Origin of the sequence: Glycomyces lechevalierae, assembly GCF_027622945.1 — a bacterium.
GTDB lineage: Bacteria > Actinomycetota > Actinomycetes > Mycobacteriales > Micromonosporaceae > Glycomyces > Glycomyces rutgersensis.
In genome coordinates this window covers 1-57671 of sequence record NZ_JAPZVQ010000013.1, presented here as the reverse complement: position 1 = coordinate 57671, position 57671 = coordinate 1, and the positions used below count along the sequence as shown (strand labels likewise).

The following is a 57671-nucleotide window of genomic DNA, read 5'->3' as shown; positions in this document are numbered from 1 at the left end:
GGGCCATTGTGCCAGCGGCGGTTCATCCCTCCAGGATCGCGGGCGGCAGGGCCGGCGACCTCCCTCCAAGGCGGGGCCCCGGTCCCCCGCGCGGGGGACCGGGCCGACCGGGCCTACTTGCCTTCGTAGGCGTCCTTGATGCCCTGGAGGTCGATCTTCTTCATCGCGTACATGGCATTGACGGCGCGCACGGCCGCCTCCTTGTCGGGTCCGCCGAGGTACTGGTCGGCCCCGGTCGGCCACACCTGCCAGTTGACGCCCCACTTGTCGGCGATCCAGCCGCACTGGATCTCGCTGCCGCCGTTGGCGAGGAACGCGTCCCAGAGGCGGTCGACCTCCTCTTGGGAGTCGCAGTTGACGAGCAGCGACATCGCGTGGTCGTGCTTGGCGGAGTCGTCGCCGTTGATGGCGGTGAACGACTGCCCGGCCAGGTCGAAGTTGACGACCATGGCGTTCCCGACGGTGCCGTGGGCGTCCTCGATGTAGGGGACGGTGCTGGTGACCTTCGCGTCGTCGAAGAGGGTGAGGTACCACTCGACGGCTTCCTCGGCGGCGTTGTCCTTGTACCAGATGTTGGTGACGATCTTCTGCATGGCGAGTTCCTTCCGAGCAGTGCTGATGAGCCGATTGCATCAGTTGAGACGAGCCCGCGGGGCGAAACTCATCGCTTCGGCGCGGGTCGGGGCTGGGTTTCGGGGATGGCGCGGAGCGACGCGGCGGCTCGGGGACTAGCTGGCCGCGCTCCCCGCCGACCTGCGCGCGGCCCGCACCAGCGTTGAGACGGGCGCCTCCTGACGTTCCCGGGGTCGCCTGGAAAGCCGCCGCGAACCGCGCGTACCGCAGCGCACGGATTCGCCTGGTATACAGGCGAGGTGACCGAAAAGCACCCCGGCCGCCTCCGCTCCCTGATCGCCGCGCTCATGTACCGCGCGCAGGCGTTCACCGTGGTCGGCTACCTCGGCGTCGCGTCGTTCATCGGCGTCGAAACGCTCATCGTGCTCCTCGGGTTCACCACGGTCCTGCCGATCGCGATCCCCTTCGTGCTCATCGCCCTCGGCCTCGTCTACCTCTTCCGTCAACGCCTCCGCGGCCTGTGGGCCAGGCTCCGCAGCGGGGAAGCGGAGTAGTCAGAGCCGCGCCCCGGGTACCTCGCGGCCGCGGCCGCGCATCAGCTCGGCGAACCGGAACGCGTTCCGCACCGCCGCCCCACCAGGGTCGTTGTTGAAGTACACGTGGCAGTCGGCCGACTCCGGCCACGCCTCGCCGATCCGCTCGCACCACGAACGCAGCGCGGCGTCGCCATAGCTCGGCGCCGGATCCGCCCGGCCCTCGTGCAGGCGCACGTAGCCCCAGGAAGCCGTGCGCCACAACGGAGTCACGGGCCGCCCGCCGCGATCGGCCCAGCACAGCGCCACGTCCCGCTCGGCCAGGATCTCCCGGATCTCGTCGGTCCACCACGACTCGTGGCGCGGTTCCACGGCGACCCGTGCACCACGCGGGAAGCGGTCGAGGCACACGGCCAGGAGCTCCGGATCCGCTTTGAGCGTCGGCGGCAGTTGGAGGAGGAACGGACCGAGCCGCTTCCCGAGCCCCGCCGCCGCATCCGCCAAGCGCCGCACCGGCTCCGCGGGATCGCGCAACCGCTTCAAATGAGTGAGGAACCGACTCGCCTTGACCGCCATAATGAAACCGGAGGGCAGCCGCTCACGCCAGTCGGCGAAGGTCGTCCGCTTCGGAAGCCGGTAGAACGCGCCGTCGTTCTCGACGGCCGCGAAGTGCTCGGCGTAATGCTCCAGCCAGCGTCGCTGCGGCACGTCCTCCGGATAGAGCACGCCCCGCCAGTCGCGGTACTGCCACCCGCAGGTGCCGACGAATACCGGCATGACCCCATTCTGCCGCGCCGGGACCCCTCCCGGGCCGCCGCTGCCACACTGGATCCCCCGACTCGAAGGACCCCCGCCATGACCTCGGAAGACGAAGCCCGACCGGCGCCCGAACCGGCCCCGGAACCCGCGCCCGCTCCGGAAGCCGCCGCGCCCACGCCTGGCGACTCGGCATCCCCACCTCCTTCGGGTACCCCTGAAACCCCGGCCCAGGACGCCCCGTACTCCCCGTACACCTCCGACGCGCCGAACGCCCCCGCAGCCTCGTCCGACGCCGACCTCCCGTCCCTCCAAGGACCCGCCGCGCCGCCGCCGCACCCCTACTGGGTCCCGCCGAAGCCCGGCACCAACGGGTTCGCCGTCGCGGCGCTCGTCGTCGGCATCGTCGGGCTCTGCCTCTGCTTCGGCTTCCTGGGCATCATCTTCGGCCACATCGCGAGGCGTCAGATCGAGGAGACCGGCCAGGCCGGGGCCGGGCTGGCGACCGCCGGCATCGTCCTCGGCTGGATCGCGGTCGCCTGGATCGTCCTGCGGGTCATCGTCATCGGCAGTGCGGGGCCGACCTTGTACGGGTACTGAAACCGTTCGGGCTCAAGCGATCTCGCGAGGGTCGATCTGGATCCGCACCTGCTCGGCCTTCGCGCTGGCCCGCTCGGCCGCCGACTTCGCGAGCACGCTCGCGAGGGCGGCGCCGTCGCGGCGCCGCACGCGCAGCAGCAGCCGCTCGGTGTGCTCATCGACCGGGATCGGCCCGATGACCTCGGCCCCCAGGTCCGAAGGCAGGTTCGCGGCGATCTTCTCCGCCTCCCCGTTCGGCCCGGTCAACGCCGCGAACTTCATCACCGGCGGGAAGCCGAGCTCCGCCCGCTCCTCCAGTTCGACACGCGCGAACCACGCTGCGTCCCAACGGATCAGCGCCTGCACCACCGGCAGTCCGCCGTCGGCCGTGACCACGGCCGTGCCCGTCGGGGCGCACAGCGCCACGGCGTTCATCCAGATCCGAAGCGCCTCTTCTGAAGCGGTCAACTCGGCCCGCGTCAACTGCGCCCACGTGTCGAGCAGCAGCACCGCGCCATAGCCTTGCGGCGCAGCCGGTTCCACCCCCGGCGTGGAGACGACGATCCGCCTGCCTTCCGGGATCACATCAAGCCGTTCCGACGCGTTCGACTCCACCACGTCGACGCCCGGGAACGCGCTCGCCAGCTCCTCGGCGGTGCGCGCGGCACCGATAACGACCGCCCTGATCCGGGTCGATCCGCACTCCTTGCAGCGGTAATGCTCGTCCACGCGGCCGCACCACGTGCACACCGGCGGCCGGTGCGGCCCTGTGAGCCGCAGCGGCCCAGTGCATTCGGGGCACAGCGCCCGTGTGCGGCAGCGCTGGCACGACACCGCCGGCACGTAGCCGCGACGGGGCACCTGCAGCAGCACCGGCAGGTCCGCGTTCAACGCGCTCCGCGCGGCTTCCCAAGCGACCGTGGGCAACCGCGCCGTCGAACTCGACGGATCCGCCGCCAGGTCCGAGTCGTCGCCGATCGGCACGACCCGCGGCGCCGCGGCCCGGAGCGCGGCCCGCTCCCCCGCCGCCGAAACGGCCCACCCGGTCTCGACCAGCAACTGCGCCTGCGGTGTCCGCGAGAAACCGCCGACGACGCACGCGGCACCGGCCAGCTCGGCCCGGGTCAGCAGCACGTCGCGGGCGTGCGGGTACGGCGCGTGCAGGCTGATCAGGTTCTTGTCCCCGTCGTCCCAAACGGCCACGAGCCCCAGCCGTTCCACGGGCGCGAGCATCGCCACCTGCGTCCCTGCGACGACCCGGACCTCGCTGCGCAGTGCCTTCAGGAACGACCGGTAGCGCGGCGTCGGCCCCATCGCGTTCGAGAGCGTGACATGCCGGTCAGGCCCCAGCACCTCGGTCAGCGCCGCGTCGAGGCGTTCCAGGTCGTACTGGTCCGGGACGACCAGCAGGGCACCCCGCCCGGCCGCCGCGGCCGTCGCGGCGGCCTCGGCCAGCCGCATCGCCCAGTCCTCGCCGGGGACGGCGTTCCAGACGATCCGCGGCTGCTTCCCTTCGCGCACCGCGCGCAGGAATGCATCGCCCGCGATATATCTATCCCAGTGAGCCTCGGTCGGCGCCGCCACCGGCAGCGCTTCGGCCGGCTCCTCCTTCTCGACCCGCAGCTTCCGCTCGGGCAGCGCCAGGCGCAGCACGTCCGCCAGGTTCCCCGCGTACCGGTCGGCCACCCGCCGGGCCACCGCCGCCACTTCGTCGGTCAGCACCGGCCCCGGCGGCACCGCCTCGAGCACCGGCAGGATCTTCCCCGGGAACGCCGTCCGGTCCCGCAGCTCCATCACGGTCGCCTTGAGCTTGCGCCCGCTGAACCGCACCGCCACCCGGCACCCCGGCCGCACCTCGTCCAGCAGCTCCACCGGCACCCGGTAGTCGAAAAGCTGGTTGAGCTGCGGCAACGGATGGTCCACGCAGACCGCTGCGTATCGTGCCGGGGACTCGTCCATCGAACAAAAATACCGGGCCCCGCCGACAGTCGGCGGGGCCCGGTGGGGTCTGTCGGCGGGTTAGTTCACGGCCTCTTTCAGGGCGGCGGCGCGGTCGGTGGCTTCCCAGGTGAATTCGGGGAGTTCGCGTCCGAAGTGGCCGTAGGCCGCGGTCTTGGAGTAGATCGGGCGGATCAGGTTGAGGTCGCGGATGATCGCGGCGGGGCGGAGGTCGAAGACGTCGAGGACGGCGCGCTCGATGCGCGCGGGGTCGACGGACTCGGTGCCCATGGCGTCCACGGCGATGCTCACCGGCTTGGCCTTGCCGATCGCGTACGCGACCTGGACCTCGCAGCGCTCGGCGAGGCCGGCGGCCACGACGTTCTTGGCGACCCAGCGGGCCGCGTAGGCGGCCGAGCGGTCGACCTTCGACGGGTCCTTGCCGGAGAACGCGCCGCCGCCGTGGCGGGCGTAGCCGCCGTAGGTGTCCACGATGATCTTGCGGCCGGTGAGGCCGGCGTCGCCCATGGGGCCGCCGATCTCGAAGCGGCCGGTCGGGTTCACCAGGAGCTTGTAGTCGGCGGTGTCGAGGTCGAGGCCCGAGACGACCGGCGCGATGACGTGCTCGGCGACATCGGGGGCCAGGAGCGAGTCGAGCGAGATGTCGGGCGCGTGCTGGCTCGAGACGACCACCGTGTCGAGGCGGACGGGCTTGTTGCCGTCGTACTCGATGGTGACCTGGGTCTTGCCGTCCGGGCGCAGGTACGGCACGGTGCCGTCCTTGCGGACCTCGGTGAGGCGCTGGGAGAGGCGGTGCGCCAAGGCGATCGGCAGCGGCATCAGCTCGGGGGTCTCGCGGCACGCGAAGCCGAACATGAGGCCCTGGTCGCCCGCGCCCTGGAGGTCGAGCTCGTCGTGGCCGTCGGCGTCCACGCGGGACTCCCAGGCCTTGTCGACGCCCTGGGCGATGTCGGGGCTCTGGCCGCCGATCGAGACGTTGACGCCGCACGAGGCGCCGTCGAAGCCCTTCTTGGACGAGTCGTAGCCGATCCTCAGGATCGTGTCGCGCACGATCCGGGGGATGTCGGCGTAGGCGTGGGTCGTGACCTCGCCGGCGACGTGCACCTGACCGGTGGTGATGAGGGTTTCGACCGCGACCCGGCTCGAGGGGTCCTCGCCCAGCAGGGCGTCCAGGATCCCATCAGAGATCTGGTCGGCGATCTTGTCCGGGTGGCCCTCAGTGACCGACTCGGAGGTGAACAGGCGACGTGCCACGGCACTCCTCAACACTTCCACGCCGCGATACGGCGCTCTTCGACTGACTTCGCAGCTCACAAGTCTATGCGGTGAAGATCTTCCCACCAAGTCGGCGCGCGGCGGTCACGCGGTGTCAATCGCGTCCACCCAGCGGGAGCCGCGCTGAGACGGCGTCCCAGATGGCGTCTGCCACGACCTCCTTCGAGACGTGCTCGCGGACGTCGACTTCGCCACGTTCGTCGAACACGGTGACCGAGTTCTCCGCCGCGCCGAACACGGCCCCTCCCGAGACGTCGTTGAGGACCACCAGGTCGGCGCCTTTGGCCTCGCGCTTGCGCATCGCGTGCTCGGGACCGTCGTGGGTCTCGGCGGCGAACACGACGAGGACCTGGTCGGGGCGTTTCTCGCGCCCGACGGCAGCGGATATGTCCGGCGTCGAGGTCAGCATCATCTCGAGGTCGCCCTTGCGCTTGAGCTTGCGCTCCGAGGCCGCCTTGGGCGTGAAGTCGGCGGGCGCGGCGGCGAGCACCGCGGCGTCCGCTTCGGCGGCGGCCTTCACTGTGGCCTCGTACAGCTCGCCGGTCGTGGAGACGCGCTCGACGGTGATCCCGGCGGGTGGCGCGGCGTCGATGTGCGCGGCGATGAGGTGCACGTCCGCGCCGCGCGCGGCGGCCGCCGCGGCGAGGGCGATGCCCTGCTTCCCGGAGGAGTGGTTGCCGATGAAGCGGACCGGGTCGATCGGTTCGCGGGTACCGCCGGCGGTGACGAGGACCTTGCGGCCCACCAGGTCTCGGGCCGGCGACGTGAGGAAGCCCTTAAGGAGGGCGAAGAGCGATTCGGGCTCGGGGAGGCGGCCGGGGCCGGTGTCGGCGCCGGTGAGGCGGCCCGAGTCGGGCTCGACGACGTGCGCCCCGCGCTCGCGCAGGGTCGCGACGTTGGCGCGCGTGGCCGGGTGCTCCCACATCTCCGTGTGCATCGCCGGGGCGAACACGACGGGGCAGGTCGCGGTCAGCAGGGTGCTGGTGAGGAGGTCGTCGGCGCGGCCGTGCGCGGCCCGCGCGAGCAGGTCGGCCGTCGCGGGGGCGACCACGACGAGGTCGGCCTGGCGGCCCAGCCGCACGTGCTTGACCTCGGAAACGTCGGAGAAGACGCCGGAAGCCACCCGGTGGCCCGACAGGGCCTCCCAGGTGGCTTCACCGACGAACTTGAGCGCCGCCTCGGTCGGGATCACCTGGACGTCGTGTCCGGATTCCTTGAGGAGGCGAAGCAGAATGCAGGCCTTGTAGGCGGCGATGCCGCCCGACACGCCCAGGACGATGTTCACGCGCGAAGCTTACGCCTCGGTACCGCCCGGCGCTTACGCGTCCGGGTCGTCGAACGCCTTCGTCTCGAGCAGACCCCGGTCGAGCTCGCGCATGGCGATCGACAGCGGCTTCTCCTCGGGCGTGGTCTCGACGAGCGGACCCACGTACTCCAGCAGGCCTTCGCCCAGCTGCGAGTAGTACGCGTTGATCTGGCGCGCGCGCTTGGCCGAGTAGATGACCAGCTGGTACTTCGACTGGCTCTTCTTGAGCAGGTCGTCGATCGGCGGGTTGGTGATGCCGATCGGGTCGGCGACAGTCCCTGACACGTGTAATCCTTCGTGTGCGACTCGTTGTTGCTGCCAGATCCGGGATGCCGGACCTTAGCGCGCTCCGGTCTTGACTACGGCCGGAGAACTGAGCAACTCTACCAGCTCGGCGGCCGCCTGCTCGATCGACACATTGGTGACTGTGTGATCGAACTCGGCCTCCGCGGCGAGCTCATGGCGGGCGGCGTCCAGGCGGCGCGCGATCGTGGCCTCGTCCTCGGTCCCCCGCCCGGTGAGGCGGCGGACGAGTTCGTCCCACGACGGCGGCGCGAGGAACACCAGTTGGGCGTCGTGCATGGTCTGGCGGACCTGGCGGGCGCCCTGCAGTTCGATCTCCAGCAGCGCCGGGAGTCCGGCGCGCAGGCGCTCCTCGACCGGGCCGCGGGGGGTTCCGTAGAGGTTCCCCGCGTAGGAGGCCCACTCAAGGAACTCCCCCGCGGCGATCATCGACTCGAACTGCTCGGTCGACACGAAGTGGTAGTCGGCGCCGTCGACCTCACCAGGACGCGGCTTGCGGGTCGTGCAGCTCACGGAGAGCCAGACCCACGGGTAGTACTCCTGGATGAGGGCCTTGACGCTGCCCTTGCCGACTCCGGACGGACCGGACAGCACCGTGAGGCGCTGGGCCAGGGCTGCGTGGTGACGATCGATGCTCACGCGACTACTACTACCCGAACTTAGGCCTGGTCGCCCTTGAATTCATCCAGAAGCGCGGCGCGCTGGTGCTCGCCGAGGCCGCGCAGCCGACGGGAGTCGGCGATCTTGAGCTTCTCCATGATCTGGGTGGCGCGCTTGTCGCCGATGCCGGGGAGGGCCTTGAGCACGGCCGAGACCTTCATCTTGCCCGAGATGTCGTCGGTGGCAGCGGACTTGAGGACCGCTTCCAGGGTGGTCTCGCCCGACTTCAGCTTCTCCTTGAGCTCGGCGCGGGCCTTGCGGGCCGCGGCGGCCTTCTCAAGGGCTGCGGCGCGCTGTTCCGGAGTCAGTTTAGGGAGCGGCACGGGGTCTCCTTGCAGTCGATGGTTTCGTCCCTGTGGACCTTGACGTGCGGGTATCGCTGAAGCATACCCAGCTCGGGAACGGTAACCCCAGTGTCCGACACGCCTGCGACCGGGGGTGGGGCAAATTTCGGGCCCCGAATTCGCGGGTTTATTCCCCCATCGCGGCGCGGCATTCGTCCTGCAACGCCTCGACGGCGGTGCGAATGCTCGCCACGGCTGGCCCCGGCTGTGCGATTTGTCGGGAATAGGACGGGATTGCGAAGTTCGTGGCCGGGCCGAGGACGCGCGGAAGATCACTCGGGCGTCCACCCTGGGCTCCCATGCCCGGGACCAGGATGGGGCCGTTGAACTGGGACAAGTCGTGAGCGGTGTCACGTTGCCGCACGGTGGTGTGCGTGATTCCGTAAGTCGACTCACGCAGCCGCGCTTCCCCTTCGGAGGCGCAGGCCCCGATGGTGGCGCCCATGACGATCCCGAAGGAGCCCATGGGCTCGGCGTCGGCGTTCTGCTCGTTCACTTCGTCGATGATCCCCTGGGCCACGGACTTGCCGTCGCGGCGCTTGGCCATCTGCACCTGCTTGCCCTCGGGGTTCGAGGTGCGGGCCAGCACGAACAGGCCCTTGCCGTGCGCGTTGGCGAGGTCGAACGCGGGCTGGAGCGAGCCGGTGCCGAGGAACGGGCTCACGGTGATCGCGTCGGCCGCGAGCGGCGAGGCCGGGTCGAGGTAGGCCTGCGCGTACGCGGCCATGGTGGAGCCGATGTCGCCGCGCTTGACGTCGAGGATGACGAGCGCGCCGGCCTTGCGCGACTCGGCGATCACCCGTTCGAGGAGCGCCACGCCGCCCGAGCCGAACCGCTCGTAGAACGCCGACTGCGGCTTGATGAACGCGCACGACTCCGCCGTGGCCTCCACGATCGTCATCGCGAAGCGCTCGGCGCCCGCCAGGTCGTCGTCGAGCCCCCAGTGCTGCAGGAGCGCGCCGTGCGGATCGATCCCGGCGCACAGCGGGCCGCGTACCTGCGAGAGGTGGTGGGCCCGGGAGCCGAAATCCTTGTTGGTAGGCATTGCACTTCCTTAAGAGGGTCAGGCTTTGTCGTCAGCGGGAGTGGGAGGTGTGGGCGCCCTTGCGGGCGGAGGACCGGTAGCGGCGCACGCTGCCGCGCACCAGGCCGGGCCCGTTGTAGACGAGGCCCGAGTAGAGCTGGACGAGGCTCGCGCCGGCGTCGAACATGGCCTGCGCGTCGTCGGGGGACATGATCCCGCCCGAGCCGATGATCGGCAGCGTTCCGTTGGTCTCGCGGTGCACGAAGCGCACGATCTCGCGGGAGATCTGCGTGAGCGGCTTGCCGGACATGCCGCCGGGCTCGGCGGCGATCGCGTCGTCGCTCGGGTCGACGCCGTCGCGGCCGATGGTCGTGTTCGTGGCGATCACGCCCGCCACGCCGGACTCGAGGCAGACCTCGAGGAGCTGCGCCATGGCCGGCTCGGTGAGGTCGGGGGCGATCTTCACGAGCACGGGCCGCGGCTGGCGACCGGCCGCGAGGCGCACGCCCTCAGTGCGCAACGCGCCGAGCAGGGCGCGCAGGGCCCCGGCGTCCTGGAGCTGGCGCAGGCCCGGCGTGTTCGGCGAGGAGACGTTGATGGCGATGTAGTCGGCGAACGGGTAGAGGAACCGCATGGAGGTGAGGTAGTCCTCGATCGCGCCCTCGAGCGGCACGACCTTCGACTTGCCGATGCTGATGCCGAGCGGGCAGTTCACGGCCGGGGCGGCGGTGAGCCGCGCCGCGAGCGCCTGCGCGCCTTCGTTGTTGAAGCCCATGCGGTTGACGATGCCCTCGGAGCGGCGCATGCGGAACATGCGGGGCTGGGGGTTGCCGGGCTGGGGCTGGGCGGTCACGGTGCCGATCTCGGCGAAGCCGAAGCCGAGGGCGGGCCAGGCGCCCGTGGCGACGCCGTTCTTGTCCATGCCGGCGGCGAGGCCGATGGGGTTGGGGAAGGGGATGCCGCAGACCGTGACGGGCGCGCTGAGCTGGTTGAGCTTGATGAGCGCGTTGCGGGCCTGCCGCTGGGAGGACAGGCGGGTGAGCCAGCGCAGGGTGGTCTCGTGCGCTCGCTCGGCGTCGCCGCGTCCGATCCGGAACAGGACCGGGCGGGCCAGATTCTGGTACAGCATGCTCATTCCTGTATACGTCAGTGCACCGGGTGAGCGACACGGCTACAGCGGTCGCCCACCCGGTGCGGTGCTAGACGGCGGTCGTTTCGCTGCCGCGCAGGCGCTGGTGCAGCTCCTGGAGCGAGGCGACCCGGATCTCGCCGCGCGAGGCCGACTCGATGGCCTGGGTGGCGGCGGTCGCGCCCTGGATGGTGGTCACGCAGCTGACGTCCGCGACGACGGCGGCCGAGCGGATCTCCCAGCCGTCGGTGCGCGGGCCCGAGGAGGCCGAGGGCGTGGTGATGACCAGGTCGATCTCGCCGGAGGCGATGAGGCTGACGGCATCTACCGATTCGCCCGAGCTGTGACGGGCCACGGGCGTGAAGTCGATGCCGTGGCGCTTGAGGACCAGGCCGGTGCCCTCGGTGGCGTAGACGGTGAAGCCGAGGTCGACGAGGCGGCGCACCGGGAAGACGATGGCGCGCTTGTCGCGGTCGGCGACGGACACGAAGACCTTCCCCGAAGTGGGCAGCTTGCCGTAGACGGCGAGCGTGGCCTTGGCGAAGGCGAGGCCGAAGTTCGAGTCGATGCCCATCACTTCGCCGGTGGACTTCATCTCCGGGCCGAGCACCGCGTCGAGTCCGGCGCCTTCGACGGTGCGGAACCGCTTGAAGGGCAGGAGGACTTCCTTGACGCTGATCGGCACGTCCGGTCCGGCGTCCGAGCCGTCGCCCTCGGGCAGCAGCATGCCTTCGGCGCGCAGCTCGGCGATGGTGGCGCCGAGGGCGATCCGGGCGGCGGCCTTGGCGAGCGGCACGGCGGTGGCCTTGGAGACGAACGGGACGGTGCGCGAGGCCCGCGGGTTCGCTTCGAGGACGTAGAGCTGCTCGTCCTTGAGGGCGTACTGGACGTTCATGAGGCCGCGCACGCCGATGCCGAAGGCGAGCTTCGCGGTGTAGTCGCGGATCTGCTCGATCACGGTGGCGCCCAAGGTGATCGGCGGGAGCGCGCAGGAGGAGTCGCCGGAGTGGACGCCGGCCTCCTCGATGTGCTCCATGATGCCGCCGAGGTAGAAGTCCTCGCCGTCGCAGAGGCAGTCGACGTCGATCTCGATGGCGTCGTCGAGGAACCGGTCGATGAGGATCGGGTGCTCGGGGCTGGCCTCGGTGGCGCGGGAGATGTACCCGGCGAGGGTGTCCTCGTCGTAGACGATCTCCATGCCGCGGCCGCCGAGGACGTACGACGGGCGCACGAGCACCGGGTAGCCGATCTGCGCGGCGACCTCGCGGGCCTCCTCGTAGGAGAAGGCGGTGCCGCCGGCGGGGGCGACGAGGCCGAGCTCGTGGAGGAGCTTCCCGAAGACGCCGCGGTCCTCGGCGTTGTCGATGGCCTTCGGCGAGGTGCCGACGATCGGGAGGCCGGCGTTCTCGAGGCGCTCGGCGAGGCCGAGCGGGGTCTGGCCGCCGAGCTGGACGACGACGCCGACGACGCCGGGGCCGCCCGCGTTGCGGCCGGACTCGTTCTCGGCGTGGAAGACCTCGGTGACGTCCTCGAACGTGAGCGGCTCGAAGTAGAGCCGGTCGGCGGTGTCGTAGTCGGTGGAGACGGTCTCGGGGTTGCAGTTGACCATGATCGTCTCGTACCCGGCCTCGCGCAGGGCCTGCACGGCGTGGACGCACGAGTAGTCGAACTCGATGCCCTGGCCGATGCGGTTGGGGCCGGAGCCCAGGATCATGACCTTCGGCCGGTCGGAGGGCGCGACCTCGGTCTCGTCCTCGTACGTCGAGTAGTGGTAGGGCGTGTGGGCCTCGAACTCGGCGGCGCAGGTGTCGACGGTCTTGTAGACGGGGCGCAGCCCGAGCCGGTGGCGCAGGCGGCGCACGCCGTCCTCGCCGGCGAGCTCGGGGCGCAGGGCCGCGACCTGGGCGTCGGAGAACCCGGCGCGCTTGGCCTTGCGCAGCAGCGCCTCGTCGACGACGGCGGCGCTCTCGATCTCGCCGCGCAGGTCGATGAGCTGCGCGACCTGGTCGAGGAACCACGGGTCGATCTTGCAGGCCTGGTGGACCTCGGCGACCGTGGCGCCGAAGCGGAGCGCGCGCTCAGCGGTGTAGAGCGTGCCGTCGTGCGGGGTCCGCAGCGCCTCCATGGTGTTCTCGAGGGTGGCGCCCTCGGGGTCGGGGCGGGTCCAGAAGCCGGCCTGCTTGGTCTCGGTGGACCGCAGGGCCTTCTGCAGGGCCTGCTGGAAGGTGCGGCCGAGGCTCATGGCCTCGCCCACGGACTTCATGGTGGTGGTCAGGGTCGGGTCCGCGCCGGGGAACTTCTCGAAGGTGAAGCGCGGGACCTTGACGACCACGTAGTCGAGGGTGGGCTCGAACGCGGCCGGCGTGGCCTTGGTGATGTCGTTCGGGATCTCGTCGAGCGTGTACCCGATGGCGAGCTTCGCGGCGATCTTCGCGATCGGGAAGCCGGTGGCCTTCGACGCGAGCGCGGAGGAGCGGGAGACGCGCGGGTTCATCTCGATGACGATCATGCGGCCGTCGGCCGGGTCGATCGCGAACTGGATGTTGCAGCCGCCGGTGTCGACGCCGACCTCGCGCAGGATCGCGATGCCGATGTCGCGCATGTGCTGGTACTCGCGGTCGGTGAGGGTCATCGAGGGGGCGACGGTGACGGAGTCGCCGGTGTGGACGCCCATGGGGTCGACGTTCTCGATGGAGCAGACGATCACGACGTTGTCGTCGCGGTCGCGCATGAGCTCGAGCTCGTACTCCTTCCAGCCGAGCACGGACTCCTCGATGAGGACCTCGGTGGTCGGGGACTCGGCGAGGCCGTTCCCGGCGATCCGGTCGACGTCCTCCCAGGTGTAGGCCATGCCGGAGCCGAGGCCGCCCATGGTGAACGAGGGGCGGATGACCACGGGCAGGCCGAGGTCCTTCACCGTGGCGGTGACCTCTTCCATGCTGTGGCACACGGCCGAGCGCGGGACGTCGCCGCCGACCTTGAGGACGACCTCTTTGAACTGCTGGCGGTCCTCGCCGCGCTGGATCGCGTCCATGTCCGCGCCGATGAGCTCGACGCCGTACTTCTCGAGGATGCCGGCCTCGTGGAGGGCGACGGCGGCGTTGAGCGCGGTCTGGCCGCCCAGGGTGGCCAGGAGCGCGTCCGGCTTCTCCTTGGCGATGATCTGCTCGATGACCTCGGTCGTGATCGGCTCGACGTAGGTCGCGTCGGCGAACTCGGGGTCGGTCATGATCGTGGCCGGGTTGGAGTTGACGAGGGTGACCCGCAGGCCCTCCTCGCGGAGCACGCGGCAGGCCTGCGTACCGGAGTAGTCGAACTCGCAGGCCTGGCCGATCTGGATGGGTCCGGACCCGATGACCAGGATGTGCTGGAGGTCTTCGCGCTTAGGCATGGGTCGGGGCCCCTTCCTGCTGCTGGATGAGTTCGATCAGACGGTCGAACAGGTAGTCGGCGTCGTGCGGGCCGCCGGCGGCCTCGGGGTGGTACTGCACGGAGTAGGCGGGCACGTCGAGGCAGGTGAGGCCTTCGACGACGTCGTCGTTGAGGCAGACGTGGCTCACCTGGACGCGGCCGAACTCGGTCTCGAAGAACTCGCCCGACTGCCCCTCCAAAACAGGCGGGGCCTTCAAGGCGAAGCCGTGGTTGTGGGCGGTGATCTCGATCTTGTTGGTGTGGCGGTCGAGCACCGGCTGGTTGATGCCGCGGTGGCCGAACTTCAGCTTGTAGGTCTCCAGGCCGAGGGCGCGGCCGAGGATCTGGTTGCCGAAGCAGATGCCGAAGACCGGGACCCTGCGGCGCAGCAGCTCGCGGGTCAGCTCGACCTGGTGGTCGGCGGTGGCGGGGTCGCCGGGGCCGTTGGAGAGGAAGACCGCGTCGGGGCTGCCCGACAGGAGCTGGTCGATCTCGGCGAAGGCGGGGAAGACCGTGGTGGTGATGCCGCGCTCGGCGAGACGGCGCGGCGTGTTCCGCTTGATGCCCAGGTCGAGGGCGGCGACCGTGTACTTGGTCTCCTTGGCCTCGTAGGTGTACGGGGCCGAGGCGGTGACCGCGCCGACGTGGTTGGCGCCGGCCATCTGCGGCGTGGCGCGCACCTTCTGCAGGAGCGCCTCCACGTCGGTGTCGCGCGAGGAGATGCCGACGCGCATCGCGCCGGCCTCGCGCAGGTGGCGGGTGAGCGCGCGGGTGTCGACGCCGCAGATGCCCACGACGCCCTGGGAGGCGAGCTCGTCCTCGAGGCCGCGCTTGGCGCGCCAGTTCGAGGCCATGCGGGAGGCGTCGCGGACGACGTACCCGGCGACCCAGATGCGGCGGGACTCGTCGTCCTCGTCGTTCCAGCCGGTGTTGCCGATCTGCGGGGCGGTCTGCGCGACGACCTGCCCGTAGTAGGACGGGTCGGTGAGGGTCTCCTGGTAGCCGGTCATGCCGGTGCTGAAGACCGCCTCACCGAAGGTCTCGCCGACCGAGCCGAAGGCCTCGCCGCGGAAGACGCGGCCGTCCTCGAGGACGAGGATCGCTGGTGCTCTGCTGCTCATTCGGTCGTCTCCTCTTCGATCTTCCCGTTGAGAACGGTGGCTCGTCCGCGCAGGAACGTCGCCTGGACGGTGACCGGGAGTTCCATCCCGGCGTAAGGGGTGTTGCGCGACAAGGACGCGAGGCCTTCGGGGACCACGGTCCAGGTCGCCGAGGGGTCGACGAGGGTGAAGTTCGCTTCGACGCCCGGCTGCGGGTCGCGGCCGTGCGCCTCGAGGCCCGCGATGCGCGCGGGGGTGCGGGAGGTGCGCTCGGCGAGCACGTCCCAGTCCACACCGGAGGGTCCGCCGAGGGCGAGGACGCTGATCGAGAGCGCGGTCTCGAGGCCGAGCATCCCGGGGCGGGCGGCGGCCCACTCGCATTCCTTGTCCTGCGGGGCGTGCGGCGCGTGGTCGGTCGCGACGGCGTCGATGACGCCCTCGGCGAGCGCGGCCCGCAGCACCTCGACGTCGGCTTCGCGGCGCAGCGGCGGGTTGACCTTGTACACCGGGTCGTAGGAGCGCGCGGCCTCGTCGGTGAGGAGGAGGTGGTGCGGGCAGACCTCGGCGGTCACCTTCGCGCCGCGGGCCTTGGCCTCGCGGATGATCGCCACCGAGCGGGCGGTGGAGACGTGGCAGAAGTGGACGCGCGCGCCGGTGTACTCGGCGAGGAGCACGTCGCGGGCGATGATCGCCTCCTCGGCGACCGAGGGCCAGCCGGGCAGGCCGAGCTCGGACGAGACGGCGCCCTCGTTCATCTGCGCGCCTTCGGTGAGGCGCGGCTCCTCGGCGTGCTGGGCGACGAGCCCGCCGAAGGTCTTCACGTACTCGAGGGCGCGGCGCATGAGCACCGGGTCGTGCACGCAGTGGCCGTCGTCGGAGAACATGCGCACCTGCGCGGCGGACTGCGCCATCGCGCCGATCTCGGCGAGCCGCTTGCCCTCCAGGCCGACCGAGACGGCGCCGATGGGCTGCACGTCGGCGTAGCCGGCGGCGCGGCCGAGCGCGGCGACCTGCTCCACGACCCCGGCCGTGTCGGCCACGGGGTAGGAGTTCGCCATGGCGCACACCGCGGTGTAGCCGCCCTTGGCGGCGGCGCGGGTGCCGGTGAGGACGGTCTCGGCGTCCTCGCGGCCGGGCTCGCGCAGGTGGGTGTGGAGGTCGACGAGGCCGGGCAGGAGCACCAGGCCGTCGGCGTCCACCACTTCGGCGTCCTTTGCGGACACACTGCCGACCTCGGCGACGCGGCCGTCGCGGACGAGGACGTCCTGGCGTCCCTTGCCGACGATGTCGGCGCTCTTGATGACCAGATCGGTCACTTGCTCTCTCCGTTCGTCAGCAGGAGGTAGAGGACGGCCATGCGGACCCACACGCCGTTCGTCACCTGCTCGGTGATGGTGGCGCGGGGCGAGTCGGCCACGGCCGCGGCGATCTCCATGCCGCGGTTCATGGGGCCGGGGTGCATGACGATCGCGTGGTCGGGCATGAGCGCGAGGCGGCGCTCGTCGAGCCCGTAGAGGCGCGAGTACTCGTTCGCGGTCGGGAAGAACGCGGCGTTCTGGCGCTCGTGCTGGACGCGGAGCATCATCACCGCGTCCACGCCCTTGAGGCTGGCGTCGAGGTCGTAGCCGATCTCGACGGGCCAGTCGTCGATGTCCTTGGGCAGCAGCGTGGGCGGGCCGACCAGGCGCACGGTGGCGCCGAGCTTGGTCAGCAGCCAGATGTTGGAGCGGGCCACGCGCGAGTGGAGGATGTCCCCCACGATCGCGACGGTGCGGCCTTCGATGTCGCCCAGGCGCTTCTTCATCGTGTAGGCGTCGAGCAGGGCCTGCGTCGGGTGGGCGTGCGTGCCGTCCCCGGCGTTGAGGACCGCGCCGTCGAGCCATTCGGTGAGCCGCTGCGGGGCCCCGGCGGCCGGGTGGCGGATGACCACCGCGTCGGCGCCCATGGCCTGCAGGGTGAGCGCGGTGTCGCGCAGGCTCTCGCCCTTGTTCACGCTCGAGGTCTTGGCCGCGAAGTTCACGACGTCCGCCGAGAGCCGCTTGGCGGCGGTCTCGAAGGAGGTGCGGGTGCGCGTGGAGTCCTCGTAGAAGAGGTTCACGACGGTGCGCCCGCGCAGCGCCGGGAGCTTCGGGACCTCGCGGCCGGTGACGGCCTCGGCCATCTGCTCGGTGACGTCGAGGATGAGCTCGGCTTCCTCGCGGGTGAGCTCCTTGGTGGTGAGCAGGTGCTTCATCGCTCTCGTCCTCCAGTGAGGACCACGGCGTCGAGCCCGTCGTACTCCGTCAGGCGCACGGCCACGGACTCGTCGCGCGCGGTGGGGATGTTCTTGCCGACGTAGTCGGCGCGGATCGGCAGCTCCCGGTGGCCCCGGTCGACGAGGATGGCGAGCTGGACGCTCGCGGGCCGGCCGAGGTCGTAGAGCGCGTTGAGCGCGGCGCGCACGGTGCGGCCGGAGTAGAGGACGTCGTCGACGAGGATGACGCGCTGGTCGTCCACGCCGCCGGGCGGCAGTTCGGTCGGGCCGAGGGCCCGGAGTGCGTTGCGGCGCAGGTCGTCCCGGTAGAGCGTGATGTCGAGGGTCCCGGCGGGGACGTCGAGGTCGGCGAAGCGGCGGATGCGATCGGCGAGCCGGCCGGCGAGCGCGACGCCGCGGGTGGGGATGCCGAGCAGCATCGTGTCGGGGGCGCCCTTGGTCTTCTCGAGGATCTGGTGGGCGATGCGGTCGAGGATGCGGCCGATGTCGTCACCGGAGAGAATCTGCTTGCCCGACGGGTCTTCCTCTGACTGCCTGAGGGCAGGGGAAACCACGCGAACCTCCTTCTCCGCCTCACTGGACGGTCTGTTAAAGAACGGTTTCGTCGCGGGCCATGCTACGCCGCCGGTGACGGAGCGTAAAGGTCGATCCCAAATCCACAGGGTCGGTAGCGGCGGTAATGACGGATTTGACAAGGTTTGCCTGGCGGTAGTGAGGGCCCTACGCGACGAAGAACACTGTTTGGGGGCACCCCAACGGCCGATGGTCACCGACGGTAGTCAACAATAGGGTTCCTCTCGTACCGAAAATTGGAGTTGATCCCAGCATGGCGACATCTGACTACGCCAAAGCGCTCGGCAACCGGCTGCGTGACATCCGCATGCAGCAGGGGCTGTCGTTGTAAGGCGTCGAGGACAAGTCCGGCGGCAAGTGGAAGGCCGTCGTCATCGGTTCCTACGAGCGAGGCGACCGGTCGATCACCGTCAGCCGCCTCGCCGAGTTGGCCGACTTCTACCGGATCCCCGTCTCCGAGCTGCTCCCCGAGGGCGTGCCGCTCCCGGTCGAGCAGGCCGAGAAGATCGTCCTCAACCTCGAGGCGCTGTACGACCACCCGGACTCCGAACTGGAGCACGTCGCCAAGCTCGCGCGCTCCATCCAGCAGCGCCGCGGCGACTACAACGGCCGGATCCTCTCGATCCGCGCCGACGACCTCTACACCCTGGCCGTGGTCTACTCGACGACGCCGTCGGGCCTGATCGAGAAGCTCGAGGACTTCGGCGTCCTCGTGCACGACCTCCAGGCGTTCTTCGCCTCGGACGCCGAATAGACACAACGGTTTCGGCAGGGACTGATGAAGCCGGGCCTCCCCAAGAGGGAGACCCGGCTTTCGCGTTGCGCCTATTCGGCCCTGGCGGCGGCGTCGAGGACGGCGTTCACGAACGACGTGTCGTCCGAGGAGCCGATCTGGAGCGCCACGCGCATCGCCTCTTTGATGGCGACGGCGGTGTCGACGTCGTCGACGTGCCGGATCTCGTAGAGGGCCACCCGCAGCACGTTCCGGTCGACGGCGGGCATCCGCTCGACCGACCAGCTCGTGGAGGCCTTGCCGAGCGCCGCGTCGAGTTCGTCCAGGTGCTGGGCGACCCCGCGCACGAGCTCTTCGGCGTACTTCGGCAGGCGCGGGGCCTCCGGGTCCTTGAAGGCCCGGTCGGCGCGCTCGGCGAGGACCCGCGAGGGCTCGGTGTCGCGGCTCTCCGCTTCGTACAGGATCTCGACGGCCCGCATCCGCCACTTCGTGCGGGCGCTGAGCCGGTCAGGGCTGCTGTTGCTCTGGTTCCCCACGCCTAGGCCCGGGAGAGGTACTTGCCGTCGCGGGTGTCGACCTTGATCTTCTCGCCGTTGTCGATGAAGAGCGGCACGAGCACCTGGGCGCCGGTCTCGACGGTGGCGGGCTTGGTGCCGCCGGAGGAGCGGTCGCCCTGCAGGCCCGGCTCGGTGTAGGTGATGGTGAGCTCGACCGAGGCGGGGAGCTCGACGTAGAGGACCTTGCCGTCGTGCTGGGCGACGGTGGCGTCGGAGTTCTCCAGGAGGAACTTCGCGGCGTCGCCGACGACACCGGGGCCGACCGGGATCTGGTCGTAGGTGTCGGTGTCCATGAAGACGAAGTCGTCGCCTTCCTTGTACAGGTAGGTCATCGTGCGGCGGTCGACGTTCGCGGTCTCGACCTTGGTGCCGGCGTTGAAGGTCTTGTCGACGATCTTGCCCGAGGGGATCTGCTTGAGCGTGGTGCGCACGAACGCCGGGCCCTTGCCGGGCTTGACGTGCTGGAATTCCTGCACCTGCCAGAGCTGGCCCTCCAGGTTGAGCACCAGGCCGTTCTTGAGGTCGTTCGTGGATGCCACGGGCGTTCGTCTCTTTCGGTAGAGGTTCTGTCTTGACCGACCGTCAATGGTAGCGGGCGGTCGAGCTGGTCAGGGCCGCGGCCGCTCCTGCTGTGGTGGGCGGCGCAGCGGCTTATTCGGGAATGCCGTGCTGTGAAATGCCGTGCTGCTCTGAAAGGAAGTGCAGCGCCGCGGTGTAGCCGCTCGGGCCGAGCCCGGCGATGACGCCGACGGCGTGGGCCGAGACGTACGAGTGGTGCCGGAACGCCTCGCGCTTGTGCACGTTCGAGAGGTGGACCTCCACGAGCGGGGCCGTGAGCTGCGCGCACGCGTCGCCGATCGCGACGGACGTATGGGTCCAGGCGGCGGCGTTGAGCACGACCGGGTATTCGGCGTCGGCGGCCTCGTGCAGCCACTCCAGGAGTTCGCCCTCGTGGTTGGTCTGCCGGAAGTCGACGTCGAGGCCCAGTTCCCTGCCTGCGGTGACGCACAGGTCGGCGAGGTCGGCGAGCGTCTGGGAGCCGTAGATCGCGGGCTCCCGCTTGCCGAGCCGGTTGAGGTTGGGGCCGTTCAGCACCAAGGTCTTCATCCGGTCAGCCTCTCATAGGCCTCGCGCTGCTGCTCGGCGGTCACGTCGTCCACGACGACGGGCTCGGCGAGCGCGTCGAGGAGCACGAACCGCTGGGTGGCGCCGACGTTCTTCTTGTCGATCTTCATGACCTTGAGGATGTCGTCCCAGCGTCCGGCGTCGTACGTCGTCGGCAGGCCGAGCGAGGCGAGCACGGACTCCGTGCGCTCGACGAGGTCGACGCGGCCGGTGATCGCCCCCAGGTGCGCGGCGTAGACCATGCCCACGGCGACGGCGTCGCCGTGGCGCCAGCGGTAGTGCTCGAGCTTTTCCACCGCGTGGGCGAAGGTGTGCCCGTAGTTGAGGATGGCGCGCAGGCCGCCCTCCTTGAGGTCGGAGCCGACGACCTCGGCCTTGACGGCGATGGCGCGCTCGACGAGTTCAGCGACGACCGGGTTCGCGGCGTCAAGGGCCGCTTCGGGATCGGCTTCGACGAGGTCGAGGATCACCGGGTCCGCGATGAACCCGGCCTTGACGACCTCGGCGAGGCCCGCCGCGAGGTCGCGCTTCGGCAGCGTCGTGAAGTGGTCGAGGTCGACCAGGACCGCGCGGGGCGGGTGGAAGGCGCCCACGAGGTTCTTGCCGGCGGCGGTGTTCACGCCGGTCTTGCCGCCCACGGCCGCGTCGACCGCGCCGAGCAGCGAGGTCGGCACGTGCACGACGGCGACGCCGCGCAGCCAGCAGGCCGCGACGAATCCGGCGAGGTCGGTCACCGCTCCCCCGCCCACGCCCACGACGAGGTCGGTGCGGGTGAAGCCTTCGGCGCCGAGCGCTTCCCAGACCTGCTCGGCGACGGCGACGGTCTTGCCGTCCTCGGCGTCGGGCAGTTCCATGAGGGTCGCCTCGACGCCGTCGGGGCAGAGCGATCCGACGCGTTCGGCGAGCGCCGCGGTGCTCGCGGTGTGGAGCACGGCGACCCGGGAGGCCTTGCCGAGGAAGTCGGGCAGGCGGTCGGTGGTGCCGCGTCCGATGAGGACCTTGTATGGCGCCTCGGCGTCGCGCACCTCCACGGTGCGCACAAGAGACGTGCGAATCCCGAGGCGGGCCTTGATCTCCGCGGTCAGGTCGTCCACGTCCCTTCCGGTGGTGTCGATCGCGAAGGTCTCGACCTCGCGGTAGAGCGGCAGCCGCTCGTCCATGAGGCGCCGCAGGGTCGCGCGCGGGTTGACCTGCAGGAGCGGGCGGCCCTTGTCGATCTCGGTGCGCTTCACCGCTTCGCCGAGGTCCACGCGGAGGTGGACGACGGTGGCGTCGGCGAGCAGCTTGCGGGTGGCCTCGGCGAGGACGGCGCCGCCGCCGAGGGCGAGGACCCCGTCGTGCTCGGCCACGGCCCGGCGCACGGCTTCGCGTTCGAGGGCGCGGAAGTGCTCCTCGCCATCGTCCACGAAGATGTCCGGGATCGGCTTGCCGGCGGCCGCGGCGATGTCGGCGTCGACGTCGCGGAAGGGCGCGTCGAGCGCGGCGGCCAGCGCGCGGCCGATCGTGGTCTTGCCCGAGCCCGGGGGCCCGACGATGACGACGAGCGCCACTACTTCACCCGCAGGTGTTCGAGGTACTGCTCGAAGTTGCGGCGGGATTCGGCGACGGAGTCGCCGCCGAACTTCTCCAGGGCCGCTTCGGCGAGGACGTAGGCGACCATGTGCTCGGCGACGACGCCGCCGGCGGGGACGGCGCAGACGTCGGAGCGCTGGTTGATCGCTTCGGCCGCTTCGCCGGTGGCGGTGTCGATGGTGCGCAGCGGGCGGGTGAGCGACGAGATGGGCTTGAGCATCGCGGAGACGCGCAGCGGCTGGCCGGTGGTGATGCCGCCTTCGAGGCCGCCGGCGCGGTCGGTGAGGCGCTCGACCCCGTTGGGGCCGGCCACGATCTCGTCGTGCGCGGAGGAGCCGCGGACGGCGGCCTGCATGAGGCCGTCGCCGATCTCGACGGCCTTGACCGACTGGATCGACATGAGCGCGGTGGCGAGGCGGGCGTCGAGCTTGCGGTCCCATTGGACGTGGGAGCCGAGGCCGGGCGGGAGGTTGTAGGCGAGGACCTCGACGACGCCGCCGAGGGTGTCCGCGTCCTTCTTGGCGGCGTCCACTTCGGCGACCATGCGGGCGGAGGCCTCGGGGTCCATGCAGCGCAGCGGGTCGGCGTCGACGGCGGCGAAGTCGTCGGGGGTCGGCACGAGGCCTTCCTTGGCGCGGACGGGGCCGAGGGCCTTGACGTGCGAGACGATCTCGATGCCGAAGGCCTGCTTGAGGAAGGCCTTGGCGGCGGTGCCGCCGGCGACGCGGGCGGCGGTCTCGCGGGCGGAGGCGCGCTCGAGGATCGGGCGGGCGTCCTCGTGGTCGTACTTCTGCATGCCGGCGAGGTCGGCGTGGCCGGGGCGCGGGCGGGTGAGCGGGGCGTTGCGGGCGATGCCCTCGAGCTCGGCGGGGTCGACCGGGTCGGCGGCCATGACGGTCTCCCACTTGGGCCACTCGGAGTTGCCGACGCGGATGGCGATCGGCGAGCCGAGGGTGCGGCCGTGGCGGACGCCGCCGATGAAGCTGACGGCGTCGGCCTCGAACTTCATGCGGGCGCCGCGGCCGTAACCGAGTCGGCGCCGGGCGAGTTCGGCCGCTACCGCGCCGGTGGTCAGCTCGATTCCGGCGGGCAGGCCGTCGAGCGTGACCACGAGTTCGGGTCCGTGAGATTCTCCAGCAGTCATCCATCGCAACACGCCGTCAAGTCTGCCACCCGGCCCGGTGTGATCGGGCACCTGGTGGAAAGCGTGTCTCAGGGGTTGGGCCACCCTCGCGGTGCGGGGGCGGCCGCGGTGGTCCCTGGCGCTACTTGTTGTCGAAGGCCTTGCCGAAGTCGACGAGCACGACCGTGTCGTCGCCCACGACCTCGGCGTCGTGGCCCGGCGGGATGTCGAAGGCGTCGCCGGCGTTGATGTCCTTGTCGGTGCCGTCGTTCATGTGGACCTGCAGGTGCCCCTCGATGCAGTACCCGAGGTGGTGCGCCTGGCAGGAATCGCCGCCGACGATGGGCTTGACGTCGTTGGACCAGCGCCAGCCCTTCTCGAACTCGGAGAACTCGATCGGCTTGCCGTCGATCATCACCGTGTCCTTGTGCCCGTGCCCGCTCAGGTTCACGGACTCGTCCGGTTGCTTGAAGTTCTTGACCGTCAATTGATGCATTGTGGTCACCCCCAAGGCCGAGTCTAGGGCCGAATGACGAACGACATTCGCGTATCGAACACTACGTCGATGGAGGCAAAGGGTTGCCGCATCGGACCCCCCGGGGTCCGCGCCGACCGCCCGTCTGGGACCGGGTGGTTACACTGGTCACTTCGTTCCCAGGTCAACCCCTAGATACTGGAACTTTCAACAAAGTTGCATAAGGAAGGACGACGGTGCGATGAACCCCCAGCACGCGCGGAAATCCCCAGACCGCACCCCGGCACCGCGGTCTCGCAAGCCCACGATGGCGGACGTCGCCGCAGAGGTGGGCGTCTCGCGGGCGCTGGTCTCCCTGGTGTTCCGCGGCCAGCCCGGCGCGAGTCCCGACACTCGCGAACGGGTCTTCGACGCCGCCGCGAGGCTCGGCTACAAGCCGGACATGGCCGCGCGGCTGCTCGCCCGCGGGCGCAGCAAGGTCCTGGGCGTGCTCTTCACCGCCAGGAACCCGTACCACATCGACCTGGTGGAAGCGATCTACCCGGCCGCCGAGGAGCTCGGCTACGACCTGGTGCTGAGCGCGACGGTGCCGACCCGCAACGAGCGCCACGCGATCGAGGCGCTCATCGGGCACCGCAGCGAGGCGCTGCTGCTGTGCGGGCCCACGATCCCGGACGCGGACGTGACCGAGCTGGGCACGCGGGTGCCCACGGTGGTGATCGGGCGGCACATCAAGGACGACCGGGTCGACGTGGTGACCTCGTACGACCGGCCCGGCGCCCGGGAGGTCGTCGACTACCTGGTGGGCCTCGGGCACCGCGACATCGTGCACGTGGACGCGGGCAACCGGCCGGGCGGGCCGGAGCGGCGGCGGGCCTACCGGGACGCGATGCGCGCGCACGGCCTGGCCGACCGCACCCGGGTGATCCCGGGCAACCACTCGCAGGAGGGCGGCTCGGACGCGGCGCGCCTGCTTCTGGAGGAGGACCGGCCGCTGCCGACGGCGGTGTTCGCGGCGAACGACCAGGCCGCGATCGGGATGCTCGACGTGTTCACGCGGGCCGGGGTGAAGATCCCCGAGCAGGTCTCGATCGTGGGCTACGACGACAGCCACATCGCCGGGCTCAGCCACATCGACCTGACGACGGTGCGCCAGGACGTGCCGCGCCTTGCCCGGCTCGCGGTCGAGGCCGCCGACGAACAGCTCAGGGGCGCAAGGGAACCGGGCGTCACGTTGAAGCTGGAGTCGAAGCTGGTCGTGCGCGGCACGAGCGGTCCGCCCGCCGCCGAATAATTGACATTTACATATTTGAATGACAAGATGGCGGGTGGTATCGCTCCCAACCCCAATCTTGGAGGGCACTCCGCCATGCCGCGAACCGCACTTCGCAGGAGACGCCTCGGCGTCGCCGTACTCACCGCCCTGGCCATCGGCGCCGCCGGCGCGGCGCCCGCAGCGCAGGCCCAGGACGAGGAGCCCACCGACCTCATCACCAACGGCGACTTCGCCTCCGGCACCACCGGCTGGTGGACCACGGCCAACCTCACCGGCGCCGTGGCCGACGGCGAATGGTGCGTCGACGTGCCCGGCGGCACCGCCAACGCCTGGGACGCCATCGTCGGCCAGGACGGCCTGCCGCTGGTCACCGGCGAATCCTACGAACTGCGCTTCACCGCCCGCGCCACCGCCGACGTCAGCGTCCGCGCGCTCGTGCAGCGCCCGGTCGACCCGTGGCCGACCGCGGTCGAGGAGTTCCCGGTGCTCTCCAGCGAGGCCCAGGACTTCAGCTACGCCTTCACCGCCAACGCCGACTGGACCGACGCGCAGCTCGCGTTCCAGATCGGCCGCCACGCCGAGCCGTGGCAGTTCTGCATATCGGAGGTCCAGTTGCTCACCGGAGCCGAACCGCCCGTGTACGAGCCCGACACCGGGCCGCGCGTGCGGGTGAACCAGGTCGGGTACCTCCCCGACGGGCCCAAGCGGGCCACCCTCGTCACCGACGCGGCCGACCCCGTCCCCTGGCAGCTCCACGACGCCGCCGGAACGCTTGTGGCCGAAGGCGACTCGCAGCCGCACGGCGAGGAGTCCACCTCGGGCGAGTCCGTGCACGTCATCGACTTCTCCGACGCGTCCGCCACCGGCGAGGGCTTCACCCTCACCGCCGACGGCGAGACCTCCTACCCGTTCGCCATCGGCGGGAACCCGTACGGGGACTTGGCGGTCGACGCGATGTCCTTCTACTACCCGATGCGCTCGGGGATCGCGATCGACGACGCCATCGCACCCGGATACGGCCGCGAGGCCGGGCACGTGGACACCGCGCCGAACCAGGGCGACGGGGCCGTGACCTGCCCCGCGAACGCCTGCGATTACGCACTGGACGTGACCGGCGGCTGGTACGACGCCGGCGACCACGGCAAGTACGTCGTCAACGGCGGCATCTCCGTCGCCCAGCTCATGTCCGTCTACGAGCGCGCCCTCAACGCCCCCACCGGCGACACCGGCCGCCTCGGCGACGGCAGCCTGCGCATCCCCGAGCACGGCGACGGCGTCCCCGACGTCCTCGACGAGGCCCGCTGGGAGGTCGAATTCCTGCTCGCCATGCAGGTCCCCGCCAGTGAGGAGCTCGCGGGCATGGCCCACCACAAGATCCACGACGAGAAGTGGACCGGCCTGCCGCTCATGCCGGCCGACGACCCGCAGCCGCGCTACCTGCAGCCGCCGTCGACCGCCGCGACCCTGAACCTCGCCGCGGCCGCCGCGCAGGCCGCGCGCCTCTTCGAGCCCTACGACGCCGACTTCGCCGCCGAATGCCTCGAAGCGGCCGAGACCGCCTGGCAGGCCGCGCTCGCGCACCCCGACCTCTACGCTCCCGACACCAGCCCCGACGGCGGCGGCCCCTACGGCGACTCCGACGTCAGCGACGAGTTCTACTGGGCCGCGGCGGAACTGTTCCTCACCACCGGTACCAAGTCCTATGAGGACTACCTGCTCGCCTCGAAGGTGCACGAGGCCGACTCCTTCGGCCCCGGCGCCTTCTACTGGGGCGGCGTCGCCGGCCTCGCCAAGCTCGACCTGGCCCTGGTGCCGAACGCACTCCCGGGCCGCGACGAGATCGTCACCCAGGTCGTCGCCGGCGCCGACGGCTACCTGGACCTGCAGGCCGCGAGCCCGTGGGGCCTGTCCTACGGCTCTTCCGGCACCTTCGACTGGGGCTCCAACAGCGCGGTCCTCAACGAGCTCGTCGTCGTCGCCACCGCCTTCGACCTGACGGGCGAGGCGAAGTACCGCGACGGCGTGCTCACCGGCCTCGACTACATCCTGGGCCGCAACGCCCTCGGCAACTCCTATGTCACCGGCTACGGCTCGCACGACTCGCACAACATGCACAGCCGCTGGTTCGCCAACCAGCTCGACCCGAACCTGCCGAACCCGCCGGCCGGGACGCTCGCGGGCGGCCCGAACTCCGTCACCGGCACCTGGGACCCGGTCGCGCAGCGCTGGCTCACCGGCTGCGCGCCGCAGCGGTGCTACATCGACGACATCGGGTCGTGGTCGACCAACGAGCTGACGATCAACTGGAACGCCCCGCTCGCGCAGATCGCGACCTTCGCGGCCGAGCAGGCCGGGACCGCCGCGGCGACCCCGTCGTGCGAGGTCCAGTACCTCATCAACGGCCAGTGGCCGGGCGGGTTCAACGCGCAGATCGTCGTCACCAACACCGGTGACGAACCGCTGCAGGACCTCTCGCTCAAGTGGGCGCTGCCCACCGGCCAGTCCATCGTGAACTCCTGGAGCGTGGCGCTGACCCGGGACGGCCACACCGTGACCGCCACGGACATCGCCGGCGGCCAGGAGCTCAAGCCGGGCCGCACGTTCACCTTCGGGTTCATCGGCGCCAAGGACGCCCGCACCGCAGTCGCGCCCGCGTCGGTGACCTGCTCGGCGGCCTAGAACGCCGACGGGGCGGCCACCGGATCACGGTGGCCGCCCCGAGGCGTGTCTGCGGAAGCCGCTCGGCGGCTAGCTGTTGGCCGGCTTCTGGTGCTTCGCCCAGTTGCAGACCTTGTCGACATCCGAGGTACCGAGCAGGCCGAGGCTGCCGGCGTTGCTCCAGTCCCAGTTGAGCGCGCAGATGTTCGAGGCGACGTTGACGCCGTTCGGGTTCTGGTCCCAGCCGTTGCACAGGTCGGTCACGTCGCTCTTGGCGACGTTGAGCAGGCTGATGACGTCGCCGCTCCAGTTGCCGATGCACAGGTTCGACAGGAAGTTCACCCCGCCGAAGTCCTGCGGGTCGTACTCGTAGCTGCCCTCGACCACGGGAGCAGTGGTCTCGGCCGCGATGGCCGGCGCCGCCATGCCCGCGGCCATGATGCCGGCCGCGGCCGCCGCGACCGCGGTCTTTGCGATAAAGCGAATCACTGTCACCTCTCAGTACTCGGTGTCGTTCTTGACCCTTTGGTGCTGGGTCGGCCACGAATATAACCACCGAGCGGAGTCCCAATAGGAGAATCGGGAAACCCACCGGATTCCGGACCCGGCTTCACCCGTGCGTGGCGATTTCGCATCGGACGCTCGGGTTCACAGCCCCAGCCACGGCTCCACCGCGATCGCCGACGCCGCGCCCGCGAGCATCGCCGGCCCGTACGGGAAGTCCTTCCGGCCCATGGCGACCACCGCCGCCGCCTGCAGCCCGCCCGCGACCGCGGTCATCGCGAACGCCAGCACCGCCGCCTCCCAACCGGCCCAACCGGTCACGAGCCCGAGCAGCCCCGCCAACTTCACGTCCCCGAAGCCGACCTGGCCGGTCGCGCAGCCGATGCCGTACAGCGCCATGGCGATCGCGGCGCAGGCCACGGCCCGCAGCAGGGTGTCCGGATCGCCCGTGGCGATGAGGAGCGCTCCCGCGAGCGGGTACGCGGGCAGGATGAGCACATCGGGCAGCCGCCGCTGGTAGACGTCGATCCAGCCGGCCGCGATGCCGACCAGGGCGACCGTGCCGAGCGCGAAGCCGTGCAGCAGTCCGTCTGCGCGCCAGGCGATCAGGAGGGCCGCGCCGAGGCAGACGAGTTTGACGAGGCGCGGGTCGGGATGGCGGTCGGTCGCCAGGGCGACGCAGCGGCCGAGGCCTGGACCCGCGAGGAGGGCGGCCGTGGCCGCGCCGATATAGAGAGCACCGGGGAAGAGCACGGTGCGATGCTCGCATTCCCTTGCGGCCGAATACGGGAGCGACGCGGCCGGGTTCGGCCGCGTCGCTCGCACACGTCGTTTTCCTTGCGCCCCTCGCGCTATCGCTTGGCGGGCGCCTTGCGTCCGTTGCCCGCCTTGGCCCTTCGCGCGGCCGCGCCGTCGGTCTTGCCCTTGCCGTCCAGGCCGAGCAGCGGCCGCAGGTACGCGCCGGTGTGGCTCGCCGCGATCGCCGCGACCTCCTCCGGGGTGCCGGCCGCCACGAGCGTGCCGCCCTTGTCGCCGCCCTCCGGGCCGAGGTCGATGACCCAGTCCGAGCACTTGATGACCTCGAGGTTGTGCTCGATCGTGATGACCGTGTTCCCCTTGTCCACCAAACCGTCGAGCACGCCGAGGAGCTTGCGCACGTCCTCGAAGTGGAGGCCCGTGGTCGGCTCGTCCAGGATGTACACGGTCTTGCCGGTCGAGCGCTTCTGCAGCTCCGAGGCGAGTTTGACGCGCTGCGCCTCGCCGCCCGACAGGGTCGGGGCGGGCTGGCCCAGCCGCACGTAGCCCAGGCCCACGTCGTTGAGCGTCTTCAGGTGCCGGTGGATCGTCTGGATCGGCTCGAAGAAGTCCGCGGCCTCCTCGATCGGCATGTCGAGCACGTCCGAGATGGTCTTGCCCCGGTAGTGCACCTTCAACGTGTCCCGGTTGTAGCGGGCGCCGCCGCACTCCTCGCACGGCACGTACACGTCCGGCAGGAAGTTCATCTCGATCTTCAGCGTGCCGTCGCCGCTGCACGCCTCGCAGCGGCCGCCCTTGACGTTGAAGGAGAACCGGCCCGGGCCCCAGCCGCGCACCTTCGCTTCGGGCGTGCCCGAGAAGAGCTTGCGGACCTTGTCGAACACGCCCGTGTACGTGGCCGGGTTCGAGCGCGGGGTGCGCCCGATCGGCGACTGATCGACGCCCACGACCTTGTCGACCCCGTCGATGCCGGTGATGGTGCGGTGCCGACCGGCGACGATCTTCGCGCCGTTCACCTCGGCGGCGAGCGTGTTGTAGAGGATCTCGTTCACGAGCGTCGACTTGCCCGAACCGGACACGCCCGTCACCGAGACGAGGCAGCCCATCGGGAAGACCGCGTCGATGCCCTTGAGGTTGTTCTCCCTGGCGCCCTTGACGACCAGCTCGCGGCCGTGATCGGCCGGGCGGCGCTTGTCGGGCACCGGGATGTGCTTGCGGCCGGACACGTAGTCGCCCGTGATCGAGCCCTCGGCCTCGGTGAGGCCGGCGACGGGACCGGAGTAGATGACGTGCCCGCCGTGCTCGCCCGCGCCCGGGCCGATGTCGACGATGTGGTCGGCGACGCGGATCGTGTCCTCGTCGTGCTCGACCACGATGAGCGTGTTCCCCAGGTCCCGCAACCGCTCCAGGGTCGCGATGAGCCGGTTGTTGTCCCGCTGGTGCAGACCGATCGACGGCTCGTCCAGCACGTAGAGCACGCCCACGAGACCGGCGCCGATCTGCGTGGCCAGGCGGATGCGCTGCGCCTCGCCGCCCGAGAGGCTCCCGGCGGCGCGCGCCAGAGTCAGGTAGTCCAGGCCGACGTCGAGCAGGAACTGCAGGCGGGCCTTGACCTCCTTGACGATCGGCGCGGCGATGATCGAGTCGCGGTTCGAGAGCTGCAGGCCGTCGAAGAACACCGCGCAGTCCGCGACCGAGAGCGTGCAGACCTCGTGGATGGACAGGCCCTCCACGGTGACGGCCAGGACCTCCGGCTTCAACCGGGTCCCCTCGCACGTCGAGCACGGGATCTCCCGCATGAACTGCTCGTACTTCTCGCGCGTCCACTCCGAGTCCGTCTCGTGGTGGCGGCGCTCGACCCACGGCACGACGCCCTCGAAGCGCGTCTCGTAGGAGCGGCGCTGGCCGCGCTTGTTGCGGTAGGAGACCTGCAGGGTCTCCCCGTAGCCGTAGAGGATCGCCTTCTGCGCCCGGTCGGGCAGGTCCGCCCAGGGCGTGTCGACGTCGAAGCCGACCGCCTCGCCGAGCGCGACGATCTGGAAGAGGAAGTAGTCCCCCATGCCCACCGAGGACCAGGGCGCGAGGGCCCCGTCGCGGACGCTCGACTCCTGGTCGCGGATGACGAGGTCGGGGTCGACCTCCTTGCGCACGCCCAGGCCGTGGCACACCGGGCACGCGCCGAACGGCGCGTTGAACGAGAACGTGCGCGGTTCGAGCTCGTCGAGGGAGAGCGGGTGGTCGTTCGGGCAGGCGAGCTTCTCGGAGAAGCGGCGCGTGCGGTTCGGGTCGTCCTCGGCGACGTCGACGAAGTCGAGCACCACGACCCCGTCGGCCAGGGCGAGCGCCGACTCGACCGAGTCCGTGACGCGCTGGACGGCGGAGTCCTTGACGGCGAGGCGGTCGACGACCACCTCGATGTCGTGCTTCTCCTGCTTCTTCAGCTTCGGCGCGTCGGTGAGGGCGTACACCTCGCCGTCGACCCGGGCGCGGGCGTAGCCCTGCTGCTGGAGGTCGCCGAAGAGGTCCACGAACTCGCCCTTGCGCTTGCGCACCACCGGCGCCAGGACCTGGAAGCGGGTGCCCTCGGGCATGGCCATGATCTGGTCGGTGATCTGCTGCGGCGACTGGGAGACGATCGCCTCGCCGCACTGCGGGCAGTGCGGGACGCCGACGCGGGCGTACAGGAGCCGCAGGTAGTCGTAGATCTCGGTGATGGTGCCCACCGTCGACCGCGGGTTGCGGGAGGTGGACTTCTGGTCGATCGACACCGCCGGGGACAGGCCCTCGATGAAGTCGACGTCGGGCTTGTCCATCTGGCCGAGGAACTGGCGGGCGTAGGCCGAGAGCGATTCGACGTAGCGGCGCTGGCCCTCCGCGAAGATCGTGTCGAACGCGAGGGAGGACTTGCCGGAACCGGACAGGCCGGTGAAGACGATGAGCGAGTCCCGCGGGAGGTCGAGGTCGACGTCCTTGAGGTTGTGCTCGCGCGCGCCGCGCACCACGATGGTGCCGGCCGCATGCCGGTCAGAGGAATCGCGCTGGTTCTTGTCGATGTGAAGGTGCTCGTTGGCCACGGTGGGAATCTAACGTTCGGGTCCGACAGTTCTGGGAGCCCCGCTGTTCGAACGCGGGCCGCCCTACGAGGCTACCCCTCCGCGGCGTGCGGATTCGCCGCCCGATGTGACCTTTCACTCACCCGATACACGAACGAAAGCGGGCCCGGTCCACGCGGTGCGTCGGGGACCGGACCCGCCTTCGTCGGCAGGAATCAAGTCGTGCGGGCCGGCTCAGTCGAACCGGTACAGGTCGTAGTCGTCCATGATCCCGATGAGCTTGTCGGCGTACTGCGGGTCGGTCGCGTAGCCGGCCTTGTGGATCTCGCGGGCGAAGCGCTTCGGGTCGTCCGCGTGGTCCATGGCAGTGGCGTACCTGGACCAGTTCGCGAGCAGGTCGCCGTGGTCGCGGTAGGAGTCGGCGACGTTCGCGTAGGCCCGGAAGGTCGCGTCCATGTCGAAGCAGCCGCCGATCGGGCTGCACTCGAAGGTGGCGTAGTCGCGGCAGCCGATGGCGTGGTCGCCGGGCGAGCCGAAGCACTTCATGCCGAAGAGGTTGTGGTCCTCGCGGGCCAGGGCGCTCTTGCCCCAGCCGGACTCGAGGATCGCCTGCGCGATGGTCACCGAGGCCGGGACGCCGGTGGCGCGGTCGCTGGACTGCGCGGCCGGGGCCTGCGCGTCGATGAAGCCGGCGGTGCCGCCGCGCGGGACCGTGGGCGGCGCCTGGCCGCACCAGGGCAGCCACGGCTCGCCCGCGCTCCACTTGATGTACGCGGCGGAGACGAAGCGCTTCTGGCCGATCAGGTACCAGGCCCCGGTCTTGCGGGCGGTGCCGTCGACCTCCTGGCCCCAGACCTGGCATTTGACGTCGACGACGGTGCCGTCGGCGAAGCTGCCCTGCCGGCCGGACGTGGAGTTCGCGGCGGCGCGGATGTTGAGCTCGCCGCCGCCGGTGCTGACCCTGGCGCTGGTGGCGGCCTTGCTGGCGGCCGAGCACCACGGCACGGGCCGCGGCGGCGACCAGTTGACGTAGGCGTTCGAGATCCAGCGGTCCTTGCCGATGCGCAGCCAGGTCGAGGTGGTGCGCACGTAGCCGCTGATCTCCTCGCCGCGGACCATGCAGAACACTTCGGGGTTCGCGCCGTTCGCGAGGGTGCCCGCGGTCTTCTGGTCCGTGGCCGGGCCGGAGCGGACGTTGAGGGTGCCGCCTTCGGTGGCGATGATCGCACCGGTGATATTGGCCTGGCCCGGCGACGCGTTGACGAGGATCGCCGCCGCTGCGAACGCGAGAACCATAACGTATCGGGTGGATGACTTGAATACGCCCATATAGGGCAGCGTAGGCAAGCGGGCATTTTCTGTCATTGAAAGGGGTAATGTGAACAACCCTCGGCCTCGGAACCGGATTTCAGGTGTCCGCGATCACCTGGGTTGACGCCAGGTCCGTCTCGTGCTTAGGCGACAATGGTCGTCGTGTCTACACGCTCTGATCTGCGCAACATCGCCATCGTCGCCCACGTCGACCACGGCAAGACCACGCTCGTCGACGCCATGCTCAAGCAGGCGGGCGCCTTCCGCGAGGGTGCCACGGTCGATGACCGCGTCATGGACTCGGGTGACCTGGAACGCGAGAAGGGCATCACGATCCTCGCGAAGAACACCGCGGTCCACTACGCCAACACCGACGGCTCCGAGATGGTCATCAACATCATCGACACGCCCGGCCACGCCGACTTCGGCGGCGAGGTCGAGCGCGGTCTGTCCATGGTGGATGCCGTCGTGCTCCTGGTCGACGCCTCGGAGGGTCCGCTCCCGCAGACCCGCTTCGTGCTCCGCAAGGCGCTCACCGCGCGCCTGCCGGTCATCTTGTGCATCAACAAGACCGACCGCCCGGACGCCCGCATCGACGAGGTCGTCAACGAGACCTACGACCTGTTCCTGGACCTGGACGCCGACGAGGACCAGATCGAGTTCCCGATCGTCTACGCCTGCGCCCGCGACGGCGTCGCCTCGCTGAACAAGCCCAAGGACGGCACCGTCCCCGAGGACTCCGACAGCCTCAAGCCGTTCTTCGACACCATCATCGAGCACGTGCCCGCGCCCGAGTACGACGAGGCGAAGCCGCTCCAGGCCCACGTCACCAACCTCGACGCCGACAACTTCCTCGGCCGCATCGCGCTGTGCCGCGTCATGGAGGGCGAGCTGCGCAAGGGCCAGACCGTCACCTGGATCAAGCGCGACGGCACCCAGCAGAACGTCCGCATCACCGAGCTCATGATGACCGAGGCGCTCACCCGCAAGCCCGCCGAGAAGGCCGGCCCCGGCGACATCTGCGCCATCGCGGGCATCCCGGACATCATGATCGGCGAGACCCTCGCCGACCCCGAGAACCCGATCGCCCTGCCGCTTATCACGGTCGACGAGCCGGCGATCTCGATGACCATCGGCACCAACACCTCGCCGCTGGTCGGCAAGGGCGGCAAGGGCCACAAGGTCACCGCCCGCCTGGTGAAGGACCGCCTCGACCGCGAACTGGTCGGCAACGTCTCACTCCGCGTCCTCCCGACCGAGCGCCCCGACGCCTGGGAGGTGCAGGGCCGCGGCGAGCTGGCCCTCGCGATCCTGGTCGAGCAGATGCGCCGCGAGGGCTTCGAGCTCACCGTCGGCAAGCCCGAGGTCGTCACCAAGCAGATCGACGGCAAGACCCACGAGCCGGTCGAGCGCCTGACCATCGACTCCCCCGAGGAGCACCTGGGCGCGATCACCCAGCTCATGGCGACCCGCAAGGGCCGCATGGAGACCATGACGAACCACGGTTCGGGCTGGATCCGCATGGAGTGGCTCGTGCCCTCCCGCGGCCTCATCGGCTTCCGCACCGAGTTCCTGACCCAGACCCGCGGCACCGGCATCGCGCACTCGATCTACGAGAAGCACGAGCCGTGGTTCGGCGAGCTGAAGACCCGCAACAACGGCTCGCTCGTGGCCGACCGCGCCGGGGCCGTCACCGCCTTCGCGATGATCAACCTGCAGGAGCGCGGCACCCTGTTCGTGGGCCCGACCACCGAGGTGTACGAGGGCATGATCGTCGGCGAGAACTCTCGCTCCGACGACATGGACGTCAACATCACCAAGGAGAAGAAGCTCACCAACATGCGCGCCGCCTCGGCGGACTCGACCGAGAACGTGGTCCCGCCGCGCGCGCTGTCGCTCGAGCAGTCCCTGGAGTTCTGCCGCGAGGACGAGTGCGTGGAGATCACCCCGGACACCGTCCGCATCCGCAAGGTCGTCCTCGACCAGAAGGAACGCGGCCGCTCCGCTTCGAAGGCCAAGCACAACAAGTAAGCCCTGAACGACGAAGCGGGCCCGACCTTCCGGTCGGGCCCGCTTTTCACTTGTCGCCGTGCAACTTCGCCGGGCGCGGCCCGGCGAAGCGCTCACTTGTCGTCCTCGCCCTTCTGGCGCTCGGCAAGGCTCTACTTGTCGTCCTCACCTCGCTGGCGCTCGGCAAGGCTCTACTTGTCGTCCTCACCTCGCTGGCGCTCGGCAAGGAAGTGCTCGAACGCCGCGCCGAGTTCGTCGGCTGTCGGCATGCGGCCGTCCTGGAGCATCTCGTCGGCCTCGGCGGCCTCCGTGAACGAGTCGTACTGCTCCTCAAGGGTCTTGACCACGTCGGCCACCTCGTCGGACTCGGCCACCTGCTCGGCGATGTCCGAATCCACTTGGGCGCGTTCGAGTTCCAGCTCCTCGTCCGAGGGCAGGTCGAGGCCGGTGGCCTCGCGGATGCCCTCGAGGAGGCGCATGGAGGCGGCCGGGTAGGTCATCTGCATGACGTAGTGCGGCACGTGCACCGAGAGCCCGATCGCGTCCCGGCCGGATTCGCCCAGGCGGTACTCGAGGAGGCCCGCGGCGTTGCCGGGGACCGTGACCTCGTTGAAGACCGGCCGGTTGTCGAAGACGAGTTCGGGCCGGGTCGCGTGCACGGTCATGCCGAGCGGCCGGGTGTGCGGCACCCCCATCGGGATGCCCTGGAAGCCCAGGGTGAGCGGCACGTGCCAGTGCTCCACCAGGTCCTCCACGGAGTCCACGAAGCGTTCCCACGCGAAGTCGGGCTCGGGGCCCGTCATGAGCAGGAACGGCTTGTCCGAGGCGTCCCGCATCAGGTACACGACCAGTTGCGGGGCCTCGAAGTCGGACCAGCGGTCGATCGAGAACGTGAGGTTGGGCCGCCGGGACCGGTAGTCGATGAGCTGGTCGACGTCGAACGACGCGACCGGGGTGTGCTCGCAGGTCTTGAACAGGTGGTCCACCACCCCGCGACCCGCTTGGCCTGCGTCCATGAACCCGTCGAGGAAGTGCAGCAGCACCGCTCCCCGCGCCTCGGCCGGTTCCGCCAGGACCTCGCACAGTGCCCAAGGGTCAACGTTCAAAACAATCGGCTCCTTCTTCCTTGACGCCTTCGATGCTAACGCCCGGGGCCGACCCCCGATTCCCCCTCGTGGAGAAGTTCGGGGCGGCGTCACCCCCAGACGTCGAACACCGGGGCGGGCTCGGTCGCGGGGCGAACCCCGAAGTAGCCCAAGGCGAACTCGTTGATCTCCTTGAACGCCTCGCCGGTGGTCGAGCCGCCGCCCCCGCCGCCGGGGACGTAGACGCTCACGGCCACCACGTACTGCGGGTCCTCGGCCGGGGCGAATCCCACGAACGAGGTCACGTTGCCGGGCGCGTAGGACCCGTCGACGACGAGCCCGCCGGTGCCGGTCTTGCCGGCGAGGTGGTAGTTCTCGAGCTGGGCGTTGCGGCCCGTCCCGGTCTCGGCCGCGATGGGCGCTTGCAGCAGGTACTGCAGGCTCTCGGCGGTCTCCTTCGAGATGACGCGGTGCGTCGCCGGGTCCGGCTGCTCCACGACGGTGCCGTCGGCCTCGATCTTCTGGTCGATGAGCGTGGGCTGGACGTACACGCCGTCGTTGGCGATCGCGCCGTACAGCGCGGCCATCTGCATGATCGTGGTGGTGCCCTCGTGGCCGATCGGCACGGAGCCGTACGAGGTGCCCGACCACTGATCCGGCGGGAGCACGATGCCCGCGGCCTCGCCCTCGATGCCCACGCCCGTGGGCTTGCCGAGGCCGAAGGCCAGCTGATACTCGTACAGCTTCTCGGGGCCGATGCAGTCGGCGAGCTGGATGGTGCCCACGTTCGAGGACTGGGCGATGATCCCGGCGAGGCTGAGGACGGCGTCGCCGTGCTCGTAGCCGTCCTTGTAGACCGTGTCGCCCTTGGTGATCGTCTGCTCGACGGGCATGGTGCCGTCGGGCTTGATGCAGCCCTCCTGGAGGGCGGCGGCGAACACGATCGCCTTGTGGATCGAACCGGGGTCCACAGTGGCCTGCGTGCCGTAGTCGCGGTACGCCTCGGGGTCGTCCACGTTGAACGGGTTGGCCGCGTCGTAGGTCGGGGTCGAGGCCATCGCCAGCATCTCGCCGGTGCCGACCTCCATGACCATCGCCGAGCCGAACTCGGCGTCGTGCTCCTTCACCGTCTCCTGCAGGATGTTCTGCACCTGGAACTGGAGCTTGTCGTCGATGGTGAGCTGGAGGTCGTTGCCCGGCACCGCCTCCTCCTCGCGGTAGAACGCGCCGGGGATCGGCTGGCCGGACTGGCTGCGCTCGTAGGAGACCTCGCCGTCCTCGCCCGAGAGCCAGTCGTCGTAGGTGGCCTCGAGGCCGCCGAGGCCGTCGCCCTCGCCGCCGGTGAAGCCGATGACGTTGGCGGCCAGGTCGTGTCCGGGCACGACGCGGCGCTCGTCCTCGCCGATGATGAGGCCCGGGTTCTCCATCTCGCGGATCTCGTCGCCGATGGCGAGGTCGACGCCGCGCTGCAGGTAGGCGAAGCGGATCGGGTCGCCCTGGGCGGTCTCCTTGGTGGAGAGGATCGGCTCGACGTCCGAGGACTTCAGCGCCAGGAGCGGCGCGAGGGTCGCGGCCAGCTCGGCGGGGTCGCCCTTGAGCATCACCGGGTCGACGGCGATGTAGTTGGCCTCGATGGAGTACGCGAGGCGGTTGCCGTTGCGGTCGAGGATCGCGCCGCGCTCGGCGGGCAGCGGTTCGGTGGTGAGGCGCTGGTTGAGCGCCTCGGCGGCGTACGCCGCGGAGTCGGTGACCTGGAGCTGCACGAGGCGCGCGCCGGAGACGAGCAGCAGGATCATGACGAAGGCGGCGGCCATGCGCAGCCGCCGCCGGGGGTTGCCGATGCGCGGCAGGCTCGCGAGCGGCCGGACCTCGATCGGGCCGGTCGCGCGCACGGTGCCGCGGGGGCCGCCGCGGCGCGGCGGGTTGATCGGGCCGGTGCGGCGAGTGGGCGCGGGGCGGGCGGTGGTGCGACGCGCCGGTTCCGAGCGGACCGCGCCGGTGCGCCGGGCCTCCGGTTCGGGGGTGCGGGGTTCGGTGATGACGCCGGTCTCGCGCTGGCGGCGCTCGCGGGAACGGGCCGCGGCCTCGCGGCGCCGACGCGCCGCGAGGTCCTCGGTCTCGTGCTGCTGCGTGCTCCGGTTGCGCTCGCGGCGCGCGGCCTCGCGGTCGCGCGCCCCGTTCTCGCGGGCCCGGTTGTCCTCGGCCCCGTCCGCCGCCTCGCGGACGGTGCGTCCGCGAGGCGTGTAACGGCGGGCTCGACTGATCGAGGAGGGGTCGCGCCGTCGACGGGGGTCGGATTCGGTCATCGACGTCCTTACTCCTCGTTCCAGGGCACCTCGACGGTGTCACCGCCGGGCAGGTACAGGAAGGTCACCTTCTCCGGGTGCACCATGCCGAACTCCTGCGCGCGCGCCTGGAGGTTCACCGGCGTGTCGAGGTTCGACAGCTCGTCCTCGAGCGCCTGCTCGGTCTGGTCGAGCTCACCCGCCTGGGTGCGCAGCTCCTGCAGCCGGTAGGCGTCCTCGTTGATGACCGTGTTGAGCACGAGCAGGCCGAAGATGCCGGCCACGACGAGCGCGAGCACGCCGCCGACGAACGCCGGGCGCGGCACCTCGACCGGGTCGGGCGCGGGCTTGGCCTTCGTCTCGGTGCGGGTCCGGGTGCGCGGGAGCACCACGGTCTCGCGCTGCGGCGCGGAGGGCGCCTCGACGGGAGGCGCCTCGACCGGCGCGGTCGCGGGCTGTACGGCCAGGTTGCCGTCGAACACAGGCGCGGATTCATCGGCGTCGCCCACGAGCCCGCGGCGCCGCGAGGACGCGGCGCGGGCCCGCCGGCGGGCGGCCTTGATGATCTCGTCGGGGTCGGCTTGCGCGCGACGGTACTGGTCGCTCATGGTGCGCCTCCTGCTCCTGTGGACGGTGCGATGCGTTCCGCGGCGCGGAGCCGGGCGGGCGCCGCGCGCGGATTGCGGTCGAGTTCGGTCTGCGTCGGTTGCTGGGCCTTCTTCGTGAGGAGTCGAAAGGTGGGTTCGGTTCCGGGGAGGTCGACGGGGAGGCCGGCCGGGCTGTTGGAGCGGGCGCGTCTCGCCAACTCCTGCTTGGTGATGCGGTCTTCGAGCGAGTGGTACGAGAGCACGACGACGCGGCCGCCGGGGGCCGTCACGTCGAGCGCGGCGGGCAGCGCGCGCTCCCAGGTGTCGAGCTCGCCGTTGACCTCGATGCGCAGGGCCTGGAAGGTGCGCTTGGCCGGGTTGCCGCCGGTGCGGCGGGCCGCGGCCGGGATCGCGTCCTTCACGAGGTCCGCCAACTCGCTGCTGGAGGTGATCGGGGCCTTCTCGCGGGCCTTGACGATGCTGGAGACGACGCGGGTCGCGAACTTCTCCTCGCCGTACTCGCGCAGGATGCGCACGAGGTCGCCCGGCGCGTAGGTGTTCACCACGATCTCGGCGGTGAGCCGGTCGTCCGGGTTCATGCGCATGTCGAGGCGCGCGTCCTGGCTGTACGCGAAGCCGCGGTCGGCCTGGTCGAGCTGCATCGAGGAGACGCCGAGGTCGAACAGGACGGCGTCGAGGTGGTCGAAGCCGTTGTCCTCCAACACCTCCGGGATCGCGTCGTAGACGGCGCGGGCCGGGATGAACCGCTCGCCGAAGCCGGCGAGCCGCTTGGAGGCGAGCTCGAGCGCGGTCGGGTCGCGGTCGACGCCGATGACGGTGAGACCGGGGTGGGCGGTCAGCAGCGCCTCGGTGTGGCCCCCGGCGCCGAGGGTGGCGTCGACGGCGATCGCTCCCGGGCGCGAGGCGGCGGGCGCGAGGTAGTCGAGCACTTCGTCGAGCATGACGGGGATGTGCGGTGCGTTCGCGGCGTTCATTCCGCTCACCTCCTTCTCTACAGTCCTTCGGGCAGGTCGCCCTCTTCGATGTCGGCGAAGGCCTCTTCCGAGGCCTCCAGGTAGTCGTCCCAGGTCTGGGTGTTCCAGATCTCGACGCGGTTCGAGGCGCCGATGACCGCGAGGTCGCGGTCCAGCCCGGCGTACTCGCGCAGTCGCGGGGGGATGGTGACGCGGCCCTGCTTGTCCGGGACCTCGTCGTGGGCGGAGGCGAAGAACACCCGGCTGTACGCGCGGGCGGTCTTGCTGGACATGGGGGCCTGCTGGAGCGCCTCGGCGATGCGCGTGAACTCCGCTTCGGGGAACACGTACAGGCAGCGTTCCTGGCCCTTGGTGATCACGACTCCTTCCGCCAGTCCTTCCCTGAACTTCGCGGGGAGGATGACGCGGCCCTTGTCGTCCAGGCGCGGGTTGTGGGTGCCGAGGAACATCGGCGCCACCCCCCGTGACTCTCAGGCTGCGCGGCCGCTCCGACCGCGTCGATAGGGCGATGGCCCCACCATTGCGCCCCACCTTACTCCACTCTCCCCCACCCTTGGGGGTTGTTTCCGCGTGGCATTCGTGGTGGGCGTGGCGAAACGGCTGGTCAGCGTTGGTGGAGGACAGTGGAGTGACGTGTGCGCAACACGTGCTCTGAGACGTGAATTTCGATCGCCTTCCTCCCCCGGAGGTGGCTTGGGGCGCAAAGGGACCGGTGCGACCGCGACGAACCGGGCACGGAGGGCGACGAGCACGCGCACACTGCGCGGCCATTCGGTCACTGTGGAGCGAGGGGTGGCGGGGAGTGGAGCGGCCCCGGGAACGTCGGCGCTGCCAGGCGCGGGCGGCGCATCGGCGATCGTCGCTGCCCGGGGTTGCCCGTGCCGCTCCACCTCACGCACTGCCGCCACTCATCACGCGTTCCGGTGCGCATGTGACAAACTCTTCTGCATAGTCACCGGTTCCGATCAAGCCGAAAGCGAGCCCGCATGAGCGCGAATCTGACCCCACGCGCGAAATTCGCCACCACGCTCCTCCGGACCGCGGCGGCGCTCTCGCGGGCGACGGGCCGCGGCGACGGCTCGGTGATCGGCGGACGCGTCGGGTTGATCGTCGAGCCGCGGCTGCTGGAGCTCCTGGCCGAGGGCCGGCACGTCGTGCTGATCTCGGGCACGAACGGCAAGACGACCACGACCCGGTTCACGACGGCCGCGATCGAGGCGATCGGGAAGGTCGCCACGAACTCGTTCGGCGCGAACATGCCGACCGGCCACACGACCGCACTCGCCAAGGCGCCCAAGGCCGAATACGCCGCGCTGGAATGCGACGAGCACTACCTCGGGCAGCTGCTGGACGCGGCGAGCCCGAAGGTCGTGGCCCTGCTGAACCTCTCGCGCGACCAGCTCGACCGGGCCATGGAGGTCACGGCGCTGGCCGCCAAGTGGCGCCAGACCCTGCAGACCTCGGCCGGCCAGTCGACGATCGTGGCGAACGCGGACGACCCGCTCATCGTGTGGGCGGCCTCGGTCTGCCAGCGCGTGGTGTGGGTCGCGGCGGGCCAGTCGTGGACGGCGGACTCGGCGATCTGCCCGAACTGCGGTTCGCACCTGGACCGGTTCGGGGAGTTCTGGCGTTGCACGAACTGCGGCCTGAACCGCCCGAGCCCGCAGTGGTCGGTGGCGCAGGAGGGCGAGGCGGTCGTCGGTCCCGACGGACGCCGGTACGAGCTGCGGCTGCAGCTCCCGGGCCGGGTGAACCGGGCGAACGCGGCGACGGCGCTGGCGGTGGCGAGCCTGTTCGGGGTGGACCCGGCGCAGGCGGCGCCGCGGCTGTCCGAGGTGGCCTCGGTGGCGGGCCGGTACGCGAAGGTCGAGCGCGAGGGGCGCCAGCTCCGGCTGCTCCTGGCGAAGAACCCGGCGGGCTGGCTGGAGTCGTTCGACATGATCGAGCCGCATCCGCCGGTGGTCCTGTCGCTGAACGCGCGCGAGGTGGACGGTTTCGACACGTCGTGGATCTACGACGTGGACTTCACGTCGCTGGCGGGCCGGAAGGTCGTGGTGACGGGCGACCGCCGCACGGACCTGGCGGTGCGGCTGGAGGTCGACGGGGTGGACTTCATCGTGGTGGACGACATCCGGGCGGCGATCGCGGCGGTGCCGCCGGGGCCGGTGGAGGTCGTGGCGAACTATACGGCGTTCCAGGACATCCGCGCCGAATTCAACCGGGTCAACTAGCGAGAAAGTAGCGTCTCACCGTGGCTTTGAGCACTTTGCGCATCGTCTGGCTCTACCCCGACCTCTTGTCTACGTACGGCGACCGGGGGAACCTGCTGGTGCTGGCCCACCGGGCCCGCGCGCGGGGGATCGACGTGGAGCCGATGCAGGTCCGCAGCGACCAGCGGGTCCCGCACACTGCGGACATGTACCTGATCGGCGGCGGCGAGGACGGGCCGCAGGCGGTGGCGGCGGACCGGCTGCTGCAGGACGGGGCGTTGAACCGGGCGGCCGAGGCGGGGAAGCCGATCCTGGCGATCTGCGCGGGCTACCAGTTGCTGGGCTCGTCGTTCTATGCGAACGGCCGGGCGTACGAGGGTTTGAACATTCTCGACCTGCGGTCGGACCGGGGCCCGTCGCGGGCGGTCGGCGAGATCGCGGGGGACGCGGCGCCGCAGCTCGGGATCGGGCCGATCACGGGGTTCGAGAACCACGGGGGGCGCACGCATCTGGGCGAGGCGGTGCAGCCGCTGGCGCGGGTGACGGCCGGCATCGGCAACGACGGTGCGACCGAGGGCGCTTGGGCGGGGCACGTGATCGGCACGTACATGCACGGTCCGGGCCTGGCGCGGAACCCGAGGCTGGCGGATCTGCTGCTGGCGTGGGCGATCGGGGTGGACCCGTCGCAGCTGCGGCCGATCGACGACACGTGGCCGGAGCGGCTGCGTGCGGAGCGGTTCCAGGCGCTGACGGCGGCGCAGTAGCCCCCGGGAGATGTGTCACGCGCTCGCATTAGGCTGGCGAAACCACCCAGACACGGTTAGTTTTGTCATGCAACTAATCGACCGATGCGGGCGCGCCTCCCCTGCCGCGCCCGTGCGATGCGCGCGAGGAGCACCCCATGGACTGGCCCAAAGGCGTCGAAGGCCTGAGTTACGGCGGCGACTACAACCCCGAGCAGTGGCCCGAAGAGGTCTGGGACGACGACGTCATGCTGATGCGCGAGGCGGGTGTGAACCTCGTCAGCGTGGGCGTGTTCTCCTGGGCCCGGCTGGAGCCGCGCGAGGGCGAGTACGACTTCGGGTGGCTCGACACGGTGCTGGACAAGCTGCACGCGGGCGGCATCGCGGTGAACCTGGCGACCCCGACGGCGTCGCCGCCGCCGTGGTTCACGCTGGCCCACCCGGAAGCGCTGAACACGCGGCCCGATGGGGTGCGGCAGGTGCACGGTTCGCGCGACACGTACGACATCTGCGCGCCGGCCTACCGGGAGGCGTCCCGGGCGATCGCGGCGAAGCTGGCCGAGCGGTACGCGGAGCACCCGGCGCTGGCGATGTGGCACGTGCACAACGAGTACGGCTCGTCGACGTTCTCGGAGCACGCCGAGCGGGCGTTCCGCGTGTGGCTGCAGGAGAAGTACTCGACGCTCGACGCGTTGAACGCGGCGTGGTGGGGCTCGTTCTGGAGCCAGCACTACGGCGAGTGGGAGCAGATCCTCGCTCCGCGGGCGACGCAGTACCTCTCGAATCCGGCGCACGAGCTCGACTTCAAGCGGTTCACGTCGGACGCGATGCTGGAGCACTTCAAGGAGCAGCGCGAGATCCTGCGGGCGGCGAACCCGGACATTCCGATCACCACGAACTTCGTGTTCGGGCAGTGGGTCCCGGTCGACCCCTGGAAGTGGGCGTCCGAAGTGGACCTGGTGGCGTTCGACTCGTACCCGTCCGCGCCGGACGAGCGCGCCGAGCAGCAGGTCGCTCTGCACGCCGACCTGTGCCGGTCCTGGGCGGGCGGCGGGGACTGGCTCCTGATGGAGCAGGCCGCCGGGACCCTCCACTCCAAGGACGGCCGGATCGCCAAGTCCCCGGGCCGCATGGCCCGCCACTCGATGATCCACATCAGCCGCGGTTCCAAGGGCGCCATGTTCTTCCAGTGGCGGGCCGGGCGCGGCGGCGCCGAGCAGTGGCACTCCGCGCTCCTCCCCCACGCGGGCAAGAACACCCGCGTGTTCCGGGAGGTCACCGAGTTCGGGAACACGCTGCCCGGGATCGCGCACACCGTGGCCGAGCCGGTCGAGACGGACGTCGCGATCCTGTGGAGCCCCGAGTCGTGGTGGGCCACCGGCGGCGGCGCGCACCTGCCCGGCCCCGTCGACTACCTCGAGAACGTCGCCCAGATCCACCGCGTGCTGCGCGACCGCGGCGTCGTCGCCGACTTCGCCGCCCCCGAGGGCGACCTCTCGAAGTACAAGACCGTGATCGCGCCGACCACCTACGTGCTCAGCCGGGCCGGGGCCGAGAACCTGCGCTGGTTCACCGCCGGCGGCGGGCGGCTCGTCGCCTCGTACCTCACGGGTGCGGTGGACGAGCACTGCCAGGTGTGGCTCGACGGGTACCTCGGCGGCATGACCGACCTGTTCGGCATCCGCGTCACCGAGCACCTGCCCCAGCCCGCCGGGGAGCCGCGGGCGCTGTGGAACTTCGGTGCGGCCGAGCGGTTCTGCGAGCTCGTGGAGCTGCGCGGCGCCCAGTGCGTCACGCAGTACGCCACGGGCGACGTGATCGAGAACCAGCCCGCCGTCACGGTGAACCCGTTCGGCGAGGGCGAGGCCTGGTACGTGTCCTGCAAGCTCGTAGACGACGCGTGGGACCGCCTCTTCGAGGAGCTCAAGCTCAGCGGCCCCGGCCGCCCCGGCCTCGACGTGGTCGACCGCGGCCCCTGGCGGTTCATCATCAACCACACCGAGCGGGAGGCGCAGGTCGGGAACGTCATCGTGCCCGCCGGTTCCTGGGCCGTCGACGGCAAGCGCTGACGGCGGCCGAAAGACGGAGTCCAAGAAGGAAGTGCTGACCAGCGCCCCCGAATGAGTCGTTTCGGCCCGCCTCCGCGGAGGCGGGCCCTACGCTCACCGGCATGGGCGACAACGCGTGGACCGGTCAGCGCCTCCAGCGAGGCGAACTGGCGACCCTGTTCGGCGCGCTGATGCTGACGGTGTTCCTCGCCGCGCTCGACCAGACCATCGTCGGCACCGCGCTGCCCACCATCGTGGGCGACCTCAACGGCATGTCCGAGTACACGTGGGTCGTCACCGCCTACCTCATCGCCACCGCCGCCTCGACCCCGCTGTACGGGAAGCTCTCCGACCTCTACGGCCGTCGCCCGATCATCCTGATGGCCATCGCGATCTTCCTCGCCGCGTCCGCGCTCGCCGGGATCTCGCAGACCATGCTGCAGCTCATCCTCTTCCGCGGCCTCCAGGGCCTGGGCGCGGGCGGCCTCATGACCCTCGCCTTCACCATCGTCTCCGACGTCCTCCCGCCCCGTGAACGCGGCAAGTACCAGGGGCTCTTCGGCGCCGTCTTCGCCGTGGCCTCAGTGGCCGGCCCTGTGCTCGGCGGCTGGCTCGCCGAGGTCGACTGGCGCTGGATCTTCTACATCAACCTGCCCACGGGCCTCGTCGCGCTCGTCGCCGTCAACTCGGTCCTGCGCAGGCACCCCGTCCCGACCCGGCAGCACAAGATCGACTACCTCGGCGCCGGGCTCCTCGTCCCCGCCGTCGTCTGCCTGCTCTTGGCCGTCACGTGGGGCGGCAAGGAGTACGCCTGGTCCTCGCCGGTGATCGTCTCCCTGCTCGCCGCCGCCGGCGTCCTCGCCGTCGTCTTCGTCTGGGCCGAGACCCGCGCTTCGGAGCCGATCCTGCCGCTCCACATGTTCAGGCAGGGCACCTTCACCCTCGCCACCGTGATCGCGCTCGTCTTCGGCATCGCCATGTTCGCCGGGATCGTCTACATCCCGCTGTTCTTCCAGATGGTCCGCGGCTACACGCCCACCCAATCAGGGCTGCTCATGCTGCCCATGATGAGCGGCATCGTGCTCAGCTCGATCGCCTCGGGCTTCTTCATCTCGCGGGTCGGGCGCTACAAGTGGTTCCTCGTCGCCGGATCGGTGATCACCACGATCGGGCTCATCCTCTTCACACAGCTGCACCTCGACACGCCCCTGTGGCAGAGCTCCACCTACATGCTGGTGCTCGGCCTCGGCATGGGCCTGTTCATGCAGCCGCTCGTGCTCGCCATGCAGAACATCGTCACCATGGCCGACCTCGGGGTCGCCACCAGCACCAACACCTTCGCCCGCACCCTCGGCGGCGCCATCGGCACCAGCATCCTCGGCGCGGTCATGAACGCCACTCTCGACACCGAGCTCACGGCGAACCTGCCCGCCGCCCTCGCGCGGCTCTCACCGGAAGAGGCGGCGGGCTTCAGCACCGACGACCTCGCCGCGATCACCCAATCGCCCACCGCCATCGCCGCCCTTCCCGACCCGATCCGGTCGGTCGTGCAGCACGCCTTCACCGACGGCCTCGACGACGTCTTCCTCGTCGCCGCCTGCATCACCGCCACCTGCATCGTCCTCACCCTCCTCCTCCCGAACCTGACCCTGCACGGCGACGAGCACCGCCGCGACGACCCCGAGACCGCGGCCCACGAGATCCGCGCCGACACCTCGCCCTGACGACGCTCCGAACAGTCCGAACACGAGGAGGAACCATGGAAGTACTGATCATCGGCGCCGGCGACATGTCCCGCGGCATCGGACTGCGGCTCGTGCGCGGCGGCCACCAGGTGCGCATCGCCGACCGCGACCCCGACCAGGCCGCGGACCTCGCCGAGGACCTGGGCGACAGCGCCTCGGGCGAAGGCCTCGACAGCGCCGCCGGCGCCGAGGTCGTCATCCTCGCGATGCCCTACGAGGGCAACAAGGAGATCGCAGGGCTGTGGGCCGACCAGCTCAAAGGCAAGATCGTCGTCGACATCTGCAACCCGGTCGACTACGACACCCTCGACGGCCTCGTCACCCCGCCCGGCAAGTCCGCGGCCGACGAGATCGCCGAGGCCGCGCCGGGAGCGAAGGTCGTCAAGGCCTTCAACACCACCTTCTCGTCCCGCCTCGCCAACACCGGCCGGCTCGACGTCTTCATCGCGGGCGACGACGCCGACGCTCGCAAGCAGATCGCGAGCCTCTGCACCGACGCCGACCTGCGTCCCATCGACGTGGGCGGCCGCAAGCACGCACTCGCGCTCGAGGCCTTCCAACTGCTGCACATGAAGGTCCAGGGCGAGATCGAGGGCAACTGGTCCACCGCGCTCACCTTCGCGCCCTAGCTCAGGCCCCGGGCCGGCGCGGCCGGTCCGGGGCTCACCGCTCCCCCGCCTCCCGGTCGAACCGCTCGCGGGCGGCCGCCACGTAGCCGCGATGCGCCTCCGCCCAACCGATCAGCGTCGCCACCTCCACCGCCAGGGTCTCCCCCACGGGGGTCAGCTCGTAGTCCACGCGCGGCGGCGACGTCGGCGTCACCGTCCGCGTCACCAGGCCGTCCCGCTCCAGGCTCCGCAACGTCACCGTCAGCATCCGCTGCGAGACGCCTTCCACGGTGCGCCGCAGATCCGAGTAGCGCTGCGGTCCGCCGATGAGCCGCGCCATGGTCAGCAGGCTCCACTTGTCGCCGATCCGGTCCAGGACGTCCCTCACACCGCAGATCCGGTCCCCGTCCGCGAGCTGCTGACGCACATCGAGGTGCGTTGGGCTGGAAGAAGTGCCGTCTTGTGCCATCGCCTGGCGCCTCCAATACTCGACCGAGGAGAGCCAACGTACTCCCAGTACGTTGCGACGAAAAGGAGACCGCCATGCCGACCGCCACCGACTGGCCCGCCCGCCGCGGGGAACGCCCCGCCACCACGGGCCTCGAGATCCCGCACGACCAGCTCGACCAGTTCTCCCCGCCGGAGATCCGCGCCGCCCTCGCGGCGCACGCCGAGGCGCTTCCGGGCGTATTCACCGGCCCGAGCCAGGTGTCCGAGCCTTCCTCGCTGGCCTTCCGGCTCCACGACCGAGGCGGCCCCGAGCACGCGTTCCTCATGCCCGGCCTCGACGAGTTCGGGCACCTCCACAAGACCGGCTTCATGCACCTCGTCCTGCCTCGGCCGCTCATCGACGCCCTCGCCCCGCAAGGCTGGCTCGAACCGCACCCGATCACCCGCCGCCCCGGCTTCCCCGACGGCATCGTCATGCTCTACGCCCCGCGCGACGAGGCCGAACTCGAGATCGCGATCGCCGCGGTCACGGCCTCGTACGAGCAGGCCGCCGGAAAGCCCTAGCGGCCGGGGCGTCCCACCGGGATGAGCGGCGCCCCGGTCGGGGCGTCCTTCCGGCCTCGGAGGAGCCAGAGGCCGAAGGCGAGCAGGCTCAACGTGATCGCGATGTGCATCGCGAACGGGACCGGCGCCTCGGTGAGGACCTGCGTGAAGTCGCTCGCGGCGTGGACCAGGATCAGCGGCAGCACCCACGCGAAGCGGGCCTGGTAGGCGCCCAGCGCGAACCCGTAGACGCCCGAGATCACCAGGATCACCAGCACGTCCTCGGCCGACGGATCGCCGGTCGCCAGCAGCGACAGGTGCTGCAGCCCGAACATGACACCCGCCAGCGCGACCGCCGGGGCCACCCGGAAGGCCGTGCGGAGCGTCTGCAGCACCGCGACCCGCGAGGTCAGCTCCTCGTTGACGCCGACGAGCAGCAGCGTGAGCGCCCAGAGCCCGTACCCGGGCTCCTCCGGCCCGAAGCCGCCCGGGTACACGACCCAGATGAGGGCCTCGATCACGAAGGGCAGCAGGAGGAGTGCCGCGCGCTTGGAGCGCCACAGGACCGCGATGCCGGTATGCGACCACAGCCGCAGCCAGGTGACGACCGCGGCGGCGAAGACCGCGCACACGGCGTTGGCGAACAGCCCTTGGTACCAGCCGTGAATGCCGAGGTCGGGGGCGATGGCGAGCGATCCGACGATGAGCCCGAAGCGGACCAGTTGGATCGCGACGGCGAGCAGGAGGGCTCGGAGGGGCGTGCTGCGCATCGGCAGTGTCCTTCGTGGAGGGGCGTGAAGGCTCAGTGTAGGACGCGGGCGCCCGCGGGCGCACTACGCCGAAAGGCGGATGCGGAAACCTATGGCGCGGTAGGCGGTCTCGGTGAGGAGGGCCTGCTTGGGTTCGGGGATGTCGCCGAAGTGGACGGCGGGGCGGAGGGCGGCGAGGCGGGCGTCTTCGAGGATGCCTTCCACGGGCCCGCCGGTGACGAGGGTGTCGTATTCGGCGGCGCCGAGGACGGCGAAGACGGCGTCGCGGGCGCGTTTCTCGGCGGCTTTGGCCTGGCCGTCGCGGCGGCGGGCGAAGCGCTGCTGGGACTGGCCTCCGGCCTTGGTCTTGCCTTGGACGTAGGCGGTGTCGGTCTTGGAGGCGAGGATGCGGCCGTCGGCGAGGACGCCCACGGAGTAGGCGCTCTTGCGGGCGAGGAGCACGGCGATGCGGCGCGGTTCGAGCGCGTACTCGCGCAGGTGCTCGGCGGCTTTCAGCGGGTCGTCGTCGAGGAGCCAGTCGGCGGGGAGGCCGCCGGCCAGTGTCCAGACGACACTGGCCGACGTTCCCTCGTTCGATTCGATCGTCCAGGCGTTGCCCTCGGCATGATGGGTCGCGATGCCGCCGTTGCGTTCGGCGAAGTTCGCGACCCAGCGCGGGAGGCGTTCGGGTTCGACCTCGACGATCCTGCCGCCGCCTGAGGCGGGGCGCGTCTTCACCATTTACACATTGCTGCGCTCATCGTTCAAGTCTGACTTCGTCAGACATTGAACCCCAGCGCACGGAGCTGGTCGCGGCCGTCGTCGGTGATCTTGTCGGGGCCCCACGGCGGGATCCACACCCAGTTGATCTTGAGGTCGGCGGCGAGGCCGCCCTCGGGGCCGCTGCACAGGGCGGAGCGGGACTGGTCCTCGATGACGTCCGTCAGCGGGCAGGCCGCCGAGGTGAGGGTCATGTCGAGGGTGACCACGTTCTGCTCGTCCACGTGCACGCCGTAGATGAGGCCGAGGTCGACCACGTTGATGCCCAGCTCGGGGTCGACGACGTCTTTCATGGCCTCGAGGATGTCGTCCTCTTTGGCCTTCACGGTGTCGGTCATGCGTCGGTCCTTCCGGGGATCGAGGCTTCTGCGCGGACCAGGGCGTCCTGGAACGCCTTCCAGCCCAGCAGCGCGCACTTGACGCGCATCGGGTACTTCGAGACGCCCGCGAACGCGACGGCGTCCTCAAGGGACTCCTCGTCGCCCTCGGACTGGCCCTTGGAGTTCATCAGCTCGGTGAACTCGGCCAGCTTCGCCAGCGCGTCGTCAACGGTGGCGCCGTTGATCAGCTCGTACATGACGGAGGCGGAGGCCTTGGAGATGGAGCAGCCGACGTTGTCGTAGGAGACGTCGGCGACCTTGTCGCCCTCCACGTGGACCCGGAGGGTGATCTCGTCGCCGCAGGTCGGGTTGACCTGGTGCGACTCGCCCTCGTAGGGTTCGCGGAGGCCGGCGCCGCGCGGGCGCTTGTAGTGGTCCAGGATGACTTCCTGGTAGAGCTCGTCGAGATTCATCAGCCGAACACCTTTCGCACCTGGCCCAACGCCTCCACGAGTCGGTCTATTTCCTCGTGAGTGTTGTAGATGTACCCGGAAGCGCGCGTGGTGGCGTTGACACCGAAGCGTTCGCAGGTGGGTTTGGCGCAGTGGTGGCCGACCCGGACGGCGATGCCCTCGGCGTCGAGGATCTGCCCGACGTCGTGGGGGTGGACCCCTTCGAAGGTGAAGGAGACCGTGGCGCCGCGCCCGATCGGGACGCGCGGGCCGATGATCTCGAGCCCGTCGACCGTTTCGAGGCGGTCGAGCATGTACGCGACGTACGCCTTCTCGTGGGCGCGCACGTTGGCCATGCCGAGCTTGTCGAGGTAGTCGACGGCGGCGGCGAGGCCCACGGCTTCGGCGATCGGCGGCGTGCCGGCCTCGAACTTCGCGGGCGCGTCGGCGAACGTGGTGTGCTCCATGGTGACGGTCTTGATCATGGAGCCGCCCGTGAGGAACGGCGGCATGGCGTCGAGCAGTTCCGCTCTCGCCCACAGGACGCCGATGCCGGTGGGTCCGAGCATCTTGTGGCCGGTGAAGGCGATGAAGTCGACGCCGAGCTCGGTCACGTCCACGGGAAGGTGCGGGACGGACTGGGAGGCGTCGAGGCCGACGAGGGCGCCGACTTCGCGGGCGCGCCGGGTGATCTGCGAGGTCGGGTTGACCGTGCCGAGCAGGTTGGCGACGTGGACGAAGGAGACGACCTTGCAGCGTTCGGTGATGACCTCGTCGACGGTGTCGATGTCGAGGCGGCCGGCGTCGGTGATGCCGATCCACTTCAGCGTCGCCCCGGTGCGCAGCGCGAGCTGCTGCCACGGGATGAGGTTGGCGTGGTGCTCCATCTCGGTCACGACGATCTCGTCGCCGGGCCCGATGCGGAAGCGCGGGTCGGCCGACGGGTCGAGCGCGGCGTTCTGGAAGGCGTAGGCCATCAGGTTGATCGACTCGGTGGAGTTCTTGGTGAACACCACCTCGTCGGGGCTCGGGGCGCCGATGAACGCGGCGACCTTGGCGCGGGCGCCTTCGTAGGCCTCCGTGGCCTCGGCACCGAGCGTGTGGACCGAGCGCGAGATGTTCGCGTTCGAGTGCTCGGTGAAGCGGCGCATGGCGTCCTCGACCTGGACGGGTTTCTGCGAGGTCGCGGCCGAGTCGAGGTAGGCCAGCGTCTTGTCCCCGATCCTGCGCTGCAGGATCGGGAAGTCGGCGCGAATGGCTTCGACGTCGAGCTTGCTTGCAGCCTCCACGGGCTCCTTCTTCCTGTTGGCTAGGCGGCCTTCGCGCCGACGTAGGACTCGTAGCCTTCGGCTTCGAGCTTGTCGGCGAGTTCGGGCCCGCCCTCTTCGGCGATCTTGCCGTCGACGAAGACGTGGACGAAGTCGGGCTTCACGTACCGCAGGATGCGCGTGTAGTGCGTGATGAGCAGGACGCCCGGGTTGCTCGTGGCCTTGGCGTGGTTGATGCCCTCGGAGACGATGCGGAGGGCGTCGACGTCGAGGCCGGAGTCGGTCTCGTCGAGGATGGCCATCTTGGGCTTGAGCAGCTCCATCTGCAGAATCTCATGCCGCTTCTTCTCGCCGCCGGAGAATCCCTCGTTGACGTTGCGGTTGATGAACGCCTCGTCCATCTTCAGCTCGGCCATCGCGCCCTTGAGGTCCTTCATCCAGGTGCGGATCTTGGGGGCCTCGCCGTCGACGGCGGTCTTGGCGGTGCGCAGGAAGTTGGAGACCGAGACGCCGGGGACCTCGACCGGGTACTGCATGGCGAGGAAGAGGCCGGCGCGGGCGCGCTCGTCGACGCTCATGGCGAGGACGTCCTCGCCGTCGAGGAGGACTTCGCCGCCGGTGATCTCGTACTTCGGGTGCCCGGCCAGGGAGTAGGCGAGGGTCGACTTGCCGGAGCCGTTGGGGCCCATGATGGCGTGCGTCTCGCCGGAGCTGATGGTGAGGTCGACGCCGTGCAGGATCGGCTTGGCGCCCTCGTCGGTGTTGACCGAGACGTGCAGGTCGCGGATCTCGAGCTTGCTCATGACTAATTCCTTCAGGCGTTTTCGGTGGTCTTGGGTTTCAGGCTGAGGTAGACGTCGCCGTCGCGGACCTCGATCGGGTAGGTCCGGACCGGCTCCGTGGCGGGCGGGCCGGACGGTTTGCCGGTGCGCAGGTCGAAGGTCGACCCGTGGAGCCAGCATTCGATCGAGCAGTCCTCGACGTCGCCCTCGGAGAGCGCCACGGCCGCGTGGGAGCACTCGTCGTGGAGGGCGAACGCCTCCTCGCCCCGGCGCACGAGCACGATCGACGTGCCGTGGATGTCGGCCGCGACGGCCTCGCCCTCCGGCAGTTCGTCGAGCGCGCACACACGCAGGAAATCGTTGTCGGTCATGCGGTGGCACCGGCCTCGAGGTCCTCGGGAGCCAGGAACTTTCCGGCGTCGAGGCGGGCGACGACGAGCTCGGTGAGCTCCTCGCGCAGGTCCTCGTCCGGGATCTTCTGGATGATCTCGTTGAAGAAGCCCTTGACGACCAGGCGGCGGGCCTCGGCCTCGGGGATGCCGCGCGACTGGAGGTAGAACAGGTGCTCCTCGTCGAAGCGGCCGGTCGCCGAGGCGTGGCCGGCGCCGACGATCTCGCCGGTCTCGATCTCCAGGTTGGGGACCGAGACGGCGCGGGCGCCGTCGGAGAGGACGAGGTTGCGGTTGATCTCGTACGTGTCGGTGCCGGTGGCGGCGTCCTGGATGAGGACGTCGCCGACCCACACGGTGCGCGCGGTCTCGCCCTGGAGGGCGCCGCGGTAGTTCACGTTCGAGCGGCAGTCGGGCACGGAGTGGTCCACGAGCTGGCGGTGCTCGAGGTGCTGCTCGGCGTCGGCGAAGTAGAGGCCGAAGGCGTCCACGGAGCCGCCGCGGCCGGCGTAGTCGACCGACAGGTACTGGCGGACCAGGTCGCCGCCGAGCGTGACGGCGATGTGGTCGAGCTTGGCGTCGCGGCCGAGGCGGGCCTTCTGGTGCTCGACGTGGGTGGCCTCGCGGTCCCATTCGGCGACCACGACGAGGCGCAGGTGCGCGCCGTCGCCGACAGAGATCTCGACGTTGTCGCCGAGGCGGGCCTGGCCGGTGTGGCGCACGATGAGCGTGACGTCGGCGTGGTGGCCGACCTCGATGTACGTGTGCGCCCAGGTGGCGCCGTCGAGGCCGCCGCCGGTGACGTCGAGCCACACGGTCTCGGACACGCTGGTCTCGGGCGCGACGGCGACGAGCAGGGCCTTCTCGGTCTTGGCCCAGGCGACCGCGCTGGGGCGGTCGAACGGGGTCAGGATCGAGCCCAGGCGCTTGTCGTCCTTGCCGACGGCTTCGGCGGTGACCCCCGCGGGCAGGCTGCGGATCGCGTACTCGGCGGCCTTGGCGGCCGCGGCGGTCTCGACGCTGTCGAGTCCGGCGAGGCGCTTGATCGGCGTGTACCGCCAGTCCTCTTCACGGCCGGTGAGGGCCGGGAAGTCCGCGGGCTCGAACGAGCGCAGCAGCTGCGACTTCGTCTTCGGGGGCACCTCGCCGAGGCCGTGGGTGTGCGGCTTGGCGCCGGTGGCCAATTCGATGCTCATGAAATCTCTCTGGTTCCTATCATTCCCACTCAGCCGGTGATGGTTCGGGAAGCACGCTGGCGCGCTTCCCGGCCGTCATCCGACGGCGCCTTCCATTTGCAGCTCGATCAGGCGGTTGAGCTCGAGGGCGTACTCCATCGGGAGTTCCTTCGCGATGGGCTCGATGAAGCCGCGGACGATCATCGCCGCCGCCTCGTCCTCGGTCAGGCCTCGGCTCATGAGGTAGAACATCTGGTCCTCGCCGATCTTGGAGACCGTCGCCTCGTGGCCCATGTCGACGTCGTCCTCGCGGATGTCGACGTACGGGTACGTGTCCGAGCGCGAGATGGTGTCGACCAGCAGCGCGTCGCACTTCACGGTGGACTTGGAGTGGTACGAGCCCTCGTTGACCTGCACGAGGCCGCGGTACGAGGTGCGCCCGCCGCCGCGCGAGATCGACTTCGACACGATGGTCGAGGAGGTGTTCGGGGCGGCGTGGGTCATCTTCGCGCCGGTGTCCTGGTGCTGGCCCTCGCCGGCCATGGCGACCGACAGGACCTCGCCCTTGGCGTGTTCGCCGACCATGACCACGGCCGGGTACTTCATGGTGACCTTGGAGCCGAGGTTGCCGTCGACCCATTCCATGGTCGCGCCCTGCTCGGCGATCGCGCGCTTGGTGACCAGGTTGTAGACGTTCGACGACCAGTTCTGGATCGTGGTGTAGCGGACGCGGGCGTCCTTCTTCACGATGATCTCGACGACCGCGGAGTGCAGCGAGTCCGAGGAGTACACCGGGGCGGTGCAGCCCTCGATGTAGTGCACGAACGAGCCTTCGTCGGCGATGATGAGCGTGCGCTCGAACTGGCCCATGTTCTCGGTGTTGATCCGGAAGTAGGCCTGGAGCGGGATGTCCACGTGGACGCCCTTGGGCACGTAGATGAACGAGCCGCCCGACCAGGTCGCGGTGTTGAGCGCGGCGAACTTGTTGTCGCCCACCGGGATCACGGAGCCGAAGTACTCCTTGAAGATCTCCGGGTGCTCGCGCAGGCCCGTGTCGGTGTCCATGAAGATGACGCCCTGCTGCTCCAGGTCCTCGCGGATGGAGTGGTAGAGCACCGTGGACTCGTACTGGGCGGCGACGCCGGAGACGAGCTGCTGGCGCTCGGCCTCGGGGATGCCCAGCTTGTCGTAGGTCTTCTTGATGTCCTCGGGCAGGTCCTCCCAGGACTCGGCCTGGCGCTCGGAGGCCTCGACGTAGTACTTGATGTTGTCGAAGTCGATCCCGGACAGGTCGGCGCCCCAGTTGGGCATCGGCTTGCGGCCGAAGAGTTTGAGGCCCTTCAGTCGCAGGTCGAGCATCCACTCGGGTTCGTTCTTGCGCGCGGAGATGTCGCGGACGACCTCTTCGGTCAGACCGCGGCGCGCGTTCGCACCGGCGGCGTCCGAGTCGGCCCAGCCGTACTCGTACCGCTCCAGGGAGGCGAGTGCCTCGGCCTGGCTCAGCGGTTCGCTCTTCTGCGTGTCGGTCATCTCAAGTCTCACCTTTGACCTGTCGGGTTATCGGTCTGCGCGTTCGGGGTCGGGCAGCGGCACCGGGCCGCTTCCACCGCTCGCGCCCGTGGCCTGCCGGCCCCGGTTCGTGCCGGGAACGTGGGTGGTGCACACCCCGTCCCCGTTGGCGATCGTCGCCAGCCGCTGGACGTGGACGCCCAGCAGGCGGCTGATCACCCGCGTCTCCGCCTCGCACAGCTGCGGGAACTCCGCGGCCACGCCCGCCACCGGGCAGTGGTGCTGGCAGATCTGCCCGCCCGAGGCGATGACCGACGCCGTGGCGGCGTAGCCCTCGCCCGACATGGCGGTGGCCAGCGCCTGCGCGCGTGCCATCGAGTCGTCCGAGTCGACCGCGTCCATGGCGGCCCGGCAGCGGGCCTCCAGGCGCGCGACCTGCTCGGCGGCGAAGCCGCCGACGGCGTCCTCGCCTTCGAAGCGGCGGATCCAGCGCAGCGCCTCCATCGCGAGGTCGTCGTAGGTGTGGCCGAAGCTGGTGCGGGCGGCGGGCGTGAGCTGGTAGCTCTTGGCGGGCCGTCCGCGTCCGGAGGTCCTGACCACGCGGGTCTCGACCTGGCCTTCGGCTTCCATGGCGTCCAGATGGCGGCGGGTGGCGGTGGCGGTGATGCCGAGGTCGTGCGCGAGGTCGGCGGCCGTGGCTTGGCCGCGTTCGAGCAGCAACCGGGTCACTCGGCGGCGGGTCTCCCCGTCCGTCGAGTGGCTGGTAGCCCTCGTCACCATTTCCACAAGGTAAATGTTACTTAATTCGAATGGGCGCGTCGAGACGGCCACCGGTGAGACGGGGCACGCAGGTTTGCCTAACCTCACACTCCCCGGGTGTCGTCCCAGCCCACACTGCGAGACCCGGCCCGAATGCCGGTGCGGGCGCAAGGATAAATTCGCGGCGTGAACCTGTTGCAGCGGTGGTTTGGGGCCCCGGGCGCGGTGCGCCGGTGGGCGCTCGCGAGCGTGATCGCGAACGTCGGCATCATCGTGACCGGCGGCGCGGTGCGGCTGACCGAGTCGGGCCTGGGCTGCCCGGAGTGGCCCAAATGCACCACCGACTCGCTGGTGGCGACCCCTGAGATGGGGATCTACGGGGCGATCGAGTTCGGGAACCGGGTGCTGACCTGGGTGCTCGTCGCGATCGCGATCGGCGCCCTGGTGGCGGCGTGGCGGCGGATCCCGCAGCGGTCGTCGCTGGTGAAGCTGGCGTTCGGCGCGTGCCTGTACGTGCCGGTCCAGGCGATCCTCGGCGGCATCACGGTCTGGACGGGCCTGAACCCGTGGGTCGTGGGCGCGCACTTCCTGGCGTCGATCCCGCTGGTGGCGCTCTCGGTGGCGCTGTACGTGCGCTCGGGCGAGCCCGACGGCGACGTGGTGCCCCTGGTCCCCCACCCGGTGCGGCTCCTCGCACGCGGGCTCGTGGGCGTGGCGTTCGCGGTGATCGTGCTCGGCGTCGTGGTGACCGGCTCCGGCCCGCACGCGGGCGACGCGGACACGCCCCGCAACGGCCTCGACCCGGCGTTGATGTCGCAGTTCCACGCGGACCTGGTGTGGCTGCTGGTCGGCCTCACGGTGGCGCTGATCGCGGCGCTGCACGCGGTGAAGGCCCCGAACGCCGCGATGCGCGCGGCCTACACGCTGCTCGTGGTCGAGCTCCTGCAGGGCGTCATCGGCTACACCCAGTACTACCTGGACCTGCCCGTGATCCTGGTGGGCCTGCACATGCTCGGCGCCGGCGTCCTGTGGGTCGCCGCCGTCCTGGTGCCCTTCAGCCTGCGCAAGCGCGAGCCGCAGGCGGACGCGATCCCGCTGCACTACGAGATCCACGGCGACCGCGAGGGCGACCGGGGTGCGCAGCATCGCGATGTCCGAGCGGAGGCCGTCGAGCGCGGTGAGCCGGTCGGCCCACTCGCCTTCGACCGTCGCCCGGCCCTCCACCTCCATGCCGAGCTCGGTGAAGAACGCGATGGC

Annotated in this window: 53 protein-coding genes and 1 pseudogene; 13 read left to right on the top strand and 41 right to left on the bottom strand. The window is 70.3% G+C overall.

Features of this window, described 5'->3' with window-relative positions:
- Positions 1-113: 113 nt before the first annotated feature.
- Positions 114-593, bottom strand: coding sequence for a VOC family protein (locus O2L01_RS18820; protein WP_270123555.1), 480 nt, complete (start codon positions 591-593; stop codon positions 114-116).
- A gap of 279 nt (positions 594-872) precedes the next feature.
- On the opposite strand from O2L01_RS18820, the gene O2L01_RS18815 reads away from it, so the two are divergent.
- Positions 873-1127, top strand: coding sequence for a hypothetical protein (locus O2L01_RS18815; protein WP_270123554.1), 255 nt, complete (start codon positions 873-875; stop codon positions 1125-1127).
- Here the strand turns inward: O2L01_RS18815 and O2L01_RS18810 are convergent, their stop codons facing one another.
- The gene (locus tag O2L01_RS18810; RefSeq protein WP_270123553.1) at positions 1128-1883 is read right to left on the bottom strand and encodes a DUF72 domain-containing protein; all 756 of its coding nucleotides are present in this window, start codon (positions 1881-1883) and stop codon (positions 1128-1130) included.
- A 78-nt stretch (positions 1884-1961) separates the two neighbouring features.
- Here O2L01_RS18810 and O2L01_RS18805 point away from each other — a divergent pair, with 78 nt between their 5' ends.
- Positions 1962-2462: a DUF4190 domain-containing protein gene (locus O2L01_RS18805; RefSeq protein ID WP_270123552.1), complete on the top strand. Its 501-nt coding sequence runs from the start codon at positions 1962-1964 to the stop codon at positions 2460-2462.
- A 12-nt stretch (positions 2463-2474) separates the two neighbouring features.
- Here the strand turns inward: O2L01_RS18805 and O2L01_RS18800 are convergent, their stop codons facing one another.
- The 13 genes from O2L01_RS18800 to pyrR all read right to left on the bottom strand — a co-directional run bounded on the left by O2L01_RS18800 (position 2475) and on the right by pyrR (position 17760).
- The gene (locus O2L01_RS18800) at positions 2475-4364 is read right to left on the bottom strand and encodes a primosomal protein N' family DNA-binding protein (RefSeq protein WP_344469099.1); all 1890 of its coding nucleotides are present in this window, start codon (positions 4362-4364) and stop codon (positions 2475-2477) included.
- A 96-nt stretch (positions 4365-4460) separates the two neighbouring features.
- Positions 4461-5654: a methionine adenosyltransferase gene (gene metK / locus O2L01_RS18795; protein ID WP_270123550.1), complete on the bottom strand. Its 1194-nt coding sequence runs from the start codon at positions 5652-5654 to the stop codon at positions 4461-4463.
- Positions 5655-5769: 115 nt separating this feature from the next.
- A complete protein-coding gene (coaBC, locus tag O2L01_RS18790; RefSeq protein ID WP_270123549.1) occupies positions 5770-6960 on the bottom strand; it encodes a bifunctional phosphopantothenoylcysteine decarboxylase/phosphopantothenate--cysteine ligase CoaBC in 1191 nt (396 codons plus the stop codon).
- A gap of 33 nt (positions 6961-6993) precedes the next feature.
- Positions 6994-7266, bottom strand: a complete 273-nt coding sequence (rpoZ, locus tag O2L01_RS18785) for a DNA-directed RNA polymerase subunit omega (protein WP_270123548.1) — start codon at positions 7264-7266, stop codon at positions 6994-6996.
- A 54-nt stretch (positions 7267-7320) separates the two neighbouring features.
- Positions 7321-7923 (bottom strand): guanylate kinase, encoded by a 603-nt coding sequence (gene gmk / locus O2L01_RS18780; protein ID WP_270123547.1) that lies wholly within the window; start codon positions 7921-7923, stop codon positions 7321-7323.
- 20 nt (positions 7924-7943) lie between these two features.
- Positions 7944-8267 (bottom strand): integration host factor, actinobacterial type, encoded by a 324-nt coding sequence (gene mihF, locus O2L01_RS18775; RefSeq protein ID WP_030156658.1) that lies wholly within the window; start codon positions 8265-8267, stop codon positions 7944-7946.
- A gap of 148 nt (positions 8268-8415) precedes the next feature.
- Positions 8416-9333 (bottom strand): orotidine-5'-phosphate decarboxylase, encoded by a 918-nt coding sequence (gene pyrF / locus O2L01_RS18770; RefSeq protein ID WP_270123546.1) that lies wholly within the window; start codon positions 9331-9333, stop codon positions 8416-8418.
- Positions 9334-9364: 31 nt separating this feature from the next.
- Entirely contained in the window at positions 9365-10441 is a 1077-nt protein-coding gene (locus O2L01_RS18765) for a quinone-dependent dihydroorotate dehydrogenase (RefSeq protein WP_270123545.1), read from the bottom strand.
- Between the two features lie 70 nt (positions 10442-10511).
- Positions 10512-13832, bottom strand: coding sequence for a carbamoyl-phosphate synthase large subunit (carB, locus tag O2L01_RS18760; protein WP_270123544.1), 3321 nt, complete (start codon positions 13830-13832; stop codon positions 10512-10514).
- Complete coding sequence (carA, locus tag O2L01_RS18755) at positions 13825-14973, bottom strand: glutamine-hydrolyzing carbamoyl-phosphate synthase small subunit (RefSeq protein ID WP_270123543.1); 1149 nt, start codon at positions 14971-14973, stop codon at positions 13825-13827. Before carA ends, carB begins: the two co-directional genes overlap by 8 nt.
- Entirely contained in the window at positions 14970-16268 is a 1299-nt protein-coding gene (locus O2L01_RS18750) for a dihydroorotase (protein ID WP_270123542.1), read from the bottom strand. Before O2L01_RS18750 ends, carA begins: the two co-directional genes overlap by 4 nt.
- Positions 16265-17185, bottom strand: a complete 921-nt coding sequence (locus O2L01_RS18745; RefSeq protein ID WP_270123541.1) for an aspartate carbamoyltransferase catalytic subunit — start codon at positions 17183-17185, stop codon at positions 16265-16267. The genes O2L01_RS18750 and O2L01_RS18745 overlap by 4 nt, the downstream gene beginning before the upstream one ends.
- Positions 17182-17760 carry a bifunctional pyr operon transcriptional regulator/uracil phosphoribosyltransferase PyrR gene (pyrR, locus tag O2L01_RS18740; RefSeq protein WP_270123540.1) on the bottom strand — a complete coding sequence of 193 codons (579 nt, stop codon included), beginning with the start codon at positions 17758-17760 and terminating at the stop codon, positions 17182-17184. Before pyrR ends, O2L01_RS18745 begins: the two co-directional genes overlap by 4 nt.
- Before the next feature lie 272 nt (positions 17761-18032).
- Between pyrR and O2L01_RS18735 the strand changes: the two are divergent.
- Positions 18033-18533, top strand: a pseudogene (locus tag O2L01_RS18735) (helix-turn-helix domain-containing protein).
- A 71-nt stretch (positions 18534-18604) separates the two neighbouring features.
- Here O2L01_RS18735 and nusB read toward each other — a convergent pair.
- From nusB to O2L01_RS18705, 6 genes are all read right to left on the bottom strand, one after another.
- Positions 18605-19048, bottom strand: a complete 444-nt coding sequence (nusB, locus tag O2L01_RS18730; protein ID WP_270123538.1) for a transcription antitermination factor NusB — start codon at positions 19046-19048, stop codon at positions 18605-18607.
- 2 nt (positions 19049-19050) lie between these two features.
- On the bottom strand, positions 19051-19608 hold the full coding sequence (gene efp / locus O2L01_RS18725) for an elongation factor P (protein ID WP_270123537.1): 558 nt from the start codon (positions 19606-19608) through the stop codon (positions 19051-19053).
- Between the two features lie 112 nt (positions 19609-19720).
- On the bottom strand, positions 19721-20176 hold the full coding sequence (gene aroQ / locus O2L01_RS18720; RefSeq protein ID WP_270123536.1) for a type II 3-dehydroquinate dehydratase: 456 nt from the start codon (positions 20174-20176) through the stop codon (positions 19721-19723).
- The gene (gene aroB / locus O2L01_RS18715; RefSeq protein WP_270123535.1) at positions 20173-21744 is read right to left on the bottom strand and encodes a 3-dehydroquinate synthase; all 1572 of its coding nucleotides are present in this window, start codon (positions 21742-21744) and stop codon (positions 20173-20175) included. Before aroB ends, aroQ begins: the two co-directional genes overlap by 4 nt.
- Entirely contained in the window at positions 21744-22922 is a 1179-nt protein-coding gene (gene aroC, locus O2L01_RS18710; RefSeq protein WP_344469034.1) for a chorismate synthase, read from the bottom strand. The genes aroB and aroC overlap by 1 nt, the downstream gene beginning before the upstream one ends.
- Before the next feature lie 109 nt (positions 22923-23031).
- Complete coding sequence (locus O2L01_RS18705; RefSeq protein WP_374727621.1) at positions 23032-23385, bottom strand: cupin domain-containing protein; 354 nt, start codon at positions 23383-23385, stop codon at positions 23032-23034.
- 286 nt (positions 23386-23671) lie between these two features.
- Between O2L01_RS18705 and O2L01_RS18700 the strand changes: the two genes are divergently transcribed.
- On the top strand, positions 23672-24658 hold the full coding sequence (locus O2L01_RS18700) for a LacI family DNA-binding transcriptional regulator (RefSeq protein ID WP_270123532.1): 987 nt from the start codon (positions 23672-23674) through the stop codon (positions 24656-24658).
- A 75-nt stretch (positions 24659-24733) separates the two neighbouring features.
- Positions 24734-27319, top strand: a complete 2586-nt coding sequence (locus O2L01_RS18695; protein ID WP_270123531.1) for a glycoside hydrolase family 9 protein — start codon at positions 24734-24736, stop codon at positions 27317-27319.
- Between the two features lie 69 nt (positions 27320-27388).
- Here the strand turns inward: O2L01_RS18695 and O2L01_RS18690 are convergent, their stop codons facing one another.
- The 4 genes from O2L01_RS18690 to gsmA all read right to left on the bottom strand — a co-directional run bounded on the left by O2L01_RS18690 (position 27389) and on the right by gsmA (position 32907).
- A complete protein-coding gene (locus O2L01_RS18690) occupies positions 27389-27787 on the bottom strand; it encodes a hypothetical protein (RefSeq protein WP_270123530.1) in 399 nt (132 codons plus the stop codon).
- A gap of 159 nt (positions 27788-27946) precedes the next feature.
- The gene (locus tag O2L01_RS18685; RefSeq protein ID WP_270123529.1) at positions 27947-28627 is read right to left on the bottom strand and encodes a prepilin peptidase; all 681 of its coding nucleotides are present in this window, start codon (positions 28625-28627) and stop codon (positions 27947-27949) included.
- A 26-nt stretch (positions 28628-28653) separates the two neighbouring features.
- Positions 28654-31611, bottom strand: a complete 2958-nt coding sequence (gene uvrA / locus O2L01_RS18680; RefSeq protein ID WP_374727659.1) for an excinuclease ABC subunit UvrA — start codon at positions 31609-31611, stop codon at positions 28654-28656.
- Between the two features lie 234 nt (positions 31612-31845).
- On the bottom strand, positions 31846-32907 hold the full coding sequence (gene gsmA, locus O2L01_RS18675) for a sporangiospore maturation cell wall hydrolase GsmA (protein WP_270123527.1): 1062 nt from the start codon (positions 32905-32907) through the stop codon (positions 31846-31848).
- Positions 32908-33084: 177 nt separating this feature from the next.
- Here gsmA and typA point away from each other — a divergent pair, with 177 nt between their 5' ends.
- Entirely contained in the window at positions 33085-34953 is a 1869-nt protein-coding gene (typA, locus tag O2L01_RS18670) for a translational GTPase TypA (protein ID WP_270123526.1), read from the top strand.
- A 170-nt stretch (positions 34954-35123) separates the two neighbouring features.
- Here typA and O2L01_RS18665 read toward each other — a convergent pair whose 3' ends face one another.
- From O2L01_RS18665 to mraZ, 5 genes are all read right to left on the bottom strand, one after another.
- Positions 35124-36038 (bottom strand): proteasome assembly chaperone family protein, encoded by a 915-nt coding sequence (locus O2L01_RS18665; RefSeq protein ID WP_270123525.1) that lies wholly within the window; start codon positions 36036-36038, stop codon positions 35124-35126.
- 89 nt (positions 36039-36127) lie between these two features.
- Entirely contained in the window at positions 36128-38323 is a 2196-nt protein-coding gene (locus tag O2L01_RS18660; protein WP_270123524.1) for a peptidoglycan D,D-transpeptidase FtsI family protein, read from the bottom strand.
- Between the two features lie 8 nt (positions 38324-38331).
- Complete coding sequence (gene ftsL, locus O2L01_RS18655) at positions 38332-38910, bottom strand: cell division protein FtsL (protein ID WP_270123523.1); 579 nt, start codon at positions 38908-38910, stop codon at positions 38332-38334.
- Positions 38907-39884 carry a 16S rRNA (cytosine(1402)-N(4))-methyltransferase RsmH gene (gene rsmH, locus O2L01_RS18650; protein ID WP_270123522.1) on the bottom strand — a complete coding sequence of 326 codons (978 nt, stop codon included), beginning with the start codon at positions 39882-39884 and terminating at the stop codon, positions 38907-38909. The genes ftsL and rsmH overlap by 4 nt, the downstream gene beginning before the upstream one ends.
- A 17-nt stretch (positions 39885-39901) precedes the next feature.
- Entirely contained in the window at positions 39902-40333 is a 432-nt protein-coding gene (gene mraZ, locus O2L01_RS18645) for a division/cell wall cluster transcriptional repressor MraZ (protein WP_270123649.1), read from the bottom strand.
- Between the two features lie 537 nt (positions 40334-40870).
- On the opposite strand from mraZ, the gene O2L01_RS18640 reads away from it, so the two are divergent.
- The 5 genes from O2L01_RS18640 (at position 40871) to O2L01_RS18620 (ending at position 47259) form a co-directional block, all read left to right on the top strand.
- The gene (locus O2L01_RS18640) at positions 40871-42115 is read left to right on the top strand and encodes a Mur ligase family protein (RefSeq protein WP_270123521.1); all 1245 of its coding nucleotides are present in this window, start codon (positions 40871-40873) and stop codon (positions 42113-42115) included.
- 20 nt (positions 42116-42135) lie between these two features.
- Positions 42136-42858 carry a type 1 glutamine amidotransferase gene (locus O2L01_RS18635; protein WP_270123520.1) on the top strand — a complete coding sequence of 241 codons (723 nt, stop codon included), beginning with the start codon at positions 42136-42138 and terminating at the stop codon, positions 42856-42858.
- A gap of 137 nt (positions 42859-42995) precedes the next feature.
- Positions 42996-44906 (top strand): beta-galactosidase, encoded by a 1911-nt coding sequence (locus O2L01_RS18630; RefSeq protein WP_270123519.1) that lies wholly within the window; start codon positions 42996-42998, stop codon positions 44904-44906.
- A gap of 101 nt (positions 44907-45007) precedes the next feature.
- Positions 45008-46609 carry an MDR family MFS transporter gene (locus tag O2L01_RS18625; protein WP_270123518.1) on the top strand — a complete coding sequence of 534 codons (1602 nt, stop codon included), beginning with the start codon at positions 45008-45010 and terminating at the stop codon, positions 46607-46609.
- A 35-nt stretch (positions 46610-46644) separates the two neighbouring features.
- Complete coding sequence (locus tag O2L01_RS18620; protein ID WP_270123517.1) at positions 46645-47259, top strand: NADPH-dependent F420 reductase; 615 nt, start codon at positions 46645-46647, stop codon at positions 47257-47259.
- 34 nt (positions 47260-47293) lie between these two features.
- Here the strand turns inward: O2L01_RS18620 and O2L01_RS18615 are convergent, their stop codons facing one another.
- Positions 47294-47665, bottom strand: a complete 372-nt coding sequence (locus O2L01_RS18615; RefSeq protein ID WP_270123516.1) for a winged helix-turn-helix transcriptional regulator — start codon at positions 47663-47665, stop codon at positions 47294-47296.
- A 116-nt stretch (positions 47666-47781) separates the two neighbouring features.
- Here O2L01_RS18615 and O2L01_RS18610 point away from each other — a divergent pair, with 116 nt between their 5' ends.
- On the top strand, positions 47782-48252 hold the full coding sequence (locus tag O2L01_RS18610) for a luciferase domain-containing protein (protein WP_270123515.1): 471 nt from the start codon (positions 47782-47784) through the stop codon (positions 48250-48252).
- On the opposite strand, the gene O2L01_RS18605 is transcribed toward O2L01_RS18610, so the two are convergent.
- The 10 genes from O2L01_RS18605 to O2L01_RS18560 all read right to left on the bottom strand — a co-directional run bounded on the left by O2L01_RS18605 (position 48249) and on the right by O2L01_RS18560 (position 56435).
- On the bottom strand, positions 48249-49001 hold the full coding sequence (locus O2L01_RS18605) for a CPBP family intramembrane glutamic endopeptidase (protein ID WP_270123514.1): 753 nt from the start codon (positions 48999-49001) through the stop codon (positions 48249-48251). The genes O2L01_RS18610 and O2L01_RS18605 overlap by 4 nt on opposite strands.
- A 63-nt stretch (positions 49002-49064) precedes the next feature.
- Complete coding sequence (locus O2L01_RS18600) at positions 49065-49721, bottom strand: acVLRF1 family peptidyl-tRNA hydrolase (RefSeq protein WP_270123513.1); 657 nt, start codon at positions 49719-49721, stop codon at positions 49065-49067.
- A 38-nt stretch (positions 49722-49759) separates the two neighbouring features.
- Entirely contained in the window at positions 49760-50098 is a 339-nt protein-coding gene (locus O2L01_RS18595) for a metal-sulfur cluster assembly factor (RefSeq protein ID WP_205325677.1), read from the bottom strand.
- Complete coding sequence (sufU, locus tag O2L01_RS18590) at positions 50095-50553, bottom strand: Fe-S cluster assembly sulfur transfer protein SufU (protein ID WP_270123512.1); 459 nt, start codon at positions 50551-50553, stop codon at positions 50095-50097. Before sufU ends, O2L01_RS18595 begins: the two co-directional genes overlap by 4 nt.
- Positions 50553-51821 (bottom strand): cysteine desulfurase, encoded by a 1269-nt coding sequence (locus tag O2L01_RS18585; protein ID WP_270123511.1) that lies wholly within the window; start codon positions 51819-51821, stop codon positions 50553-50555. The genes sufU and O2L01_RS18585 overlap by 1 nt, the downstream gene beginning before the upstream one ends.
- Positions 51822-51841: 20 nt before the next feature.
- A complete protein-coding gene (gene sufC / locus O2L01_RS18580) occupies positions 51842-52603 on the bottom strand; it encodes a Fe-S cluster assembly ATPase SufC (RefSeq protein WP_270123510.1) in 762 nt (253 codons plus the stop codon).
- An 11-nt stretch (positions 52604-52614) separates the two neighbouring features.
- Positions 52615-52953 (bottom strand): non-heme iron oxygenase ferredoxin subunit, encoded by a 339-nt coding sequence (locus O2L01_RS18575; protein WP_270123509.1) that lies wholly within the window; start codon positions 52951-52953, stop codon positions 52615-52617.
- On the bottom strand, positions 52950-54167 hold the full coding sequence (gene sufD / locus O2L01_RS18570) for a Fe-S cluster assembly protein SufD (RefSeq protein ID WP_270123508.1): 1218 nt from the start codon (positions 54165-54167) through the stop codon (positions 52950-52952). The genes O2L01_RS18575 and sufD overlap by 4 nt, the downstream gene beginning before the upstream one ends.
- Positions 54168-54242: 75 nt before the next feature.
- Positions 54243-55676, bottom strand: a complete 1434-nt coding sequence (gene sufB / locus O2L01_RS18565; protein ID WP_270123507.1) for a Fe-S cluster assembly protein SufB — start codon at positions 55674-55676, stop codon at positions 54243-54245.
- A 27-nt stretch (positions 55677-55703) separates the two neighbouring features.
- The gene (locus O2L01_RS18560; RefSeq protein WP_270123506.1) at positions 55704-56435 is read right to left on the bottom strand and encodes a helix-turn-helix transcriptional regulator; all 732 of its coding nucleotides are present in this window, start codon (positions 56433-56435) and stop codon (positions 55704-55706) included.
- Positions 56436-56600: 165 nt separating this feature from the next.
- Between O2L01_RS18560 and O2L01_RS18555 the strand changes: the two genes are divergently transcribed.
- Positions 56601-57671: COX15/CtaA family protein (locus O2L01_RS18555; RefSeq protein WP_270123504.1), on the top strand; the 1071-nt coding region annotated here is incomplete at its 3' end.

Coding starts and splice junctions, on each gene's coding strand:
- carA (WP_270123543.1), bottom strand. CDS start 14,973: ATGAGCAGCAGAGCACCAGCGATCCTCGTCCTCGAGGACGGCCGCGTC.
- O2L01_RS18695 (WP_270123531.1), top strand. CDS start 24,734: ATGCCGCGAACCGCACTTCGCAGGAGACGCCTCGGCGTCGCCGTACTC.
- sufD (WP_270123508.1), bottom strand. CDS start 54,167: ATGAGCATCGAATTGGCCACCGGCGCCAAGCCGCACACCCACGGCCTC.
- O2L01_RS18630 (WP_270123519.1), top strand. CDS start 42,996: ATGGACTGGCCCAAAGGCGTCGAAGGCCTGAGTTACGGCGGCGACTAC.
- O2L01_RS18620 (WP_270123517.1), top strand. CDS start 46,645: ATGGAAGTACTGATCATCGGCGCCGGCGACATGTCCCGCGGCATCGGA.
- O2L01_RS18805 (WP_270123552.1), top strand. CDS start 1,962: ATGACCTCGGAAGACGAAGCCCGACCGGCGCCCGAACCGGCCCCGGAA.
- O2L01_RS18625 (WP_270123518.1), top strand. CDS start 45,008: ATGGGCGACAACGCGTGGACCGGTCAGCGCCTCCAGCGAGGCGAACTG.
- O2L01_RS18560 (WP_270123506.1), bottom strand. CDS start 56,435: ATGGTGACGAGGGCTACCAGCCACTCGACGGACGGGGAGACCCGCCGC.
- mraZ (WP_270123649.1), bottom strand. CDS start 40,333: ATGTTCCTCGGCACCCACAACCCGCGCCTGGACGACAAGGGCCGCGTC.
- sufU (WP_270123512.1), bottom strand. CDS start 50,553: ATGAATCTCGACGAGCTCTACCAGGAAGTCATCCTGGACCACTACAAG.
- O2L01_RS18605 (WP_270123514.1), bottom strand. CDS start 49,001: ATGCGCAGCACGCCCCTCCGAGCCCTCCTGCTCGCCGTCGCGATCCAA.
- pyrF (WP_270123546.1), bottom strand. CDS start 9,333: ATGCCTACCAACAAGGATTTCGGCTCCCGGGCCCACCACCTCTCGCAG.
- O2L01_RS18640 (WP_270123521.1), top strand. CDS start 40,871: ATGAGCGCGAATCTGACCCCACGCGCGAAATTCGCCACCACGCTCCTC.
- aroQ (WP_270123536.1), bottom strand. CDS start 20,176: ATGAAGACCTTGGTGCTGAACGGCCCCAACCTCAACCGGCTCGGCAAG.
- O2L01_RS18705 (WP_374727621.1), bottom strand. CDS start 23,385: ATGCATCAATTGACGGTCAAGAACTTCAAGCAACCGGACGAGTCCGTG.
- O2L01_RS18610 (WP_270123515.1), top strand. CDS start 47,782: ATGCCGACCGCCACCGACTGGCCCGCCCGCCGCGGGGAACGCCCCGCC.
- O2L01_RS18700 (WP_270123532.1), top strand. CDS start 23,672: ATGGCGGACGTCGCCGCAGAGGTGGGCGTCTCGCGGGCGCTGGTCTCC.
- O2L01_RS18820 (WP_270123555.1), bottom strand. CDS start 593: ATGCAGAAGATCGTCACCAACATCTGGTACAAGGACAACGCCGCCGAG.
- carB (WP_270123544.1), bottom strand. CDS start 13,832: ATGCCTAAGCGCGAAGACCTCCAGCACATCCTGGTCATCGGGTCCGGA.
- rsmH (WP_270123522.1), bottom strand. CDS start 39,884: ATGAACGCCGCGAACGCACCGCACATCCCCGTCATGCTCGACGAAGTG.
- O2L01_RS18765 (WP_270123545.1), bottom strand. CDS start 10,441: ATGCTGTACCAGAATCTGGCCCGCCCGGTCCTGTTCCGGATCGGACGC.
- O2L01_RS18745 (WP_270123541.1), bottom strand. CDS start 17,185: ATGAAGCACCTGCTCACCACCAAGGAGCTCACCCGCGAGGAAGCCGAG.
- O2L01_RS18810 (WP_270123553.1), bottom strand. CDS start 1,883: ATGCCGGTATTCGTCGGCACCTGCGGGTGGCAGTACCGCGACTGGCGG.
- sufB (WP_270123507.1), bottom strand. CDS start 55,676: ATGACCGACACGCAGAAGAGCGAACCGCTGAGCCAGGCCGAGGCACTC.
- gsmA (WP_270123527.1), bottom strand. CDS start 32,907: ATGGTTCTCGCGTTCGCAGCGGCGGCGATCCTCGTCAACGCGTCGCCG.
- sufC (WP_270123510.1), bottom strand. CDS start 52,603: ATGAGCAAGCTCGAGATCCGCGACCTGCACGTCTCGGTCAACACCGAC.
- O2L01_RS18600 (WP_270123513.1), bottom strand. CDS start 49,721: ATGGTGAAGACGCGCCCCGCCTCAGGCGGCGGCAGGATCGTCGAGGTC.
- O2L01_RS18575 (WP_270123509.1), bottom strand. CDS start 52,953: ATGACCGACAACGATTTCCTGCGTGTGTGCGCGCTCGACGAACTGCCG.
- ftsL (WP_270123523.1), bottom strand. CDS start 38,910: ATGAGCGACCAGTACCGTCGCGCGCAAGCCGACCCCGACGAGATCATC.
- O2L01_RS18660 (WP_270123524.1), bottom strand. CDS start 38,323: ATGACCGAATCCGACCCCCGTCGACGGCGCGACCCCTCCTCGATCAGT.
- O2L01_RS18595 (WP_205325677.1), bottom strand. CDS start 50,098: ATGACCGACACCGTGAAGGCCAAAGAGGACGACATCCTCGAGGCCATG.